The 57,671-nt window shown below is 51.5% G+C and carries 54 protein-coding genes (1 of these 54 only partly in view); 46 read left to right on the forward strand and 8 right to left on the reverse strand.

Annotated features, from left to right (window positions below; genetic code table 11):
• Positions 1-226 precede the first annotated feature (226 nt).
• The 4 genes from IEX98_RS03050 to holA all read left to right on the forward strand — a co-directional run bounded on the left by IEX98_RS03050 (position 227) and on the right by holA (position 6,497).
• The gene (locus tag IEX98_RS03050; RefSeq protein ID WP_188887448.1) at positions 227-2,833 is read left to right on the forward strand and encodes a DNA internalization-related competence protein ComEC/Rec2; all 2,607 of its coding nucleotides are present in this window, start codon (positions 227-229) and stop codon (positions 2,831-2,833) included.
• An 885-nt stretch (positions 2,834-3,718) separates the two neighbouring features.
• Positions 3,719-4,267, forward strand: coding sequence for an RNA polymerase sigma factor (locus tag IEX98_RS03055; protein WP_042162806.1), 549 nt, complete (start codon positions 3,719-3,721; stop codon positions 4,265-4,267).
• A complete protein-coding gene (locus tag IEX98_RS03060; RefSeq protein WP_188887449.1) occupies positions 4,264-5,238 on the forward strand; it encodes an anti-sigma factor family protein in 975 nt (324 codons plus the stop codon). The genes IEX98_RS03055 and IEX98_RS03060 overlap by 4 nt, the downstream gene beginning before the upstream one ends.
• 224 nt (positions 5,239-5,462) lie before the next feature.
• Positions 5,463-6,497, forward strand: coding sequence for a DNA polymerase III subunit delta (gene holA / locus IEX98_RS03065; RefSeq protein WP_188887450.1), 1,035 nt, complete (start codon positions 5,463-5,465; stop codon positions 6,495-6,497).
• A 156-nt stretch (positions 6,498-6,653) separates the two neighbouring features.
• On the opposite strand, the gene rpsT is transcribed toward holA, so the two are convergent.
• Positions 6,654-6,926, reverse strand: a complete 273-nt coding sequence (rpsT, locus tag IEX98_RS03070) for a 30S ribosomal protein S20 (protein ID WP_042162805.1) — start codon at positions 6,924-6,926, stop codon at positions 6,654-6,656.
• A 206-nt stretch (positions 6,927-7,132) separates the two neighbouring features.
• Between rpsT and gpr the strand changes: the two genes are divergently transcribed.
• The 12 genes from gpr (at position 7,133) to IEX98_RS03130 (ending at position 19,244) form a co-directional block, all read left to right on the forward strand.
• A complete protein-coding gene (gene gpr, locus IEX98_RS03075; RefSeq protein WP_229691947.1) occupies positions 7,133-8,140 on the forward strand; it encodes a GPR endopeptidase in 1,008 nt (335 codons plus the stop codon).
• Between the two features lie 206 nt (positions 8,141-8,346).
• The gene (locus IEX98_RS03080) at positions 8,347-9,567 is read left to right on the forward strand and encodes a stage II sporulation protein P (protein ID WP_188887452.1); all 1,221 of its coding nucleotides are present in this window, start codon (positions 8,347-8,349) and stop codon (positions 9,565-9,567) included.
• Between the two features lie 14 nt (positions 9,568-9,581).
• Positions 9,582-10,022: a hypothetical protein gene (locus IEX98_RS03085; protein WP_188887453.1), complete on the forward strand. Its 441-nt coding sequence runs from the start codon at positions 9,582-9,584 to the stop codon at positions 10,020-10,022.
• Between the two features lie 91 nt (positions 10,023-10,113).
• Positions 10,114-11,931 carry a translation elongation factor 4 gene (gene lepA / locus IEX98_RS03090; protein ID WP_188887454.1) on the forward strand — a complete coding sequence of 606 codons (1,818 nt, stop codon included), beginning with the start codon at positions 10,114-10,116 and terminating at the stop codon, positions 11,929-11,931.
• 126 nt (positions 11,932-12,057) lie between these two features.
• Positions 12,058-13,242 carry a radical SAM family heme chaperone HemW gene (gene hemW / locus IEX98_RS03095; RefSeq protein ID WP_188887455.1) on the forward strand — a complete coding sequence of 395 codons (1,185 nt, stop codon included), beginning with the start codon at positions 12,058-12,060 and terminating at the stop codon, positions 13,240-13,242.
• A gap of 94 nt (positions 13,243-13,336) precedes the next feature.
• On the forward strand, positions 13,337-13,816 hold the full coding sequence (locus tag IEX98_RS03100) for an N-acetyltransferase (RefSeq protein ID WP_042162798.1): 480 nt from the start codon (positions 13,337-13,339) through the stop codon (positions 13,814-13,816).
• A gap of 173 nt (positions 13,817-13,989) precedes the next feature.
• Positions 13,990-15,015 (forward strand): heat-inducible transcriptional repressor HrcA, encoded by a 1,026-nt coding sequence (hrcA, locus tag IEX98_RS03105; RefSeq protein ID WP_188887456.1) that lies wholly within the window; start codon positions 13,990-13,992, stop codon positions 15,013-15,015.
• Between the two features lie 13 nt (positions 15,016-15,028).
• Complete coding sequence (gene grpE / locus IEX98_RS03110) at positions 15,029-15,571, forward strand: nucleotide exchange factor GrpE (RefSeq protein WP_188887457.1); 543 nt, start codon at positions 15,029-15,031, stop codon at positions 15,569-15,571.
• A gap of 56 nt (positions 15,572-15,627) precedes the next feature.
• Positions 15,628-17,460 (forward strand): molecular chaperone DnaK, encoded by a 1,833-nt coding sequence (gene dnaK / locus IEX98_RS03115; protein ID WP_188887458.1) that lies wholly within the window; start codon positions 15,628-15,630, stop codon positions 17,458-17,460.
• Between the two features lie 112 nt (positions 17,461-17,572).
• On the forward strand, positions 17,573-18,724 hold the full coding sequence (gene dnaJ, locus IEX98_RS03120) for a molecular chaperone DnaJ (protein ID WP_188887459.1): 1,152 nt from the start codon (positions 17,573-17,575) through the stop codon (positions 18,722-18,724).
• 133 nt (positions 18,725-18,857) lie between these two features.
• Positions 18,858-19,031, forward strand: a complete 174-nt coding sequence (locus tag IEX98_RS03125) for a YfhD family protein (protein WP_188887460.1) — start codon at positions 18,858-18,860, stop codon at positions 19,029-19,031.
• A 9-nt stretch (positions 19,032-19,040) separates the two neighbouring features.
• Entirely contained in the window at positions 19,041-19,244 is a 204-nt protein-coding gene (locus IEX98_RS03130; RefSeq protein WP_188887461.1) for a hypothetical protein, read from the forward strand.
• Positions 19,245-19,336: 92 nt separating this feature from the next.
• Here IEX98_RS03130 and IEX98_RS03135 read toward each other — a convergent pair whose 3' ends face one another.
• The 5 genes from IEX98_RS03135 to IEX98_RS03155 all read right to left on the reverse strand — a co-directional run bounded on the left by IEX98_RS03135 (position 19,337) and on the right by IEX98_RS03155 (position 24,073).
• Entirely contained in the window at positions 19,337-20,179 is an 843-nt protein-coding gene (locus tag IEX98_RS03135; RefSeq protein ID WP_188887462.1) for an ABC transporter ATP-binding protein, read from the reverse strand.
• Positions 20,180-20,211: 32 nt separating this feature from the next.
• Positions 20,212-21,321: a taurine ABC transporter substrate-binding protein gene (locus IEX98_RS03140; RefSeq protein WP_188887463.1), complete on the reverse strand. Its 1,110-nt coding sequence runs from the start codon at positions 21,319-21,321 to the stop codon at positions 20,212-20,214.
• A 40-nt stretch (positions 21,322-21,361) separates the two neighbouring features.
• On the reverse strand, positions 21,362-22,135 hold the full coding sequence (locus IEX98_RS03145; RefSeq protein WP_188887464.1) for an ABC transporter permease: 774 nt from the start codon (positions 22,133-22,135) through the stop codon (positions 21,362-21,364).
• Between the two features lie 16 nt (positions 22,136-22,151).
• A complete protein-coding gene (gene ssuD, locus IEX98_RS03150) occupies positions 22,152-23,288 on the reverse strand; it encodes an FMNH2-dependent alkanesulfonate monooxygenase (protein ID WP_188887465.1) in 1,137 nt (378 codons plus the stop codon).
• A gap of 191 nt (positions 23,289-23,479) precedes the next feature.
• Entirely contained in the window at positions 23,480-24,073 is a 594-nt protein-coding gene (locus IEX98_RS03155; RefSeq protein ID WP_188887466.1) for a TetR/AcrR family transcriptional regulator, read from the reverse strand.
• A 180-nt stretch (positions 24,074-24,253) separates the two neighbouring features.
• Here IEX98_RS03155 and prmA point away from each other — a divergent pair, with 180 nt between their 5' ends.
• From prmA to IEX98_RS03180, 5 genes are all read left to right on the forward strand, one after another.
• The gene (gene prmA / locus IEX98_RS03160) at positions 24,254-25,246 is read left to right on the forward strand and encodes a 50S ribosomal protein L11 methyltransferase (protein ID WP_188887467.1); all 993 of its coding nucleotides are present in this window, start codon (positions 24,254-24,256) and stop codon (positions 25,244-25,246) included.
• 4 nt (positions 25,247-25,250) lie between these two features.
• The gene (locus tag IEX98_RS03165; RefSeq protein WP_188887468.1) at positions 25,251-25,925 is read left to right on the forward strand and encodes a site-2 protease family protein; all 675 of its coding nucleotides are present in this window, start codon (positions 25,251-25,253) and stop codon (positions 25,923-25,925) included.
• A 50-nt stretch (positions 25,926-25,975) separates the two neighbouring features.
• Complete coding sequence (locus tag IEX98_RS03170) at positions 25,976-26,758, forward strand: RsmE family RNA methyltransferase (RefSeq protein ID WP_188887469.1); 783 nt, start codon at positions 25,976-25,978, stop codon at positions 26,756-26,758.
• Positions 26,759-26,764: 6 nt separating this feature from the next.
• Positions 26,765-28,129 (forward strand): tRNA (N(6)-L-threonylcarbamoyladenosine(37)-C(2))-methylthiotransferase MtaB, encoded by a 1,365-nt coding sequence (mtaB, locus tag IEX98_RS03175; RefSeq protein ID WP_188887470.1) that lies wholly within the window; start codon positions 26,765-26,767, stop codon positions 28,127-28,129.
• Positions 28,130-28,259: 130 nt separating this feature from the next.
• The gene (locus tag IEX98_RS03180; protein WP_188887471.1) at positions 28,260-28,691 is read left to right on the forward strand and encodes an NUDIX hydrolase; all 432 of its coding nucleotides are present in this window, start codon (positions 28,260-28,262) and stop codon (positions 28,689-28,691) included.
• Here the strand turns inward: IEX98_RS03180 and IEX98_RS03185 are convergent.
• Positions 28,688-29,662 (reverse strand): Na/Pi cotransporter family protein, encoded by a 975-nt coding sequence (locus IEX98_RS03185; protein ID WP_188887472.1) that lies wholly within the window; start codon positions 29,660-29,662, stop codon positions 28,688-28,690. The genes IEX98_RS03180 and IEX98_RS03185 overlap by 4 nt on opposite strands.
• Positions 29,663-29,809: 147 nt before the next feature.
• Here IEX98_RS03185 and IEX98_RS03190 point away from each other — a divergent pair, with 147 nt between their 5' ends.
• Complete coding sequence (locus tag IEX98_RS03190; protein WP_374705308.1) at positions 29,810-31,177, forward strand: class I SAM-dependent rRNA methyltransferase; 1,368 nt, start codon at positions 29,810-29,812, stop codon at positions 31,175-31,177.
• 1,060 nt (positions 31,178-32,237) lie between these two features.
• Positions 32,238-32,459: a hypothetical protein gene (locus IEX98_RS03195; RefSeq protein ID WP_042162782.1), complete on the forward strand. Its 222-nt coding sequence runs from the start codon at positions 32,238-32,240 to the stop codon at positions 32,457-32,459.
• 134 nt (positions 32,460-32,593) lie between these two features.
• Here IEX98_RS03195 and IEX98_RS03200 read toward each other — a convergent pair whose 3' ends face one another.
• On the reverse strand, positions 32,594-32,923 hold the full coding sequence (locus IEX98_RS03200; RefSeq protein ID WP_188887474.1) for a hypothetical protein: 330 nt from the start codon (positions 32,921-32,923) through the stop codon (positions 32,594-32,596).
• A gap of 174 nt (positions 32,924-33,097) precedes the next feature.
• Here IEX98_RS03200 and addB point away from each other — a divergent pair, with 174 nt between their 5' ends.
• The 23 genes from addB to glyS all read left to right on the forward strand — a co-directional run.
• Positions 33,098-36,643 carry a helicase-exonuclease AddAB subunit AddB gene (gene addB, locus IEX98_RS03205; protein WP_374705309.1) on the forward strand — a complete coding sequence of 1,182 codons (3,546 nt, stop codon included), beginning with the start codon at positions 33,098-33,100 and terminating at the stop codon, positions 36,641-36,643.
• Complete coding sequence (addA, locus tag IEX98_RS03210) at positions 36,627-40,469, forward strand: helicase-exonuclease AddAB subunit AddA (RefSeq protein ID WP_188887476.1); 3,843 nt, start codon at positions 36,627-36,629, stop codon at positions 40,467-40,469. Before addB ends, addA begins: the two co-directional genes overlap by 17 nt.
• Before the next feature lie 17 nt (positions 40,470-40,486).
• Entirely contained in the window at positions 40,487-41,089 is a 603-nt protein-coding gene (locus IEX98_RS03215) for a hypothetical protein (RefSeq protein ID WP_188887477.1), read from the forward strand.
• Between the two features lie 67 nt (positions 41,090-41,156).
• Positions 41,157-41,525, forward strand: a complete 369-nt coding sequence (locus IEX98_RS03220; RefSeq protein WP_308421733.1) for a hypothetical protein — start codon at positions 41,157-41,159, stop codon at positions 41,523-41,525.
• Between the two features lie 113 nt (positions 41,526-41,638).
• The gene (locus IEX98_RS03225) at positions 41,639-41,980 is read left to right on the forward strand and encodes a histidine triad nucleotide-binding protein (RefSeq protein ID WP_188887478.1); all 342 of its coding nucleotides are present in this window, start codon (positions 41,639-41,641) and stop codon (positions 41,978-41,980) included.
• A 98-nt stretch (positions 41,981-42,078) separates the two neighbouring features.
• The gene (gene rpsU / locus IEX98_RS03230) at positions 42,079-42,252 is read left to right on the forward strand and encodes a 30S ribosomal protein S21 (protein WP_005547957.1); all 174 of its coding nucleotides are present in this window, start codon (positions 42,079-42,081) and stop codon (positions 42,250-42,252) included.
• Between the two features lie 15 nt (positions 42,253-42,267).
• Complete coding sequence (locus IEX98_RS03235; protein WP_188887479.1) at positions 42,268-42,711, forward strand: GatB/YqeY domain-containing protein; 444 nt, start codon at positions 42,268-42,270, stop codon at positions 42,709-42,711.
• A 135-nt stretch (positions 42,712-42,846) separates the two neighbouring features.
• A complete protein-coding gene (locus tag IEX98_RS03240) occupies positions 42,847-44,217 on the forward strand; it encodes an NfeD family protein (RefSeq protein ID WP_229691998.1) in 1,371 nt (456 codons plus the stop codon).
• Positions 44,218-44,259: 42 nt separating this feature from the next.
• Positions 44,260-45,258, forward strand: a complete 999-nt coding sequence (floA, locus tag IEX98_RS03245; protein WP_188887481.1) for a flotillin-like protein FloA — start codon at positions 44,260-44,262, stop codon at positions 45,256-45,258.
• Positions 45,259-45,328: 70 nt separating this feature from the next.
• Positions 45,329-45,805, forward strand: coding sequence for a hypothetical protein (locus tag IEX98_RS03250; protein WP_188887482.1), 477 nt, complete (start codon positions 45,329-45,331; stop codon positions 45,803-45,805).
• A gap of 127 nt (positions 45,806-45,932) precedes the next feature.
• The gene (yqfC, locus tag IEX98_RS03255; RefSeq protein ID WP_188887483.1) at positions 45,933-46,211 is read left to right on the forward strand and encodes a sporulation protein YqfC; all 279 of its coding nucleotides are present in this window, start codon (positions 45,933-45,935) and stop codon (positions 46,209-46,211) included.
• 11 nt (positions 46,212-46,222) lie between these two features.
• Positions 46,223-47,416, forward strand: coding sequence for a sporulation protein YqfD (yqfD, locus tag IEX98_RS03260; protein ID WP_188887484.1), 1,194 nt, complete (start codon positions 46,223-46,225; stop codon positions 47,414-47,416).
• Between the two features lie 6 nt (positions 47,417-47,422).
• Complete coding sequence (locus tag IEX98_RS03265) at positions 47,423-48,394, forward strand: PhoH family protein (protein ID WP_188887485.1); 972 nt, start codon at positions 47,423-47,425, stop codon at positions 48,392-48,394.
• A 17-nt stretch (positions 48,395-48,411) separates the two neighbouring features.
• Positions 48,412-50,670 carry an HD family phosphohydrolase gene (locus IEX98_RS03270; RefSeq protein WP_188887486.1) on the forward strand — a complete coding sequence of 753 codons (2,259 nt, stop codon included), beginning with the start codon at positions 48,412-48,414 and terminating at the stop codon, positions 50,668-50,670.
• On the forward strand, positions 50,667-51,164 hold the full coding sequence (gene ybeY, locus IEX98_RS03275) for an rRNA maturation RNase YbeY (RefSeq protein WP_188887487.1): 498 nt from the start codon (positions 50,667-50,669) through the stop codon (positions 51,162-51,164). The genes IEX98_RS03270 and ybeY overlap by 4 nt, the downstream gene beginning before the upstream one ends.
• Positions 51,164-51,529, forward strand: coding sequence for a diacylglycerol kinase family protein (locus IEX98_RS03280; protein WP_188887488.1), 366 nt, complete (start codon positions 51,164-51,166; stop codon positions 51,527-51,529). Before ybeY ends, IEX98_RS03280 begins: the two co-directional genes overlap by 1 nt.
• A 20-nt stretch (positions 51,530-51,549) precedes the next feature.
• Positions 51,550-51,990: a cytidine deaminase gene (cdd, locus tag IEX98_RS03285; protein WP_188887489.1), complete on the forward strand. Its 441-nt coding sequence runs from the start codon at positions 51,550-51,552 to the stop codon at positions 51,988-51,990.
• 25 nt (positions 51,991-52,015) lie between these two features.
• A complete protein-coding gene (era, locus tag IEX98_RS03290; protein ID WP_188887490.1) occupies positions 52,016-52,945 on the forward strand; it encodes a GTPase Era in 930 nt (309 codons plus the stop codon).
• A 97-nt stretch (positions 52,946-53,042) separates the two neighbouring features.
• Positions 53,043-53,204, forward strand: coding sequence for a YqzL family protein (locus IEX98_RS03295; protein ID WP_188887491.1), 162 nt, complete (start codon positions 53,043-53,045; stop codon positions 53,202-53,204).
• Positions 53,205-53,252: 48 nt separating this feature from the next.
• On the forward strand, positions 53,253-53,999 hold the full coding sequence (recO, locus tag IEX98_RS03300) for a DNA repair protein RecO (protein ID WP_188887492.1): 747 nt from the start codon (positions 53,253-53,255) through the stop codon (positions 53,997-53,999).
• A 104-nt stretch (positions 54,000-54,103) separates the two neighbouring features.
• Positions 54,104-55,672, forward strand: coding sequence for an MDR family MFS transporter (locus tag IEX98_RS03305; RefSeq protein ID WP_188887493.1), 1,569 nt, complete (start codon positions 54,104-54,106; stop codon positions 55,670-55,672).
• Positions 55,673-56,035: 363 nt separating this feature from the next.
• Positions 56,036-56,923, forward strand: coding sequence for a glycine--tRNA ligase subunit alpha (glyQ, locus tag IEX98_RS03310; protein ID WP_188887494.1), 888 nt, complete (start codon positions 56,036-56,038; stop codon positions 56,921-56,923).
• Positions 56,916-57,671, forward strand: partial view of a glycine--tRNA ligase subunit beta gene (glyS, locus tag IEX98_RS03315; RefSeq protein WP_188887495.1) — the beginning only. It continues 1,326 nt past the right edge of the window; the window shows 756 of its 2,082 coding nt (coding positions 1-756); its start codon is at positions 56,916-56,918; its stop codon lies off the right edge, out of view. Before glyQ ends, glyS begins: the two co-directional genes overlap by 8 nt.

Consider the following 57,671-nt stretch of genomic DNA (forward strand, 5'->3'; position numbering starts at 1 on the left):
GAAAACGAAAACGAAAACGAAAAGCAGGACCAGGACGAGAACCAGTAAAACCAGGACCAAAAGCTGAAGCAGTGACAGAAGGGAAACTATTAGTGCCGACTGTCGGGAGCGGACAGGCTACTTAACAGAACAGATTGATAGAGTTGGAGAGTTAGATAATAGGTATGTAGAGCAGTAAGAGATGAGTTTAATTTGGAACTTGGGCGGCGCGGGAGGGATGCATGGGATGTTAAACCGAAGACCGATTGTGTGGTTCGCGGTATGTTGGGTGTTTGGGAGCGCGACAGCGGCGGCGTTGTCAGCAGCCGCGCTGGGAGTTGCAGTGGCAGCGCTAGTTGTAACAGCGCTGGCTCTTGTGCTTTGCAGGCAGGCGACGCCGCGTCTAGCCGTCGTGTGCCTGCTTGGCTGCGCGGTCGCCGCAGGGGAGCGGTTGTGGGCGGATGCCCGCAACGTGACGGCGCTGCCCGAGCTGCTTGCCGCCGCAGAGGCGGCGGTAACGCCGAACACTTCCTATCAGGTGGAGGTGTCTGGCGTAATTGGGTCGGCGGTCGAGATCGACGGCGACCGCGCGATGTTTCGCGTGACGGCGGAGACCGTCAGCGTGCAAGGCGAAGCGGCGCCGCGGCGGATGCGCGAGCGCCTGCTTGTGCATGTGCGGCTGGAGCAGCAGCCGCACCAGGCGGTCGCCGCCGCGTGGCAGCGCGGCGACCGCGTGCGCATAGCCGGCGAGCTTACGCTGCCGGCAAGCGCATCCAATAGCGGCGGCTTTGATTACCGCCGCTATCTAAGCAGCCAGAAGATGCACTGGCTGCTCAAAGCAAAGGGCATCGGCGCCGTCGAAGTGTCGCCGGGCCCTGGGTGGACCGCGGCCGCGCTGCTCGGCCGCGTCGACCAGGCGCGCGGATGGCTCGGCGCGCGCCTCGGATGCATGTACCCGTCCGATCAGTCCGGGTACATGCAAGGTCTGGTCCTCGGCATACGCGAGGACCTCGACCCCCAGCAGTTCCAGCAATTTTCGAGACTTGGCTTAACGCATATATTGGCTATCTCGGGTCTTCATGTTGCTGTTTTTATGTACGTGCTTGGAGCTGCTCTCCGCTTTATGAGAATGACGCGGGAGCGAATGCTTGTGACGCTTATGTTCGCCGTGCCGGTCTACGTACTGCTCTCCGGGGCATCGCCTTCCGTCATACGCGCTGGCCTAATGGCTGTGCTGGGCTTGCTTGCCGCGCGTATGGACAAGCTGAAGGACGGTTTGCATCTGCTTGCGGCAGCAGCGGTTATTATGCTCGCTTGGGAGCCCTACTTTATTGGAGATGTGAGCTTCCAACTAAGTTTTATTGTAACGGCTGGACTGATAATCGGCGTGCCACGACTGCGAAAAACGATGCCAGAGTGGAAAAGAGGAAGGTGGCTGCTCGATTTGACCGCCGTAACCGTGGTGGCCCAAGCAGCATCGTTTCCGGTTTCGATCTATTATTTTAACCAGTTTCATTTGCTCTCGCTGCCTGCAAATTTGCTGCTCGTCCCGTTTATTAGTTCCATCGTGATGCCGATTGGTGCGATAGCTTTGTTTATCGGATCATTCTGGTATCTTGGCGGTAAGCTGTTAGCTATAGCAAGCATCTATGGAAATAATCTGACCTTCTGGGTCGTCGATCAAATGGCGCAAGTTGATTTTTTACGTTCAATATGGGCAACTCCGCCAATTTGGTGGATAGCAGCCTGGTATGTATTGTTTATTGCTGCTGCCAGACTTCTCCCGTCAAAAAAGACCGTATCACAGGCTGAAGTTGAACAGTTGGATGAAACCGCCGATCTTTCCTTCCCGGATGAAGAGCGGGAGCCGCTTCCCTCACATTCTGTAACGAAATGGCGAAGCCGGGCTTTATGGCTTGTTGGGATAGGCACGGCAGCTCTTCTTATCTATGCTTATTACCCTGATCTGCTGAATCGGAACGGCAATGTACATATACTGGATGTTGGTCAAGGGGATGCAATCTATGTTCGGACGCCCGAAGGAAAAAGACTGCTGATTGACGGAGGCGGCACGTTAAGTTTCCGCAAGCCAGGCGAGGAGTGGAGGGACAGAAGCGATCCATTTGAGGTTGGAAAAAAGGTGCTCGTTCCCTTGTTGATGAAACGCGGCGTTCACGAGCTTGATTTGCTCGTCATTTCGCATTTGGATAGCGACCATATTCGAGGTTTGACCGCGGTGATTGAGACGATTCCAGTTAAAGGGATACTGTGGAACGGCAGCATGAAGGAGGTGGGAGACGCGCAAAGCTTATTGAAGCTTGCGGTAAAACAGAATATCCCGCTATACCGTGCGGAGGCTGGGCAGCAATGGAAACTTGGAAAAAGCACAGCATTAACGGTACTTTGGCCCGAGGCCGTTTCTGAAAATGAACAGGACAACATATTTATTGAGAAGGATCAAAATCCGCGAAGCGTTGTATTGCATTTAAGCATGTATAACAGCAGCTTTCTGTTTACAGGAGACATCGATTCGCCAACTGAAAGTGCTATTAACCATCTATGGCGTGATGCGCCGCCCATATCGGGTAATTGCTGCAGCAGCGTTGATATACTGAAGGTCGCTCATCATGGCAGCAGATATTCAACGTCAGATGAATGGCTCCGATTCTGGCAGCCCTATCAAGCAGTAGCTTCTGTTGGCGCGACGAACACATACGGTCATCCGCATCCAGATGTTATCGGCAGGCTAAAAGCTGCAGGCAGCGATTTCTTGCGAACCGATCAGTATGGTGAAGTTAGCTATAAGGCCAATAAGAAAGGGTTGTTCGTGAGCACAGTCAGGCATAGCAACTAGCAGAGCTCGAATGCTCGCCCATTTAGTGATTATGTATTATTCTCGTACGGTGAGGTAAGGGTAATGGTTTTGTGTAAAATCCTGTAATGCAAGTTTATTTATAATGATAATGATGAAAGTCGTGCTGGAAGTCCGCCTGTAAACCAATGTGTGGTTGTATAGTACCTAAAATTACTTAATCAAGTTGTTATCGACCCTATAGTTGAATTTGGTTGAAATGTTGTTCCTTCTTATTAAAGTTACGTACAACGAAGCTGGTTCGTTATACAACGAATGTAAATTCGTTATCAAGAGTCCATGCACTCCTCAACTCCTCTAGAACGAATCTAATTTCGCTAATCATGAACTTGAGTTCACGGATAGCGAAATTAGATTCGTTCTTTTAATCCGGTCAGTGTTACGGCAGACACGAACGAAGATAATTTCCTTAAATAGCGAATCAGGTTCGCTCCACTCAAGAGTCATAAGAAGCCCATCCACTATTGCAATCAACGAACATCGAGGGTCTGGATATGCGCAGCACGTCTACCAACGTCTAACAAAAGTCATTGTCATGTTTTGTTTACACCATCTATAAAGCACCAAGCATGAGCCAATATACATACCCGACAACCCTTCCATAATAAGTTCCAGAAGCCAATTTCTAGCGGTATCTGGCCTTTTCCACTAGCAACTCCCTCTATACGTAGTTGTTTTTTTTTGATATCCTTTACTGTGGAGTTTTCTATTTAATGCAGCACAAAACGAGCCTATTGAACTAGACTTCTCGTTTGAATATGCAATCCATAACAACATACTAAATAAAATAAAGTAATAATTCATTCATTAGTGCAACATTCATTGCAACCTGCTCGTCAAAGAGGTTGCAAGAGAGGAGGAGCCCTCGTGGTAGAGCCGGACCTCATTAGAGCCGCTCAGTCGGGAGATCGCGACGCTTTAATTACTCTTTTGCGAGAGATTGAAACTCATGTTTATCGGACAGCCTACTATATATTAAATAATGAGCAGGATGCGATGGATGCAGCGCAAGAAGCGCTGATTCGAATTTATACGAAAATCGGCTCATATGAAGAAAAGGCCCAGTTCAAAACATGGATACAACGAATAGTAACGAATATTTGTATCGACAAATTTAGAAGAAGCAAGCCAACCGTATCCATCGAGGAGCATGATATGGTTTTTCGAGAAAAGCAAAATGTGGAGAACGAGGTTATGTCCGCATACGCGATTCAAGATATTCGAACTGCCATTGACAAGCTGCCTGAACATCATCGTGCTGTCGTAGTCCTTCGCTATTTGCAGGACTTCTCTTATAACGAGATCGCAGATTCCCTTGATCTGCCGTTGAATACGGTCAAATCCTACTTATTCAGAGCTAGGCAACAGCTTCAAACGTTACTTCAAGATTATCAGAAAGGTGGTGTCCGGGGATGAATTGCCAAGAGGTGATTGAATTAATGCATAGGCAGCTTGACGGTGATCTTGACGAACAAGAGCATCAGCTTTTACTCAAGCATACCAGGCAATGTCCGGACTGCGCTGCGATGTTTGAACGGCTTAAGAAGCTGTCGTCCGAGCTTGAAAATTTACCTAGAGTAATGCCTAGCTATAGTTTGGTCGATGCGATTATGCCGCAGCTGGAACAGCTTGAGTCCTACCGCATTTCGGAAGCGGCCTCCGTGGAGACGCCCGAAGCGAAGCCGGGCGGCCGAAGTGCGCCGTCAAGGAGAAGAAAACCGGGATGGCGGATGTGGAGCGGTGCAATCGCAGCAAGCGTTGTGGCGGGTATGTTTATCGTTTCTTATAATGCAGGACTTTTTGAAAACGGTTCGAACGATAAGAGCTTCAGCAGTTCAGTAGCGGATTCGGCTACGGCAGATTCGAACAAATCGTCGATTTCGAGAGAAGTAAGAAAGTATGCGTTCGATGAACAGGGCGGCGAAGTGAATGTTGAATCCTTTAAGCATGAAGCGGCCAACTCGCCATCCAGCAAAGAGCTCCCAATTCCGATGTATCCTCAGAAAGACGATACTCAGAAAATTTTTACGGGTGAAGTGATTGACAAAAGCGGCGGCAATTCTTCGTCTGACGGCGGAGTAAACGGAAGCGCAACCGGTAGTGCACAGGAACCACCGCAACAAGGAATTGCGCCAGGCAGCCCTGCGCCGCTTACCGTTGCTTCCTCAGACGGCGTCTATGTCGCGCAGTCATCGGGCTTTGTCGTTCGTATTACGAAGGCGGACGAAGTTGTATTTGAAACGCCGCGCAAAAACGGGCAAATATCGAAATTGACCTGGTCGGAAGACAATAATCAATTGACTTACGAAATTCAGCTGGATCAAGGCGGCATGGAACGGTATGTCGTGGACTTGGCGCAGTTGAAGGAGACGAAGGCGGATCATTGATTTGAAAAAACGGCAGGTTATTCGCACACTTTTCGGTTCATGCGCGTATAGTGTAGAACAAAGAAGTCTGCGGCGAACCTTGATCGTCGTATGACCATCCGCAGGGACGGTACCATGGACCTGCCTGCCGGTGTTTATATAGATGTTCAGGGACAAAGGGATGAGGCCGAATAGGCGCATCCCTTTGTTGCCGTTCAATTGCAAACGGAGGGAGCAAGCGGCGGATGGATGCAAAAGAAGCACTAAAGGAAATTAAGAACGGTAAGTTTCGTCCTGCCTATGTGCTTTATGGCAGCGACCGGTACCGGATTCAACAATTCGCCGATACACTGGCTGAAGCGATGTTTACACCCGATGAGCGGGAGTTTGGCATTGTCAAATTCGATACGTCGGAGACGCTGATAGAAGAAGCGGCCCTTGAGGCAGAGACGCTTCCGTTTTTCGTGGAGCGCAAGCTCGTTATCGTCAAGGACGCGGCCGTATTTGCTGCTGGGGGCAAAGAGGGCGGCAAGCTGGAGCATAAGACGGAGCGGCTCCAACAATATCTCGATATTCCTTCGGAGACGACGGTGCTGTTGTTTATCGTCAATGCGGAGAAGCTGGACGAGCGGCGCAAGCTGGTTAAGATGCTGAAGGATCGTAATGCGCTATTGCCATTCCAGGAGCTTGATGCCTCAGAGCTGAAACGCTGGGTTGTGAAACGAGCGGAAGAGCAGCATCGTAAAATGACGCCGGAAGCAGCGGATCTGTTGCTTGCCCGGGTCGGCGCACACATGCAGCAGCTTGCGATTGAAATGGACAAGCTTTGCCTGCATGCCGGGGAAGGCGGTATTATCGGCGTTGAACAGACCGAGTTGTTAACCGCCTCGACCGTTGAAGAGGATGTTTTTGCACTTGTGGATTCCATTGCGGAGCTGCAAGTCGATAAAGCGCTGCGCCTGTACCGTTCACTGCTATTGCGGCGTGAGGAGCCGATTAAGATCGCAGCCCTCATTGCAAGACAACTGCGAATTATGCTGCAAATTAAAGAGCTGGAGCAGCATCGGTATACACCGCAGCAGATGGCGGGGCAATTAGGTCTCCATCCTTATGCAGTCAAGCTGGCAGCAGAGAAAAGCCGCAAGTTCGCTGTACAGCGCCTTGGCGTCCTGCTGGCATCCATCGCCGATCTGGATTACCGGATGAAAACCGGGGCCGTAGACAAAGTATTGGGCCTTGAGCTTTATTTACTGGCGCTTGGGTCAAAGCAAGGAGCATAGCAGCAGCTATGCTCTTTGTTTCTGTCCGGAAGACAGCGGTTTATTACTGATCTTACATCCTGCACGTTCCAGTTAGAAGAGCAATTCAAGCAAAAAAAGGCTTCACACTCCGGGAACCCGGGATGTGAAGCCTTTTTCGTGAAGCGGTGTCGCTTATTAAGCTTGTGCCGAAAGGGCGTTCAGCTTTTTAGCAAGACGAGATTTTTTGCGGGAAGCCGCATTTTTATGAATCAGGCCTTTAGTAACCGCTTTGTCCAATTTTTTCGTTGCAGCGACGAGAGCAGCTTTAGCTGCATCTACATCAGTGCCAGCGATTGCTTGGTCAGCAGATTTAACAGCCGTACGAAGCGCGGATTTTTGGGAAGCGTTCAAAGCGCGACGTTTTTCGCTCGTTTTAACGCGTTTGATTGCGGATTTAATGTTTGGCATCGAGTTTCACCTCCTACATAGTTTGCCGAAAAAGCATAGTGCGTAAGTTGGTTCTATTCTAAGTAAACAACTTAAAATATATTACCATGCGCACGTCTTAAAAGCAAGAGCTGGAAGGATGTCGAGGGTGAAAGTATGAAATGCCGCCTCTTGCAAACAATAACGGAAGAAACTTGGCACTTCTTCGAAGGGAGACAGACAATATCGTGAGCAATCTGGACTTGCAGCAATATAATGTACGCACCGATCTGGCGCTGGAGGCAAAGGAGATCGCGGAACAGTCGGGCGGCGGCAGCCCGATACCCGGCATCGTATCCAAAACATTTGAGGATAATGGCATTACAATTACGGAGCTTGAGGTGCAGAATGAGCAGGGCTCGCAGGCCATTGGCAAAGTGCTCGGCAATTACTTAACACTGGAGGTGCCGGAGCTTCGGAATCAAGATACGGAGCTTCAGGACCGTGTAGCTACGCATTTCGCCAAGCACTTCGAATCGTTCCTGCAGCGGGTGGGCGTAGGCAAGACAGCCCGGGTGCTGATTGTGGGGCTTGGCAACTGGAACGTTACGCCCGATGCGCTTGGACCGCTCGTTGTGGAGAATGTTATGGTGACCCGACAGTTTTTCGAGCTTATGCCTGATCAAGTTGCGCCCGGATACCGTGCAGTCAGTGCCGTTGCCCCTGGCGTGCTTGGCATCACCGGTATTGAATCGAGCGAAATTGTACACGGTATCGTCGAGAAGACGAAGCCTGATGTAGTGATTGCGATTGACGCACTTGCATCCCGTTCGCTGGAGCGCGTTAATACGACGATTCAAATTGCCGACATCGGCATCCACCCCGGCTCAGGCATCGGCAACAAACGGAAAGGGCTGACGAAAGAAATCTTGGGCATTCCGGTCATTGCAATTGGTGTTCCAACTGTCGTATATGCATCAACAATCGTCAACAGTGCGATTGATCTGATGCGCGGACATATGGCTGCGAACAAAGCGGACAATAATCAAGTGTTCGGCCTCATGAACCAGATGGATGAGCGGGAGCGTCTGCAGCTTGTAAAAGAAGTGCTCCATCCCATCGGCCATGATTTGCTCGTGACACCCAAAGAAATCGATCAGTTTATTGAGGATATCGCCAATATTATTGCCAGCGGCTTGAACGCCGCTTTGCACGACGCGGTAGACACCGATAACGTTGCGGCCTATACTCATTAGCCAATTAGCTAGCTATACAGCAATCAACCATACCGACGTCCGTTGCGGCAGCATACGGTCACGTCGGTTTTTTTATGCGGTAATTTCAGCTTTATATGAATCTATTAAATTTTCAAGTCCAGTATATTCGTATAATCGGTTCTATCAGCCCCCCGAAGTTCATAGATTAATAGCATCTAACCTTTGGACAATGGCGGGAGGTCATTATGAGACGAATTATGTTGCTGGATGTTGCGCGAGAGAGCAGAAGGCTGCGCCAATTGCTCGTGACGGGAAGGACGTTTGCCATCTTATCATTCTGCTCCATGCTGTTTTTTGTCGCGATTGGGCTAGCTGGTATGGCGCATCAACGGTCGGACGCAGCGCCCATATCTTCGATGAAAGGATTTGCAGCAGCCGTTTCAAGCGGCCTTTTTGGGGACATGCTGGAGATGGAGATGCCTGCCTTTCAAAGCGAGACGAAATCGGAGCCGTTGAACAACAAACAAATTAGCAGCTTTCTTATTAGGCTGATGACCGATATTAATCCAAGTGATCCCAAGAGCCTGCTTGCCGGAGAAATTCCTGGTATGGGCGCAAATAAATCATTCCTTATCCGCAAGGGAGTCGGTACCGATACGGCAATCGGCCCGGAGGACAACGTCCCGATTCCAGGTATGGAAGGGGATGGAGACGGGGTGGCAGAGCCAGATACTGCTGATCCAACGACGCCTCCGGTACAAACGCCAGAGCCGACCGAAGCTCCTGATCCCGAACCGAATATCGGCGGCCACTCGACGAACGGACGAAAAATCGCATTCATCTATCATTCTCATAACCGCGAATCCTGGTACCCGGAGTTGAAAAGCACGGTGAAGGATCCTAACTCCGATACGAAAAATATTACGCTGGTCGGCAAACGGTTAGCTTCCAAGCTTGAGGAGCAGGGTGTAGGAGCGATGCATTCCGACACCGACTATCCGACAGCGATTAAAGATTATCGCTGGGAGCTTTCCTACAAATATTCGATGAAGACAGTCAAGGAAGCGATGGCAAGCAGCAAGGACTTGAAGTTTTTCTTTGACATCCACCGCGATTCGCAAAAACGCAAATATACGACAGTTGACATCGGCGGCAAAAGCTATGCTCAGGTCTACTTTATCATCGGTCATAAAAATCCGGATTGGAAGCAGAACGAAACGTTCGCGACCCAAATTCACGATGAGCTGGAAAAACAATATCCGGGCATTTCCAGAGGGATCTACGGTAAGACGGCTGCTACCGGCAACGGCGAGTACAACCAGTCGCTAGCCGAGGACAGCGTTCTGATTGAAATCGGCGGCGTCGATAATACGCTGCAAGAAAGCTACAGGACAGCGGATGTGCTGGCCAAAATCATTGCGGATATTTACTGGGACGCGGAGAAGGTAACTGCACCAAAAAGCTAAGAGGAGGGCTCAGTATGAAACGAAGCGCACTAAAATGGACGATACTGGGGGGAGTGCTCGTTTTTATCGTCTTATATGCGATGGAAATGTCGCAATCCGGCATTGAACGGATCTATGGGCCGATCGAGGGCGGTCAAACCTCCGTTACATTGCCGTCCGCACAATCTGCCGGTTCGGGAAACAGCGATGAAGGCGTTGTCGACGGCGGCTCCCGCCCCTCTTCCGGTATGTCGGCTGCTGCTGAGAAAAAGATCGCTAAGCTGGAGAAGGAGCTGGCGGAAGTAAGAGAAATTGCCGAGCGCGGCAGCCGCCGGGAAAGGCTCCCCGGTATTGATGGCGGATCGCATGAGCCGGCTGTCAACAAGCTGGCAGACGGCACCTCTGGATTTCTGCAATCCGTCACGACCGGCGGTATTAAATTTGTCGTTTCCCTGTTCGATTCCGTAACAAACTAGCCGCTGCCGAAACGCATTATGTAATGCGCATTGCTGGCAATCCACCAAACTGATATAATAGATGGAATATTGGACTGTGTGGGGGTTAGGCATGACTGACGTTCGTGACCGGCAAAAGAAAATAAGAAATTTTTCAATTATTGCTCATATTGACCATGGCAAGTCTACGCTTGCGGACCGTATTCTCGAGTTTACCGGGGCTTTGACCTCGCGCGAGATGCAGGAGCAGGTACTGGACCAAATGGATTTGGAGCGGGAACGCGGCATTACGATAAAGCTGCAAGCGGTTCGTCTTACATACAAGGCGGATGACGGCGAAGAATATTTGCTCAACTTGATTGATACGCCGGGACATGTCGACTTTACTTATGAAGTATCGCGAAGCATGGCAGCCTGCGAAGGCGCATTGCTTGTCGTCGATGCGGCGCAAGGGATTGAAGCACAGACGCTGGCTAACGTATATTTGGCTCTGGAAAGCAACCTGGAAATATTGCCTGTTATTAATAAAATCGATCTGCCAAGCGCCGAGCCGGAGCGCGTCAAGCAAGAGATCGAAGATGTAATCGGCCTTGACGCCAGCGATGCTGTTCTTGCTTCGGCTAAAGCCGGCATCGGCATTAAGGAAATTTTGGAGCAGGTCGTTCAGAAGGTGCCAGCGCCGACAGGCGATCCGGACAATCCGCTTAAAGCGCTCATTTTCGACTCGCACTACGATCCTTATAAAGGGGTAATCGTTTACGTACGGGTAATTGACGGCAGCATTAAAGCGGGCAAAAAAATCCGCTTCATGGCAACTGGCGCTGAGTTCGAAGTTATCGAAGTAGGTGCGTTCAAGCCCCGCATGTCGATTGTCGACGAGCTGGCAGTTGGCGACGTTGGGTTTGTCGTTGCAGGCATCAAGAACGTTAAGGACACTCGCGTCGGTGATACGATTACAGAGGCGAAGCGTCCTGCACCTGAGGCGCTGCCAGGCTACCGGAAGATCAATCCGATGGTATTCTGCGGTCTGTATCCCATTGAGACGCAGGATTACAACGACCTTCGCGAAGCACTGGAGAAGCTGGAGCTTAATGACGCCTCTCTCCGCTATGAGCCGGAGACGTCTACGGCGCTTGGCTTCGGATTCCGCTGCGGCTTCCTCGGACTGCTCCATATGGAGATCATTCAGGAGCGTATCGAGCGTGAATTCAACATTCCGCTTATTACGACAGCACCAAGCGTTATTTACCGCGTGACACTGACGAACGGAACAGTTCTCGATATCGACAACCCTTCCAACTACCCCGAAGCGGGCAAGCTGGAGTATGTCGAGGAGCCGTACGTTAAAGCAGCTATTATTGTGCCGAATGATTTTGTTGGCGCCATTATGGAGCTTTGCCAAGGCAAGCGCGGCGAATTTGTTAATATGGAGTATCTGGATACGAACCGCGTTACGCTCACGTATGAGATTCCGTTGTCGGAAATCGTATATGATTTCTTTGATCAATTGAAATCCAGTACGAAGGGCTACGCGTCCTTCGATTATGAAGTATCGGGTTACCGTCGTTCCAATCTGGTCAAAATGGACATTATGCTCAACAGCGAACAGGTTGATGCCTTGTCCGTCATCGTCCACCGCGACCGAGCTTACCACCGCGGACGGGTTATTTGCCAGAAGATGAAAGAGCTTATTCCGCGTCAAATGTTTGAAGTGCCTGTTCAGGCATCGATCGGCACGAAGGTTATTGCCAGAGAGACGGTCAAAGCGATGCGTAAGAACGTATTGGCCAAATGTTATGGCGGCGACATCAGCCGGAAGCGGAAGCTGCTCGATAAGCAGAAGGAAGGCAAGAAGCGCATGAAGCAGGTCGGCAGCGTTGAGGTGCCGCAGGAAGCGTTCATGGCGGTTCTGAAGATCGACGAGGATTAAACCTAAGGCATACAATCGACAGGCTTACAGGAGAGCAGATTGCGGCCTCCCCGTAAGCCTGTCGTTTTATCGTTATATAGGAAAAAAGCCGCCTTGCGGCTGTTTGACAAGAGAGGAGGATTTGCAATGACCGCGATTCATGCAGCGCCGAGGGCGCTTTATATTCATATCCCGTTTTGTACGAATAAGTGCCACTATTGCGATTTCACTTCTTATGTTCTAAAAGGCCAGCCTGTGGACGATTATTTGGACGCGCTCGAAAGAGAGATGGTGATGACGACCGCTGCGATGCCGCCCCAAATGATCGATACCGTCTTCGTCGGAGGCGGTACCCCTACGGTCCTGACCCCTCCGCAAATGGAACGATTCCTGGCTTCGGTCAAGCGGCATTTCCCGCTGTCTGAGCAAGTGGAGTTTACGATGGAAGCCAATCCCGGAACGACAGATCCTGAGAAGCTTGCTGCCATGTTCGCAGGCGGGGTAAACCGGATCAGCTTTGGCGTGCAGTCGTTCAACAACGCCTTGCTGGAGAAGATCGGACGCATTCATAATGTAGACGATGTATATCGAAGTCTGGAGAATGCTCGCGCAGCGGGCTTTACGAATTTATCGATCGACTTGATGTTCGGTTTGCCGGGTCAGACCGTGGAGACGTTGGAGGACAGCGTCGAGAAGGCGCTGGCGCTCGAGCTTCCTCATTATTCGCTATACAGCTTGAAGGTAGAAGAAAATACGCTGTTTCATAAGCTCTATCAGCGCGACGAGCTGCCGCTCCCGTCGGAGGATGAGGAGTTTTCGATGTATACCCATCTGATGGACCGCCTGAAGGGTGCTGGCTATCAGCACTATGAGATTAGCAACTTTGCCCGTCCTGGCTATGAGGGCCGCCACAACTCCACCTACTGGCGCAATGAGCCGTATTACGGACTAGGCGCTGGAGCACACGGCTATGCGGGCAGAGAACGTCATATTAATGTAAAAGGCGTTCAGCCCTATATCGATTACACGCTGACCAAGCTTCCGCGGCTGGAAACGAATGCAGTATCCGAACTGGAAGCGATCGAAGACTTTATGATGGTTGGCTTGCGGCTGCTTGAAGGCGTGCGCGCCTCAAGCTTCGCCAAGCAATTTCCGGGCAAGACGCTGGAGCAGATCTTTGGGCCGATCATCGAGAAGCTGCTGAAAGACGGCTTGCTGGAACGCATTGAAGAAGCCGATGATTATGGCTACAGACTGACGGATAAAGGCGTTTTATTCGGCAATGACGTGTTCGGTTCTTTCATCGGATTGGAAGAGGAAGCTGCCCGCTAAATTTTTGTGAAATTGCCTCTTGATAAAACATGCGTACCGCTGTATATTTATTCAATAGATTAAATATGCACCGGGTGGAGGCGAAGGCGGAGTGATGGCAACGGAAAGTTTGCAGGCAGTATGCAGAGTCGCGACAGCGGACGATGTGGATACGTTATTTGAATTAATTAAAGGCTACGCGGAACAGGGAATTATGTTGCCCAGGTCGAAGGAGGCGCTCCTGCGTCAGATCTCAACCTTCGTTGTAGCAGAGGTCGGACAAGAGGTTGTCGGCTGCGGCGCGCTCACCCGGCTCGGATCTGAGCTTGTAGAAATTCGCTCGCTCGGTATGACGGAAGGCTATAAGGGTCTTGGCATTGGCAGCAAGCTGGTCGACTTTCTTATCGCGCAAGCCATAGAGCAAGGCATTCCCAAAATTATGGCTTTAACCTATGCGGTTCCGTTCTTTTTGCGGAATGGCTTCAGTATCGTCGACAAAGAAATTTTTCCGGAGAAAGTATGGACGGATTGCGTAAATTGTCCGAAGCAGCATGCCTGCGATGAAATTGCAGTGCTGCGGGTGCTGATCGAATAGATGAATAGCCGTGTGAAAACGGGATGAAAGGCCAAAATGCCAAACCGACTTGACAATCGTCAAGCTGGTTTGGTATTTTTGTATTAATGATTAGCACTCGACTTTAATGAGTGCTAACGATGAGGCGAGAACGGCCGTATTGACATAGGCATATAATTGGGGAGGGATTTGGAATGTTGACTGATCGGCAACGAATGATACTGAATGCGATAATCGACGATTACATCCGCTCGGCGGAGCCTGTCGGATCACGAAGCATATCTAAACGAGGCGACGTTGGCTTCAGCCCCGCTACGATTCGCAACGAAATGGCGGATCTGGAGGAGCTTGGCTTTCTGGAGCAGCCGCATACGTCGGCAGGCCGTATTCCCTCTACCAAAGGATATCGCTATTACGTCGATCATCTCGTCAATTTTAATGAAGTCAATGAACAAGACCTGACGAAAGTACGTTCTTTTTTCTCTGAAAAAGTGAATGAAATGGAGCAGGTTATCCAGCATGCGGCCATGATCTTGTCCAATTTGACGAATTACACATCGATCTTGCTTGGACCGGAAATGTTCAGCACGTCGCTTAAGCATTTCAGTCTGGTACCGCTTGATGCCACTTCAGCCGTAGCGATTATCGTAACGAACACAGGGCATGTCGAAAACCGGACCATCCAAATTCCGCCAGGCGTGAGCATGGAGGAAATGGAGAAGGTTGTTCGGATTTTGAACACGAAGCTGGTAGGTGTTCCGCTTATTCGCTTGAAGTCTAAGCTGCACGCCGAAATGGGCCAGGAGCTGGATCGTTACATCGATCATTGCGAAGAAGTGCTGGGTGTTCTCGACAAAGCGCTGCAAAGCGACGATGAGCACCGCATCTTTCTTAGCGGGACGACGAATATGCTGACGCAGCCGGAGTTCAAGGATGTCGACAAAGTGAAGACAATTTTGGATTTGCTGGATGAAACCCCTGCTATCATGAAAATGTTTTCTGCGCTTCCTTCGGGTATACAAGTCCGCATCGGAACAGAAAATGACCAAGAGGCTATCGCGAACTGCAGCTTAATAACCGCCACCTATTCAGTGGATGGGCAGTCGCTAGGCACAATCGGCATTCTTGGACCGACAAGGATGGAGTACGGTAAAGTCATTAGTCTGCTTAATATTATTTCGAAGGATATGGCGCTTATGCTAGGCCGTTGGTATAAATAAGGAGGTGAATTGGGTGAGTAACGAACATAACGAAGCGGTTGAGGAAACCGTAACGGAGCAGGAACAAGCAGGACAGGAAGCAGAGGCGCAAGCTGAGCTTCAAGAGGATCCGCGCCTCTCTGAGCTTGCACAGCAAGCAGAGGAGAACCAGCAGCGATACTTACGCGTGCAAGCGGATTTTGATAATTTCCGCCGCCGCACCATGAAGGAAAAAGAAGAACTGGGACAATACGCATCGATGAAGCTGATCGGGCAATTGCTTCCGGTTGTCGATAACTTTGAACGAGCGGTTGCAGCAGCATCGGTCAATGGCGATTATGAATCGCTTGCGAAAGGTGTGGACATGATTTTCCGACAGCTGGAGCAAACGCTGCAGCAGGAAGGTCTGCAGGCGATGAATGTCGTCGGCGAGCCGTTCAACCCTGAATTCCATCAAGCCATTATGACGGTGGAATCCGAAGAGCATGAAGAAGGCATCATTGTTGAAGAAGTGCAAAAAGGCTACGTGCTGAAAGACAAAGTGCTTCGTCCCGCGATGGTTAAAGTTAGCGGCTAAGGTGTTATTCAATAATAAGGCTGGAATCAGCCATATAAATTAGGAGGAAACTGACGATGAGTAAAGTAATCGGTATTGACCTGGGTACAACGAACTCTTGCGTTGCAGTAATGGAGGGCGGCGAAGCCGTCGTAATCCCGAATCCGGAAGGCAACCGCACGACGCCATCCGTTGTCGGCTTTAAGAAAGACGGAGAGCGTATTGTCGGCGAAACGGCGAAACGCCAAGCCATCACCAACCCTGACCGGACAGTTAGCTCGGTAAAACGCCACATGGGCACAAACCATAAAGAAACGATTGACGGCAAAGACTTCACGCCGCAAGAAATTTCTGCAATTATTTTGCAAAAGCTGAAATCCGACGCGGAAGCTTACCTGGGCCAACCTGTAACGCAAGCCGTTATTACGGTTCCTGCTTACTTCAATGACAGCCAGCGTCAAGCGACGAAGGACGCGGGTAAAATCGCAGGCCTGGAAGTGCTGCGTATCGTCAACGAGCCAACAGCGGCAGCTCTTGCTTACGGCATGGAGAAAACAGAAGATCAAACGATCCTCGTCTATGACCTTGGCGGCGGCACGTTTGACGTATCGATCCTTGAACTGGGCGACGGCTTCTTCGAAGTTAAAGCAACAAGCGGCGACAACAAGCTCGGCGGCGACGACTTTGACCAAGTTGTTATCGATTATCTGGTTGCTGAGTTTAAGAAAGAGCAAGGCATCGACCTGTCGAAGGACAAAGCGGCTGTTCAACGCTTGAAGGATGCAGCAGAGAAAGCGAAGAAAGAGCTTTCCGGCGTATTGACATCTACGATCTCGCTTCCATTTATTACGATGGTTGACGGCGTTCCTCAGCATTTGGAGATGAACCTGACCCGTGCGAAATTCGAAGAGCTGTCCGCTGGCCTTGTAGAGCGTACGATGGGTCCTGTTCGTCAGGCGCTTAGCGATTCGGGCTTGTCCACAAGCGAAATTAATAAAGTGGTACTCGTAGGCGGTTCTACGCGTATTCCAGCCGTTCAAGAAGCAGTTAAAAAACTGATCGGCAAAGATCCGCATAAAGGCGTTAACCCGGATGAGGTTGTAGCGCTGGGCGCGGCTGTTCAAGCAGGCGTTCTTACAGGCGACGTTAAAGACGTTGTATTGCTCGACGTTACGCCTTTGTCGCTCGGTATCGAGACGGCTGGCGGCGTATTTACGAAAATGATCGATCGCAATACGACGATTCCAACGAGCAAATCGCAAGTGTACTCGACGTATGCCGACAATCAGCCTGGCGTAGAAATTCACGTTCTGCAAGGCGAGCGTCAAATGGCTGCCGGCAACAAAACGCTTGGCCGCTTCACGCTTAGCGACATTCCGCTGGCACCACGCGGCGTTCCGCAAATCGAAGTAACCTTCGATATCGATGCGAACGGTATTGTTAACGTATCGGCTTTGGATAAAGGCACTGGCAAAAGCCAAAAAATTACGATTACTTCGTCCGGTGGTCTGAGCGAGGAAGAAATCGAAAAAATGATGAAAGATGCCGAGCTGAACGCTGAGGATGACCGTAAACGCCGTGAGCTGGTTGAAGCGAAAAACGCAGCTGACCAACTTATCTATTCGGTTGACAAAACGATCAAGGATCTTGGCGATAAAGTTGATGCTTCCGAAATCGACAAAGCGAATGCAGCGAAAGAGAAGCTTGCAGCAGCAGTTGCAACGGAAAACATTGATGAAATCAATGCCGCTTCCGAAGAGCTGACCCAAATCGTTCAAGCGCTGTCCGTTAAGCTCTATGAGCAAGCGCAGCAAGGCGCAGAAGGTGCGGAACCGCAAGAAGGCGGAGCAGCTCCTAAGAAAGACAATGTTGTAGACGCAGACTACGAAGTGGTTGACGACAACAAATAATTAGCTTAAGCTTGCTACCGAGGTGAGGTCAAAGTCAGGGGCTCCCTGTCTTTGACCTTCTTCGCGCATTTATAGCTTTTCGTAATGGAACATGGGTGGAGGTGAGAACTAGTTGGCAGACAAACGCGATTATTACGAGGTGCTTGGCTTAGGCAAAAGCGCATCTGATGATGAGATTAAAAAGGCGTACCGGTCGCTTGCGCGCAAGTACCATCCGGACGTAAATAAAGAAGCGGATGCAGAGTCGAAGTTCAAGGAAGTAAAAGAGGCTTATGACGTGCTCAGCGACGAGGGACAACGGTCGACCTATGACCGTTACGGCCATGTTGATCCGAATCAGGGCATGGGAGGCGCCGGCGGCTTCTCAGGAGACTTTGGCGGGGGCGGCTTTGGCGATATCTTTGATATGTTCTTTGGCGGCGGGGGCGGCGGTCGTCGTGACCCGAATGCTCCTCAGCGGGGCAATGACCTGCAATATACGATGACCATAGAGTTTAAGGAAGCTGTATTCGGCAAGGAAACGGAAATTACGATTCCGCGTACGGAAACTTGCGACACTTGTACGGGATCAGGCGCCAAGCCGGGTACGAAACCGGAAACCTGTACCGTCTGCAAAGGCAGCGGTCAGCAAGAGGTTGTGCAGAATACGCCGTTTGGCCGTATGGTCAATCGCCGTGCATGTACGAACTGTTCCGGTACGGGTCGTGTGATTAAGGAAAAATGCGGAACTTGCCACGGCGCAGGTAAAGTGAAAAAACAGCGTAAAATTAATGTTCGCATTCCTGCGGGCGTTGACGACGGCGCGCAAATTCGTCTCTCAGGCGAAGGCGAGGGCGGACTTCGCGGCGGTCCTTCAGGCGATCTCTATATCGTTATCCGCGTGAAATCGCATGAGTTCTTCGAACGCGAGAACGATGATATCTATTGCGAGGTTCCGCTTACCTTTGTGCAAGCGGCGCTGGGCGATGAGATTGAAATCCCGACACTGTCTGAAAAGGTGAAGCTGAAAATTCCTGCGGGAACGCAGACCGGCACTTACTTCCGCTTGAAGGGTAAAGGCGTGCCGAAGCTTCGCGGCTACGGCCAAGGCGATCAGCACGTGAAGGTAACGGTTGTTACGCCAACGAAGCTGACTGACGAGCAAAAAGATTTGCTGCGTCAATTCAGCGGCGGTACAGCAAGTACCAGCTCGGTTGCCGAAAGCAACTCTGAGCATCATGAATCCATTTTTGATAAAATGAAGAAAGCGTTCCGGGGCGAGTAGCCCGGGACGTTTTTTTTTTGCTTATTAAATCGGGGTATGACGGGATGAGAACGAATAATTATGGTTAAATATGCAAAAGCTAGGCAGGTTGGTTTATATCCAATGAATCTATAGACAAAAGGAGCTTCCAATCATGCCACAGAACAACGAGAAAAACGAGCTTGAAAAGCAAAACTTTGCAAACTTGCCAATCGGTGAAAACGAGGATGTAGAGTTTTCCGAAGAATTGGCTGACGAAGCTGACCGCAAAGCCGCGCAACGTGCCGCTCAAGCGGATCAACACGCTCACGAACAGCAGCAAGAATAGGCTTCTGCGATGAATCAGATCGAAATCCGGGCGAATTTCTCCGGGCCGGAAGCGGCGCAAGAGGCGCTGCATAAGCTGCAGGCGCTGCGCGCATTCGAAGTCAACGGCTTGTACGAGAGCGGATGGCTGACGGCCACAGTGGATGCGAATGTCGTCGACCGTGCCGTTCATTTGATCGAACAGATCGGCGGTTCAACTGAAACAATCGGTTAATAACCGGCTGTGCAAGCAAAACAGGGCAGTTCGAAGGTCGACGACGACCTTTGAACTGCCCTGTTTGTTTGATAGACTGCTATGCATGCCGCTCAATCCTGCCAGCTTTGATCGGAAGGACGAAGAGCCTTGAGCAGCTGCTCTCGCGTCTCCCCATATCGCAAGTGCTGGCGGGCGAATGCGAAGGGCTCGGATGCCCGGTTCAAACTGTTCGGCATATCGATTTCGATGCGGCCGGGGCCGCCTTTCATAACGATTAACCGGGAGCCCAGCAGCAGCGCTTCCTCCACATCATGCGTAATAAATACAATCGTTTTGCCAGTCTCAATCCAAAGCTTGCGAAGCAAGTATTGCAAGGATTCCCGCGTGATGGCGTCTAGAGCGGCAAACGGCTCATCCATGAGCAGCAGAGCCGGGTTGGCAGCTAGTGCACGGGCGATTGCGGCGCGCTGCTTCATACCTCCCGACAGTTGATGCGGCAGCAGGGAAGCTGCAGAATCCAAGCCGACCTGACCCAGTGTTTCGATGGCGATGCGGTTCCGTTCGGAACGCTTCAAGCCAAGCATTTTCAACCCGAATTGCACATTCCGATTGACAGACAGCCAAGGAAATAGATTGGCATGCTGGAAAACGACTCCGACCTTCGGGTTTGGGCCGGGATGAGGCTGATTGTACAGCCTCACTTCGCCTTCAGTCGGTTTCTCATAGCCGGCCACAAGTTTAAGCAGCGAGGTTTTGCCGCAGCCCGAAGGTCCAAGAATGCAAACGAACTCCCCCTCCTGAATATGAAGCTGAACAGCTCCTAGAACATCTGTATTGCCGGCTGCTTTGCCGCCGTAACGAAGGGAGACGCTATTTAAGGCAACGGCATCCTTGGCGGATTCGCTTTGCTCCCTGGGCTTCCAAATCTCATCATCAATCGCCGCTTCTATCATTCGCTAGTGCTCCTTTCGTTATTGGCGTTAGGTTATTTGCCTGCAAGCGCCTCATTGTAGATGCCTTGCTGATAGACAGTCGCATCCGGTGCGGAAGGAATCGTCTGCTGCTCGACGAGAAACTCGCCTGTTGCTTGAAGCACCTGCGCAAATCCGCTGACGCCAGTTCCCGTGCCTAAGTAGCTCTCAGTCGATTGCTCGGACGATAAGAGCCATACCAGCTCATTCATTTGTGAGAGGGTGTCAGCTTCCGGCTGGCTAAGCAGCGGAGCAAGCGACTTGGCCGCTTCATTCGGGTTCGTGCGGTACAATTGCACTGCCTCGTCCAGCAAACCAACGTAGTCTTTCAGAAATTGCGGGTATTGCTTGGCAAATTCGCTGCGTACGACGCCGACATCAGCCGTAATGCTGCCTTTCTCGGCAAGCGCCTTGGCGGAGATGATAATCTTGCCGTCGTCAGCAACGAGCTTGGCAAGCGAAGGCTGCCAGACGAAAGCGCCGTCGATGTCTTTGCGCTGCCATGCCGCTACGATATCGGGAGGCTGCAGGTCGAGAATCGTAACCGACTTCGGATCGACACCTTCTTGTTTTAAGGCGGCGAGCAGGCTGAAGTGAGTCGTTGAGCCGAACGGAACGGCGATTTTTTTGCCTGCCAAATCTTTGACACCTGCTATGTTCGAGCTGTTGCGGACAGCCAAAGCTTCGTTGTCGCCAATGACATCATGCAAAAAATAGACTTGATACGGCAGTTGGCTTGCGAGTCCAATAGCAACGGGAACAGAACCTGCAAGTCCGAGATCAATACCGCCGGATGCGATAGCTGTGTTAACGTCCCGGCCGGAATCGAATTGCAGCCAAGTTACTTTGACGTCAGGAAACTTCTTCTCGACAAGCCCTTGCGCTTTCACGAGAAGCTCAGCGTTTGGAATGATTTGAAAGCCGATTTTCACTTCCTTTGGCTGCACAGGAGCAGCTTCCGCCGTTTTTTCAGGCGCCGCTGCCGAAGATGGTGAGACTGTAGCGGAAGCCGTCTCTTTTGCCGGTGCATTGTTGCCCTTATCAGCGCCGCATCCGGCAAGCATGGTTGTTAATGCAATTAGAAGGATGGACAAGACGGTATAATTCCGGGTTTTCGATTTCATAATGAATTCCACTCCTATTTATTATTGGCGTTGGCGCCGGTTATTCTTTGCCGCTCCACGGCACCCATCGCCGTTCCAGCCAGCGGATAAAGGAATCGATGGCAATGGCGATGAGGCCCATTAGAATGATGCCGGCAAATATAATATCACTTCTTAAAAACTTGCTCGCATCGAGCACCATCCAACCGATTCCGGAAATGGCCGCCACCATTTCAGCGGCTACGAGTGTCGTATAGCTGACACCAATCGCTGTGCGAATGCCAGTGAAAATTTCCGGAAGCGCAGAGGGCAGCAAAATATGGGCGAACAGCTTGCGCCGGTTCGCGCCTAGCGAACGCGCGGCATGAATGCGATCCAGCGGCACGCGGCGTACGCCTGCGACGACGGCGATGTACAGCGGCGCAAAAGCCGCCAAGTAGAGCAAAAAGATTTTGGAAGAGTCGCCGATGCCCAGCCACAGCACAAGGATGGTGTAATAGGCTAGCGGCGGCAGCGGCCTGTAAAATTCGATGAAAGGGTCGAGCAGCGATCGAACGACAAATGATGATCCGCTTATGAGGCCAAGTGGAATTGCCGTTGCAAGCGCCAGAGCGAAGGCGCTTCCGAGCCGGAAAAGACTGGCTAGCAGATGGTGAAGAAGCGTACTGCCTTTATACCCGTCCTGGAAAATCTGAATAAATGCCGCCCAAACTTTGCTTGGAGAAGGGACGAACAGCGGGTTGACCCAATGCCTGCTAGTGATTAGCCACCAGAGAAGCAGGACGAACAGTACTGATATTGCAGAGAGTGCTGTGCTATAAAATTTTTTCAACATGGAGCTCCTCCTCGATCTAACGATGGCTCCCCGGTTTGTAGTTGTACGCGATCATTTCACCGCTTCGCCCTTTTGGAGCAACGGATGGCGATTCGCTACCCGCATCCGTGCGAAGCTTCGGAAACAGCAGCTCAGCAACCCGGTACGATTCTTCCAAATGCGGATAGCCGGACAAGATGAAAGTGTCGATGCCAAGCTCTCGATATTCGTTGATCCGCTCCGCTACGGTATCGGCATCACCGACAAGCGCAGTGCCTGCACCTCCGCGGACAAGGCCAATGCCGGCCCAAAGGTTGGGTGCGATCTCCAGGCCGCTTCGGCTTCCATTATGGGTGGCCGTCATGCGCTGTTGGCCGTGGGAATCCATCCGGGCATAGACTTGCTGCGCTTTGGCAATCGTCTCGTCATCCAAATGCCGGATTAGCCGATCAGCAGCGGCCCAAGCTTCCTCCGCCGTCTCCCGAACGATGATATGCAACCGGATGCCGAACGTTACGGTCCGTCCCGCTGCTTTTGCTTGCTCCTTAACATGCGCTATTTTTTGCCTGACTTGCTCAAGCGGTTCGCCCCAGGTCAAGTAACAGTCGGCATGCTTCGCAGCAACACCGATAGCTGCAGGCGAGGAGCCTCCGAAATAAACGGGAGGGTGAGGCTGCTGCAAAGCAGGCAATAAATTAACAGCCTCGGCAACCTGCAGATGCTTGCCGTTCAGCGTTACCGTCTCCTGTTGCAGCAGCCTGCGCCAAATGACCATGAATTCATCCGTAAGCTCATAGCGTTCGTCATGTTTTAGAAAAAGGCCATCCGCCTCCAGTTCGACTGGATCGCCTCCCGCTACAACGTTAATGAGGAGTCTTCCCTCGGAACTGCGGTCGAAGCTGGCTGCCATCCGGGCGGCCAGAGTCGGGGATACGAGGCCGGGCCGAACGGCAATGAGAAATTTTAGCCTCTTGGTAACGGGTATCAACGCCGAAGCGGTAACCCAAGGATCGTCGCATGAGCGGCCTGTTGGCAACAGTACGCCGTCATAACCCAGATCATCCGCCGCAACGGCGATTTGCCGGTAGTAGACGGGGGATGTCGTTCTAGCCCCGATACCGGTGCCGAGGTAGTGTCCGTCTCCGTAGGTCGGAATGAACCAAAACAGCTTCATTGTGCACATCCTGTTCGTCAGATTGTTTAATTATTCTCATCGGTTAAGTTGGTTTAAAAGGCATAAAAAAAGCATAACAACTCTTTTTAACAAAGTAGTCGTTATGCGCCTCCGGACTTCCGGTAGGCTAACGATGAATAATTATTCACTATGTAAGCATGATAGCAGTAATTGCCATTAATAGTCAATCTTTATTTTAACAGCATGGCCATCATCTTCTCAGGGGTTAGGCTGGCTATTTCCCGTATGCCGGGAATGTCGTGCAAAATAAGTCCTTCCATCATGGATACATACATCAGTGCAAGCTCCATACTGTCGCCAGCTTTGAAAATGCCCGAATGCTGGCCCTCCGCGATGATGGCGGCCATAGGGCGTAAATTGTCGATGAACCTTGCGCTTACCGCTTGGGTTAATTGCTCGGGAACGGCCTCGGATGTCCGGGCATACTGCAAAATAATCGTAATGGCCCAGCCGTTGCTGTAGGTCAGCCAATTGCTTGTATACCAATGAAGTTTGTCATACGGAGAGGCGGGAAGAGCCAACGCTTCTTCAACAAATTCGCGGTATTCCCGCTGACCGCTTTCTACAAGAGCGCGGAAAATTTCATCCTTGGAACCGAAAGATTTATAGACGTTGCCAACGCTGATGCCTGCAGTAGCGGCGATATCAGCGATTTTGGTAGCGGGAAGACCGCGTCTGGCGATCACATGCATAGCCGCATCCAGCAGCTGGCGCTTGCGTTCGTCGCGAAGCTTCTGATCCTTAATGGCGTTGCGGGGTGACATATCGGTTAGCCCTCCTGAATGCTGCGTAATGGGGCGGGATGAGAAGCAGCCCGCACTTTTTTCCAACAATTAGACAATATTGTAGCACAACCAATGCATAGGCGCTGCAATCCCTTTTTGTGCAAGCATGCCGATTAGTGTACAATAGATGTTAGTTTTTCACACTGGAGGTTAACAAGAATGAAATGGCATGAAATTACAATTTCAACGACAGAGCAGGCGATCGAGATGATCTCGAACTTCCTGCATGAAATGGACGCAGGCGGCGTATCCATTGAAGAATCGGGAACGCTGAACAAACAGCGCGACACTTCGCTCGGACAATGGTATGATACTCCGCTTAACGATATACCGGAAGGCCAAGCTGTCATCAAGGGCTACTTCGTTGAAGGAATCGACGGAGATGAACTGGAGAAAACGCTGAAGCCCCGGATCGAACAGCTGCGTGAATTCGGTATTGATCCCGGCGCGTATGAGATCAGTTCCAAGCTCGTTGACGAAGAAGACTGGGCGAACGCTTGGAAGCAATATTTTAAACCGATCCGCGTATCCGATACACTGACGATTAAGCCGACATGGGAGCCTTACGAGGCGGGGCCGGACGAAAGAATTATCGAGCTGGATCCTGGAATGGCGTTTGGCACGGGCACGCATCCAACAACGTCCCTTTGCTTAAAGACGCTTGAATCAGTCATTCAAGGCGGCGAGGAAGTCATCGACGTGGGTACGGGTTCCGGCATTTTGGCTATCGGGGCGATCAAACTGGGAGCAAAGCGTGTACTTGCGCTTGATCTGGATCCGGTGGCCGTTGCCAGCGCAGCAGAAAATGTTCAGTTGAACGGATTGTCAGATACAATCGAAGTGATCGAGAGTGACCTGATGGGCGTTTTGGGCGGGAAAGTCGTATTCGAGGCCAATGAAAGCGAAGCTCGGCAAACATCCGTATCGCTGCCGGTTGATCTCATCGTCGCAAATATTTTAGCGGATATCATTCTGCTCTTCACCGACGATGTATACGCAGCGCTTAAGCCAGGCGGCACTTATATTGCATCCGGTATTTATAAAAATAAAGAGACGGACGTAGAAGAAGGTCTCATTCGCTCCGGCTTTGAGATTGAACATAAACACCGTGACGAGGACTGGATTGCATTCGTCGTACGAAAGCCGAGGTGAGTAAATGAATTGGGATAGCATTCTCGCTTATCCGCTGCAGGATCTGCCGTTTGTTGCACTTGTTCTGATTATCGCGTTCACTGTGCATGAATTCGCTCATGCCTACAGTGCGTATAAATTTGGTGACAATACGGCTTATGATGCTGGCCGCGTTACGTTGAACCCGCGCGTACATATCGATTGGCTTGGCGCTATTCTCATTCTGATCGCAGGGTTTGGCTGGGCTAAGCCTGTACCGGTCAATCAGAGCCGGTTCAAGCATCCCCGCTTGATGGGGGTCGTTGTGTCGGCTGTAGGGCCGCTCAGTAATCTGGTGATTGGCATTATCGGCCTGGTGCTTTTATTTGCTCTTGATTCGTCGGGTGTGCTGGCTAACAGCTCTAGAGGCGTCAGTCTTGCCCTTACTACTTTTCTAGGGTATCTGATTAGCCTGAATTTCTTGCTGTTCGTGTTCAATTTGATTCCGCTGCCGCCGCTGGACGGCTATCGGATTATTCAGGATCTTGTTCCGTTAAAGGTCCGTTATAAGATGGATCAAAACGTGCAGTGGGGCGTGTTCTTTTTCTTAATTATCGTATTTGTACCGCCTTTAAGAAGAGTGACGCTCGATCCGGTTCTAGGTATGATCAGTCCATTGATCGATTTTTTTGCAAGTATTATCCGGCCAATGTTCTATTAATGACTCATGGATTTTAACCGTTAAAACATGCTATGATGAAGGATGATTGTATGCAGCGATATTTTGTAGCCGCGGAGCAGTTCGACGGCTCTGGCGTACGCTTGTTGGGCGAAGACGCCTTTCATGCGGTTCGCGTCATGCGGATGAAGGAAGACCAGAAGTTTATCGTCAGTGACGGCCAAACACGCGTTGCGCTTGCAGCTGTTGTAGAGGCGAGTGCGACCGAGGTAACAGCCCGGATCGTGGAGGAGCTTCCGATGGACAGCGAGCCTGCATGGTCGGTGACGATTGCGCAAAGCTTGCCCAAGGGCGATAAAATGGAGCTCGTCATTCAGAAAGGAACCGAGATCGGCGCGTATTCGTTTGCGCCGTTTCAGTCCGAGCGGATGATCGTGCAGTATGACGGCAAAAAAGAAGCGAAACGCCTGGAGCGCTGGAGCAAAATCGCTAAGGAGGCGGCGGAGCAGTCTCACCGCTGCAGGGTGCCGGCGATCGAAGCTGTGCGCAGCTGGCGAGAGCTGATTGATTCGATATCGAATTATGATTTAACGTTGTTTTGTTATGAACGGGAAGGCGACGGAGCAGAGGGCAAAGGCGTAAGGGATGCGCTGCTCGAGTGGAAGCAGGCTTCCGGGGGGCAGCTGCCCGCCGAGCCCAAGCTGCTTATCGTCGTCGGTCCCGAAGGCGGCTTTACGGAAGCAGAAGCAAACGGGGCGGAGACGGCCGGAGCGGTCATCGTCGGCTTGGGCAAACGGATATTGCGGACCGAAACCGCAGGTATCGTTGGCTTGACCTGCTTGCTGTACGAAGCCGGAGAAATGGGAGGAGCGTAAGCGATTATGCCATCGGTAGCATTTTACACCTTAGGATGCAAAGTTAATTTTTACGACACAGAGGCCATTTGGCAGCTATTTAAAAATGAAGGCTACGAGCAGGTTGACTTTGAAGCAACCGCCGACGTCTATCTGGTCAATACATGTACAGTAACGAATACTGGCGACAAGAAAAGCCGTCAGATTATTCGTCGTGCCGTACGGCGCAATCCGAACGCTGTCATTGCAGTAACCGGATGCTATGCGCAAACATCGCCGGCTGAGATTATGGCAATTCCTGGCGTGGATCTCGTCATCGGCACGCAGGATCGTGAGAAAATCATTTCGTTTGTCGATCAGATTCATGCTGACCGGACGCCTGTCAACGCCGTTCGCAACATTATGAAGACGCGCCAATTCGAAGAGCTGGACGTGCCTGATTTCTCGGAGCGTACCCGTGCTTTTCTTAAAATTCAAGAAGGCTGCAACAACTTCTGTACCTTCTGCATTATCCCTTGGTCGCGGGGCTTGTCACGAAGCCGTGAGCCGCAAAGCGTTATCGAGCAGGCGAAGCAGCTCGTGGCGTCAGGCTACAAGGAAATCGTTCTTACAGGTATCCATACGGGCGGTTATGGCGATGACATGGAAAACTATCGTTTAACCGATCTGCTCTGGGATCTTGATAAAGTAGACGGCTTGGAAAGAATCCGGATCAGTTCGATCGAAGCAAGCCAGATTGATGATACGATGATCGATGTCTTGAAACGTTCGTCCAAAATGTGCCGCCATCTTCACATTCCGCTGCAAGCAGGGGAAACCTCTGTGCTCAAACGGATGCGCCGTAAATATACGACAGAAGAATTCGCGGCTAAGCTGCAGCGGATTCGCGAAGCGATGCCGGGCGTAGCGATTACGACCGACGTTATCGTTGGCTTCCCTGGCGAGACGGATGAAATGTTTGAAGAGGGCTATAAATTTATGGAGGCCGTAGGCTTCTCCGAAATGCACGTTTTCCCTTATTCGAAGCGGACAGGTACGCCTGCTGCAAGAATGGAAGATCAGGTCGACGAAGAAGTGAAAAACGAACGCGTGCACAAGCTGATTGATCTGTCTGAGAAGATGCAGCTTCAATACGCACAGCAGTATGTCGGTACCGTTCTTGATATCATTCCTGAACGCGACTATAAAGGAGCGCCTGGAACGGGTCTCGTTATGGGCTATTCCGATAATTATCTGCAAGTCGTATTCGATGGCGACGAGTCGCTGATCGGCAAGCTCTGCCGCGTCAAAATTACGGAAGCGGGCGTTAATGAAAACCGCGGCCAGCTGATTCGCGTGCTGGATGAGAGCGGCCTGAACAATTTCGGCCATCCGGAAGCGCTGCGGGCTTAATATTACTGCGGTAATTACCGTTAAAAAGAATGATAGCGAGGTTTCCGGCCTAGCCGATTGTCGGCTGGACGAGGGAGCCTCGTTGTTGCATAGAGCATAAAAATGTCGAGCAGGCGAGGGGGAAGCGGTCGTGAAGGAAATTTCTGCAGGCGGCGTCGTCTACCGCCGCACGGAAGCGGGAGAGCTGCAAATTCAGCTCATACAGGATCGTTATGGGAAAGTATCGCTCCCTAAAGGGAAAATGGAACCGGGCGAAACGGTCGAGCAGACCGCGCTTCGGGAAATTGCAGAAGAGACTGGTTTGACCGGTGTCATTGTCAAGCCGATCGATCAGATCAAATACCAGTACCATGACGAGGCAAAAGGAACGGTGGACAAAGAGGTTCATTATTATTTGGTGGAGGCTGTCGGAGGCTCGCTGCAGGCGCAGGTAGAAGAAATTCGCGGCGTCGACTGGTTTGAGCCAATGGACGCCTGGCGCCGCCAGAAGCAATCCGGCTACGATAACAACAACCGGATTTTGTCCGGTGCGCTTCTGCTGCTTGGCTTGAAGACCGATTAGGCCGACTGAAGCTTTCGAAAAACAGGCAAGTAGCACAAGGGCAGCGCAATAAGCGAGCTTGCGACGTTGAACAACGTTTGCGAATGAGCGATTTGGCTGGCGGGAGAATGGGCGAGCCATCCCGATGCGTCGGCAAGCTGGCCGATAAACGGCATGAACAGCAAGGCGCCCCCTGCATTCAAAGCAACGTGGGACCAGGCGACGAACTGGCCGCTTTTGGAGCCGCCGATTGAGGCGAGCAGTGCTGTCACGCAAGTGCCGACATTGGCGCCCAATACGACGGCAACCCCAAGCTCAAGGGGCATTGCGCCGATGCTGGCGAAGCCCATGATGATGCCGATGACGGCAGCGCTGCTATGGACGACAGCAGTGAGAAGCGCCCCTGCAGCTAATCCCCACCATAGGCTGGTTTGCGATTTGTCCAAAAACCAGCTGAACATGCTGCTTTGCTGCACGTCGGGACCAACCGTCTGCATGACAGCCATTCCGGCCAGCAGCATGCTGAAGCCGCCGAGTGCGACGGAGCCGGAACGGATGATGGCCAGCTTGTGAAGCGCTGTGCTGCGCAAGGATGCTAGCCGAAATTCGGTGAGCGGCACGGTTATCAGCCATACGACAAGAGACACCGCAAGCAGTGGAAGCGCCAGCTTGTTCAAGCTTAAGCCGATTAATTCGGTCGTCAGGCAGGTGCCGATGTTCGTGCCCAGTATAATGCCAAGCGTACGCGGAAAAGTGAGCAAACCGGCATTTACAAGTCCGATGGCAATGACGGTGACGGCCGTGCTGCTCTGCAAGAAGGCGGTCGTCGCGGTGCCGACGGCGAGACCATGCAGCGGTGTTGCGGTGGAACGGTGCAGCACCCGGTTCAAGTGCGGTCCGGCCAGCTGATGAAGGGCTAGCTCCATTAGCTTCATTCCGCTAAGAAAGATGGCGAAACCAAGCGCCATCGGAAGCGCAATTGCAATTAGCATGGACATGTGCTCCTTTGAATAGTGTCGCTTTTATGTATCTATACATATGCTTTTATAAGGACAGGCATGACAAGCGCCCCGGTTACGGGAGGCTGCGCTGCGTTCTGGTAACGGCGCAGTGGAACAGAGAGAGGAAGAATGAGTGAAGTGAGCAAAAACAAAGCAACGATTTGGCTGCAGCGCGGCCGGAAAAACCGGCTGGAGCTTGGCCATCCATGGATTTACGGCAATGAAATCGAACGGGTCGAGGGCGAGGCCTCCCCAGGCGATATCGTTGACGTCGTTTCCCATAAAGGACGGTTTCTAGCATCCGGCTATTATAATCCGCAATCGCAGATTACCGTTCGTATCGTCGCATATAAGCCTCTGGATGAGATGGACGCGGATTTCTTCCGCGAGCGGCTGCAGCATTGTGCGGATCATCGCAGCCGGTTTGTGCCGGATCGTGATTGCAGACTGGTATACGGCGAAGCTGACTTTTTACCGGGTTTGACGGTGGACCGGTTCAACGATGTACTGGTCGTTCAATTGCTGACATTGGGTATGGATAAGAGACGCGAGGCTTTAATTGAAGCGCTCATTGACGTGTTCCAGCCTAAAGGTATCTACGAGCGCAGCGATGTTGGCGTAAGGCAGTTGGAAGGCTTGGAGCAGCGTACAGGTGTGCTTTACGGCGAATGTCCGTCGATCATCGAGATCGAGGAAAACGGCTTGAAGCTGGAAGTTGATATCGTTGAGGGGCAAAAAACGGGCTACTTCTATGATCAGCGCGAAAACCGCGCTTCCATCAAGCCGTTAATGACCGGCTGGGGTGGGAGAAGCGGCATTCATCTGCAGCAGTTGGAAGGTGGGGACGGACAGTTCCGGTCTGTTCCTGTTAATGCGAATGGCAAAGAAGTGACGTTCCCGTTCTGGGATGGGGCTACGGTTCTGGAATGCTTTGCGCATACCGGAAGCTTCACGCTGCATGCCTGCAAATACGGAGCGAAGCGCGTAACCTGTCTGGACGTATCCCAGCATGCAATCGACACCGCGCAAAGAAATATGGTGCGCAACGGCTTTATAGACCGTGTCGAATTTGTTGTAGCAGACGCCTTCGAATACTTGCGTACGCAAGTGAAGGGGCTGGAGGAAAAAGCGGAACGGAGCCGGGCGGGAGCGGACACTTCGAAGCCTATCAGCGGCAACGGCCGTACATGGGACGTCGTCATTCTCGATCCGCCGGCGTTCGCTAAGACGAAAAGCGCCGTGCCTGGAGCATGCCGAGGCTACAAGGATATCAACCTCCACGGGCTAAAGCTGGTAAACGAAGGCGGGTATCTGGTGACAGCCAGCTGCTCTTACCATATGAAGCCTGATCTGTTCCTGGAGACGATCCAGGAGGCTGCATCCGACGCTGGCAAGCTGCTGCGGCTAGTGGAGTGGCGCGCGGCGGGCAAAGACCATCCGCAGCTTCTGGGCGTGAGCGAAGGCCATTACTTGAAATTTGCGATTTTTGAGGTTCGAAGCAAATAGAATATGTTGGTGTAAGCTGTCGAGAATGTTTCGGCAGCTTTTTTATGTGTATGTGGTGCTCCGCTGCGCGTTTTGGTCCATGCTGCCATGCTTGATTCCATTTTCCCCATCGCTATAACGATGAAAGATGGATAGAATCTGCGCAAAGTCATCTTGAACTCAAAACGCTCCGCTCCCCCTAACCCCCTGAAACCAACCATCACAAACCAAGATCACAAATGAACCAACATGACGTTACTCATTCAACAAAATGTAAAAGTGCATGTTGACGACCCCCAAATCGGCCTAAACCAGTACTCAAAATGCAAAAATACATTTGAAATCACTCGATTTCGCCCTTTCGAGGCTTTTTAGGTCAATCAACCTGCACTTTTGCATTTTGAAGCGATAAATCGGCTAAAAAGCGGCTGGCAACCTGTATTTTTACATTTTGATTTAATATATGGCAGCCTGTAGCGAACCTCCTTGGCAAAATAGAGAATCAAAGTTCGTTATATAATTTTGCTGGGTGGGACTGCATTGTTCAACTCTGGCTATCTGGGATTTGGCATGTGACATGGGTCGTACGTGTGGACGAAGAGTAGAAGCTGGCTAACCCTGTTAAGCTGCTAATGCGTCACGTATGGCGTTTTGTGACCAGAATACGGAAGTAGCAGAGTCTAGTTAGTTAAACAAGTGGACGTATTCAACTGTGAAGCTCCAACCAGCTAGTTAGGGTTAGTTGATCAGAATTACATCGTAGAACCGCGGAGAGGCTAGTAAGGAGCTGCTCAGCTCCATGCCTTTTTGTCCGGATTTTGGAACAAAGACCTTTCGTACAGCAGCACCAATAATGCATCGTTTTTGTGCCTCGCAAGTAATACCCGAGTAAAATACTCACCGCAAACCCGACAAAAGAAATAAACCCAAGGGGAATTATCGGCTAACCCAAAATATTTAATAATAGCACAGAACAAATTTCGAAAGCAATCTTTTTTTGAAAAAAAGTATTGATTTTTATCCGCGGATGGGATATCCTTCTAATTGAGCAAAGGAAATGAGTAGAAGGGAGGCAACAACGATGGAAATGATGAGCATGAAGATGATGATGACGATGTGTATGGAAGAAATGATGTGCAAGATGAACAACATGAAGATGATGATGGACGGCATGATGGAAATGAAGCAAATGGACATGATGGGTATGGACATGGATCAAATGATGGCCAACATGCAACAATGCGACGAAATGATGACGATGATGATGGGCATGATGCGTGAAATGAAACAAACCGCTATGTAATTAGCCCCCACGGCCTACATAACGGTTTTATAGAAATGGATGATGTCCGGCAAAGCGGTCTACCGCATGCGGGATTTTTTTATTTTTACCGATCATTATTGAAAAACCTCGTTGTCCCAAATAAGCAGGTGGACTTAAGCTTGCTGTTTCAGCAAATTGCTAAGCTCCAGCCGTTTTAGCTTCAGCGCCCATACTTCCTCTTTCAGCGAATGAATTTCGAAAGCATCGTTCGTGCCTCTCAGCTGATTGTACAACTCCAGCATTTTTGCGTTAATGCGGTCGAATTGACGCCACAGCTCTTCTGCCTTTACGTTCAAGACCAGTTCTTTCGTCTGCTGCTCGGCTTGCTTCAGCACTGCTATGATTTCACGCTGCCAATCGGCATCGCCAATTTGCCTAGCATAATTTAACAGGTCCAGGTGGTCATCGACCCATTGCTTTACGATTGCTGTTGTTGAGCGCATCTTCCGCATCCCCATTCTGTTTATCTATTTACCAAGTATTATACTCGGAATATTTGGAATTTCAATAGTTTATGTTCCGATTTCGAAAAAATATTCCAGAACATACGTTTGTTCCTGAAGTGAAAAAAAGTCGCTAATATGATACTATAGTAGATTATGAGAATGTAACGGGAGGTGGCGGACTTGGCGCTTCGATTCGTGCTGGGCCGATCTGGTTCGGGAAAAACAACCTATTGTCTCGAAGAAATTCGCGACAGGCTGCGGAAGGAGCCCAAAGGCTCGCCGCTAATTATGCTCGTTCCAGAGCAAGCGACATTCCAGACGGAATATTCGCTGTTGAAAGGGAGCGGCCTTGACGGCGCGGTGCGCGCGCAGGCATTAAGCTTCCGGAGGCTCTCGTTCCGGGTCATGCAGGAAACGGGCGGTACAGCGCTCGTGCCCATCGGCGATACCGGCAAGCATATGCTGTTGTACAAAATTGTACATAGGCTTGGCAATGAGCTTGAGCTGTTCCAAAGCGGCGCCGGTCAGCCGGGCTTTATTGAGCGTTTGGGCGAGCTGCTAACCGAATGGAAACGGTACGGGATCGACGCTGACAGCGTTGGAGAAGCTTTGTCCGAGCAAGGACCGCAGCTGGCGGAATCTTCACTGCTGCGGCGCAAGCTGCATGATCTGCAGCTGGTATATGGGCAATTGGAACGGGAATTGACGGGTTTATATATAGATTCTGAGGATTATTTAACGAGGCTGACGGAAGGTTATGCTTCAGCAGACGCCATGCGGGGGGCCGCGCTCTGGATCGACGGCTTCCACGGCTTTACGCCAAAAGAATACGAGGCGCTTGGCGCGCTGATTGCTAGCTCTGCAGAAGTTACGGTTGCTCTGACGCTGAATCGGGCGTATGCAGAAGGGGAAAAGCCGCATGAGCTTGAGCTGTTTCATCCTACCGCAGAGACGTACGGCAAATTGCTGGAGCTTGCCTCGCAGGCGGGTGTAGAAGTGCTCGAGCCCGTTGTGCTTGGCGAATCATCCGTACATACCCGATATGCCGATAGTCCGATGATGGCTCATCTGGAGAGGCATTACGGTACCCGGGTGCCAATGCTTTTACCCGATCCGAGCTTGCTGGAAGCGGAAAATCCGGCTTGCGGCTTGTCTTTGCATGCAGCGGCAAACCGTCGTGCCGAGGTAGAGGCTGTTGCACGCGATATCGTTCGACGAGCGAGGGAGGAAGGGCTCCGCTGGCGGGATATGGCTGTAATGGTTCGTAACGCTGCCGACTATAACGATTATATCGAGTCGGCATTCCGCGATTACGAGATTCCCTATTTTCTTGATCAGAAAGAGTCTGCTGTCCATCATCCGCTCGTCGAATTCATCCGCTCCGCCTTGGAAACGGTACTGCATGGCTGGCATTATGAAGCGGTATTCCGCTGCATCAAGACTGAACTTTTGTTTCCGATCGAAGGCAGCATGCCGAGGGAGCAGTTCGACTTGCTGGAGAACTACGTGCTTGCAGCCGGAATCGACGGCTGGAAGTGGCAGGACCGGAAAAGATGGCGGCCGATTATGGTTCAGTCGCTGGAGGAAGAGACTATCGCCGAGCCTAGTGCCAGAGCGACGCGCGAGCTGGAAGCTGTGCTGGAGGCACGGGAAGCAATTGTGCCTCCGCTCCGGCGATTCGGCAATGCGCTCAAGCAGGCGGCAGATGTGCGGGCCATGTGCGAAGCGCTTTATCGGCTGCTTGATCACAGCGATGCTGCTGACCGGCTGGAGCGATGGAGCCGGCAGGATGCTGCCGCTGGCAGAACGCAGCGCGCTCGCGCCCATCGGCAGCTTTGGGACGGCGTGATGCAATTGCTGGACCAGCTCGTTGAGATGGCTGGCAGCGAAGCGATTTCACCGGAAATTTTCGCCGGCATGGTAGAGACTGGTTTAGAGAGCTTGAAGCTGTCTGCGGTTCCTCCAGCGATCGATCAGACGCTGGTCGGCAGCATGGACCGGACAAGATCCGGCGATGTGAAGGTCTGCTACGTGCTTGGCGCGAACGACGGTGTAATGCCGAAGCGTATTCAAGAGGACGGCATATTGACGGAGCAGGAACGGGAGCGGCTTGCGGACGAAGGGCTCACAATGGCTCCCGGCGTAAGGAGAAGGCTGCTGGACGAGCGATTCATCATCTATAATGCGTTAACGACGCCAAGCTCCCATTTGTGGATCAGCTGGGCGCAAGCCGATGAAGAAGGCAAAAGCCTGCTTCCGTCCGAAGTTATTCGTCAGGTCAAGCAGCTTTTTCCCGGTATCCCGGTGAGCGAAGCGAACGGAGAGCCGACGCCTGGTATGGCAGAGAAGGAGCAGCGAAGCTATATTGCGCATCCTAACCGGACGCTATCCCATCTGATTACAGAGCTTCGGGCTTGGCGGCAGGGAGCGGAGATCGCACCATTCTGGTGGGATCTGTACAACTGGTATGCAATCCGTCCGCAATGGCAAGACAAGCTGTCTCTGCTCGCGGCATCGCTTGGATTTTCCAATCAGGAGGAGGCTCTTACCGTTGATACGGCAAGACAGCTGTACGGCGAGCATCTGAAGGCAAGTGTATCGAGAATGGAGCGTTTCGTCTCCTGCCCGTTCCAGCATTTCGCCATACACGGTCTCAAGCTGCGCGAGAGGCAGCAGTACAGGCTGGAGGCGCCCGATATGGGCCAGTTGTTCCACGCGGCGCTCAGCCGGCTGGCTGGCGGCCTTGGAACGCGATTCGGGTCCATGGCGGAGTCTGACATCCGGGCGGAGGCGGCGAAGACGGTCGATGAGCTTGCACCGCGGCTGCAATCACAAATATTGCTAAGCAGCGGACGTTTTCAATACATTGCCCGCAAGCTGAAAGAAATTGTCGCGCAAGCCGCTGTCATGTTAAGCGAGCACGCTAGACGGGCGCAGTTTCAGCCAGTGGGGCTGGAGGTTGACTTTGGACCGGAAGGCACGCTTCCATCACTAGTTATTCCCCTTGCGGACGGACGATCGATGGAAATTATCGGCCGGATTGACCGGGTTGATGCGGCCGAGACGGAGCAAGGCTTGCTGCTTCGGGTGCTCGACTACAAATCGAGTGCCACGCAGCTGCGCCTTGAAGAGGTGGCGCATGGCTTGTCGCTTCAAATGCTCACGTATTTGGACGTGTTGATTACGCATGCTTCGGAATGGCTGGGTCAGCCAGCTTCACCAGCGGGGGTGCTGTATTTCCACGTGCACAATCCGCTTCTGGCTGTTTCTAACGGAATCAGCGGCGCGGAAGTGAACGCCAAGCTTTTGAAGCGTTTCAAGCTGCGCGGGCTCGTTACCGCCGAAGCGGAAACGGTTCGGTTAATGGACGATCAATTAGATACGGGCTACTCGGAGCTGCTGCCGGTTGCACTGAAGCGGGACGGCGGTTTTTACAGCAGTTCTTCGGTCGTGACCGATGGCCAGTGGGATGTGCTGCGCAGCTCGGTCAGGCGCACAATTGCGCGGATTGGAACAGATATCGGCTGCGGCAAAGTGTCGATTGAGCCTTACCGGCTGGGTACGAAATCGCCTTGCCAGTATTGCGATTACAAACCGGTCTGCCACTTTGATCCGCTGTTTGACGGAAATTCGTATGTGAAACTAAGCAAGCCCGTCGGCGAGGATGTCTGGCGGCAGCTGGAAGGGGAGGAGGACGAGCATGGAGATAACCAATGATGTACCGGTAAAACCGGAAAACAGCACCTGGACGGACGACCAATGGCAAGCCATCGTAACAGAAGGCTCGGACGTCCTTGTCGCAGCAGCAGCCGGCTCCGGCAAGACGGCGGTGCTCGTCGAGCGGATTATTCGGAAAATCTCCTCCTCATCCGACGTGGACCGACTGCTTGTTGCTACCTTTACGAAAGCAGCGGCAGCGGAAATGAAGGACCGGATTAGACTGGCGCTGGAAAAAGAACTTGAGCGGCAGCCGCAATCGGAGCATTTGCGCCGTCAGCTTGCGCTGATGAACCGGGCGTCGATCACCACGCTCCATTCCTTCTGCTTGGACGTTATTAGACGCTACTATCCGTTGATTGGCCTCGATCCCGGCTTTCGCATCGCGAATGAAACCGAAAGCGAGCTGATGCGGATCGACGTGCTTGATCAGCTGTTTGAGGAAAAGTACGAAGGAGCCGGCGACGGGGGCGCGTTTTTGCGCCTTGCTGATCGATTCGGCGGCGAACGTGGCGATGAGCCATTATATCGTCTTGTGCAGCAACTGTATGATTTCGCGCAAAGCCATCCATGGCCTGCCCATTGGCTTCGGCTGATGGCTGCCAGCTTTGATGTGACCGGGCTGGAGGGGTTAAAGGACAGTGAGTGGATTGCCAGCCTGCGGCTAGATGTAGAACTGACGCTGGCGGGCGCCGAATCGCTGCTTCGACAGGCGCTTGAGCTTACAAAAGCGCCTGCGGGACCCTCGCCTTATGCAGCGGCATTCGAGGATGATTTGCTGCTCGTATCAGGCTTATTGGAAACCGTACGCTCTTCTAGCTGGGAGCATTGGTTCGAGCCGTTTCAGGCGATTGCTTTCGGCAAGCTGAAAGCGATGCGCGGGGATGAGTACGACAAAGCGCTGCAGGAACAAGCGAAGGAACTGCGCGACCAAGCCAAGAAGCTGGTCGGTTCATTGGCGGACGAGCTGTTTGGCCGTTCGGCGGAGCAGTTCGCACAGGAGCTGCAGGAGCTCGCGCCGCTGATGAAAGCGCTGGCTGAGCTTGTCATTGATTTTGGTGTCAGATATGAATCCGCTAAGCGGGAGAAGGGTCTCCTTGATTTTGGCGATCTGGAGCATTATTGTCTGCGTATCCTGCGCGATCCGGCGTCAACGCCAGAGCAAGCTATACCTTCGGCTGCAGCGCTTGAGTACCAGCGGCAATTCGATGAAATTCTGCTTGATGAGTATCAGGATACGAATATGGTCCAGGAAGCCATCGTATCCCTGATTGCCAATTCCGATCAAGGCAACCGATTCATGGTTGGAGACGTAAAGCAAAGCATCTATCGGTTCCGGCTGGCGGAGCCGGGATTGTTTATGCAGAAGTATCGGACTTACGGCAGCATAGGCAAAGGCAATCAAGGCTTGCGCATCGACTTGGCCCGTAATTTCCGCAGCAGGAAAGAGGTTGTGGATGGCGTCAATGACGTATTCCGCGCCATTATGCGTGAATCGGTGGCGGAAATGGATTACGACGAGCGGGCGGAGCTAGTGTGCGGCGCGTCTTACCCAGAGCCTGTCAGCAAGGGGAGTTTCGAGGTCGAGCTTGCTGTCATCGATAAATCCTCCTCCTCTTTACAGGAATCAGAATTCGAAGAGCAGTCCGCCGATGAAGAAGGGGAAGCTGAAGGAGAAAGCCAGCAGGACTCGGCTGCCGACTTGCAGACGGCACAGCTTGAAGCCCGATGGATTGCACAGCGAATCCGTTCCTTGCTGGACGAAGGATTCCGGGTGTATGACGGAAAGAGGCGGGAAAGCCGTCCGCTGCAGTGGCGAGATATCGTTATTCTTCTTCGCGCTACTCAGCAATGGGCGCCGATTATAATCGAAGAGCTGCAGGCAGCGGGCATCCCGGCTTATGCGGAGCTCAGCAGCGGTTACTTCGACGCAACGGAAGTGGAGACGATTCTGTCGCTGTTGCGTGTCATTGACAACCCTTATCAGGATATCCCGCTTGCAGGCACGCTTCGCTCTCCGCTGTTTGGCTTAAATGCGGAAGAGCTGGCGCTTATACGTATCAGCGCTGGGCGCGCATCCTATTACGACGCGGTACAACAGGCGACAGTAGATACACGGCTGCCGGAAGAGACGCGGCGCAAGCTGATGCTGTTCCTGGAACGGCTGGAGCGGTGGCGAGATGAAGCCCGGCAGGGAGCGCTAGCCGATCTCATTGCCAGCATCTATCAAACGACCGGTTATTCCGATTTCGTTGGCGGACTTCCCGGAGGAACCCAGCGGCAAGCCAATTTACGAGCGCTTCATGACCGGGCGCGTCAGTACGAAGCGACCTCCTTCCGAGGCCTGTTCCGCTTCCTGCGGTTTATCGAGCGAATGCGCGACAGCGGCGGCGATCTCGGTACGGCAAGAGCCTTAGGCGAGCAAGAGGATGTTGTACGGATCATGTCCATTCATAAAAGCAAAGGGCTGGAGTTCCCGGTCGTATTTGCTGCCGGTTTGGGCAAAAACTTTAATCAGCAGGACTTGCGCGCCGCTTTTCTTAAGCACAAGCAGCTTGGCTTTGGGCCCAAATTCATTGATCCTGATCTGCGGATCAGCTATCCGACCTTGCCATATTTGGCTATTCGGCGCCGTATGAAGCTGGAAATGCTGGCGGAGGAGATGCGGATTCTGTATGTGGCATTGACCAGACCCAAGGAAAAAATGTTTCTTGTCGGAACCGTGGCCGACGCGGCAACGAAACTGCGCCGCTGGGAAGCGGCAACAGATGGAGCAGGACGCATGACGGATTTCCGTATAGCAGCAGTGACCACTTATCTGGATTGGCTTGGTCCCCTTGCGTCGGCGAGGTTTGAACGGCTGAACGATGAGGATCGAGAAAGCCGAGCTGAGCATGTCCGTGCATTTCAATGGCGTGCCGGTGTGCTGGAGGCTGCGATGTTTGGTGTTGAAGCTGCGGCAGGTTCGGAGCCGGGAGAATCTTGGGGAGACAGCCACGACTCGACCCTGCAAGGCGTTATTTCGCTAGCCCAGCTTGATGGAATAGAGCAGGATGAGGAGCTTCGTCGCAGGCTGGAATGGACCTATGATTATGCGGCGACAGCGGGCATTCCGGCTAAAACCTCCGTAACGGAAATGAAACGGCTTCATGCCGAAGCGCTTGAATCGATGGAGGAGAATGCTTTTACTGCCGGTCTGCTGCCCCAACTGCCGCTGCCAGTGGCGGATAACCCCGAGAAGACTTCTGGGGGCAGCAGCGGAACGTTCCGTCTGCGCCGTCCCCGGTTCATGGAAGAAGAGAAATTGACCGCGGCGGAAAAAGGAACGGTCAGCCATTTGCTGATGCAGCATATTTCGCTCCAAAGCGGAACGGTGGATGAGGCGATGCTGGCTGAGACGATTGCGTTCATGAAGGATCGCAAGCTGCTCACCGCACATCAAGCGGAAACCATCGATCTGGAGGCGGTTGCTTCGTTTTTCGCTAGCCGCCTCGGTCAGCGGCTGCTTGCCGCCCGCTGGGTGCAGCGCGAAGTTCCGTTCAGCTGTATGCTGCCGGCAAACCGGGTTTATCCGGATGCCGCCGGGGCAGACCAGGAGCCGATTCTGATTCAAGGCGTTATCGACTGCCTGTTCGAAGACGAAGCGGGCTTGGTGCTGCTTGATTATAAAACCGATCGGATCTACATGAAGGAGTGGGAGCGGGCTGCCGAGCGGCACCGCTTCCAGCTGGAACTGTATGCCGAGGCAATCGGAGCCGTTCTGAAGCGTCCGGTTGCGGAATGCCATGTTTTCTTTTTCGATGGAGGACAGTCGGTCAAACTTTAAAACGATGAAGGCGGGGAATGAAGACCATGGAAGAACAAGCAGCGGGGAAACGATCCCTCGCGCTGCCGATTACGCTAGTGCTTCTTGTGTTCAGCCTGATTGGCAACGTATTTTTCTATTCGCAGTTTCTGCAAGGAAAGCAAGATACGCGCTATCGCACCGGACAGCATATCATTGAAACGGCGGTATTGACGAAAGTGCAATATGAAACGCTGCTGAATGAAGCAAACCGTTTACTTGAACTGAACGAGCTTGGCGTAGTTCCGGGAACGTCTCCGGGAAAAGGCGACTTGACGGCGACCCGCAGCACCGCGGATTCAGCTTTCATTGCTGAAGCTTATTTGCTCAAGGGAGAAAAGCCGAAGGTAGACGGCATCAATACTTACTTCCAACAGATTCGCCAGTCGCTGGATGAGCTTCATAATCTCAAACAGCCGATGACGGAGCAACAGGTTGCCAATCTGAATAAAATCAGAGACGCTCTGAACGCGCAATATGAAATTATTCAGAAGTTTAACTTCGATGCGGCGGAGACTCGTATTTCAACCATTCAATTGGCAAGCGGCATCGATTGGCTGGAGCTTGCGGATCAGCTTGAAGCGAGTATAGCAAGCCAGTAGAAGCATTCCCAAAAGTAGCCAAACGCCCATTGCTGCATACGATGTAGCAGAGGGGAGGCTGAGCCTAATGGAGAAAAAGAAAAAAGGAACGGCTGCGGCCAAACAAACGGCGGCTCTCAGCGTAAATGTACCCAATGAACCGCTAACAGCTGTGCAGCAAATGAAAGAAACTTGCCATAACCATATGCATCGCTATGTGCTGGCACAAACACATCACGGATGGTGCATCGACGGATTTGTTGAGCATATGGACGATGAGGTCGTCTGTTTGGCTGTACCAAATAATTCGCAAGGCTGGGATTCGCGAGCATTCATACCGCAGTCGCCTCCTGGTCCCGGACTCTATCCTTATCCGTTCTATCCGCGGCGAAGATTTTACCGGCAGATATTTCCGTATGGAGCCCTGCGCGGTGTATCGCTGCTTCCGTATTATTGAGCGCTAGTGCGAGCCGGCTCTGGAACAGCCGCAGGCAGCCGGCTTGATGCTGCGGGACGAGTCCCGTATAATAGCGTTAACAGGACATAAGAATAAAGGAGGAAGCGGCAATTATGGATTGCATTTTTTGCAAAATTATTGAAGGGTCGATCCCGTCGACCAAAGTGTATGAGACCGAAACCGTACTGGCATTTAAAGATATCCAGCCCGCGGCCCCCGTACATACGTTAATTATTCCAAAAAAGCATATTCCGACGATGAACGACGTAACGGCGGAAGACGGGCCGGTCATCGCAGAGCTGTTCGAGGCTGCGAGAGAGATCGCCAAGCAGGAAGGCATTGACGAGGCTGGATACCGGCTGATCAACAATGTGAACAGCGATGGCGGGCAGGTAGTTTATCACCTGCACATCCACCTTTTAGGCGGCGAAAAACTTGGTGCACTGCTGCCTTAATAACGTAAGTTGACCTGCCTTTTGTTTTGACATATAATGAAATTTGATAAACCGTGTTTAATGCTCTGGACGGTCTGTTTCGGAGGGAGGGAAAACTGGTGTCTGAAACTAAAGTTCGCAAAAACGAAACTATCGATGCTGCGCTTCGCCGCTTTAAACGTTCCATCGCAAAAGATGGTGTTTTGGCTGAGGTGAAAAAACGCAAGCATTATGAAAAGCCAAGTGTAAAGCGCAAGAAAAAGTCCGAGGCTGCGCGTAAGAGAAAGTTTTAGGAGGATCTATCTATAATGAACCTGAGCGAACGATTGAACGATGATATGAAGAAAGCCATGAAAAATCAGGACAAGTTCAGACTGACCACGATTCGCATGATTCGCGCGTCGATCAAAAACTTGGAGATTGATTTGAAGCGTCCTCTTGAGGATGCTGAAGTGGTCGATATTCTGGGTCGTGAGGTCAAACAACGTAAAGATTCCCTCCAAGAATTTAGCAAAGCCGGCCGTGATGATCTGGTTACAGATCTTACAGCAGAAATTGAAATTATTAGTCAATACCTTCCCGTTCAGTTGACCGAAGAAGAGATAAAAGCTATTGTACAGCAGACCATCCAGGAACTCGGTGCTTCTTCTAAAGCCGAGATGGGAAAAGTTATGGGTGCACTTTTGCCAAAAACGAAAGGGCGCGCTGACGGTAAACTAGTAAATCAATATGTACAACAATTTCTGCAATAACATATGAATATGTTCGGACGAAAACACCCCTTTATTGGGGTGTTTTTTTATTGTTTTCGCTGAAATTGAAACGAAATGGCCATATTTGCGTATTAGGGTATAATGAAAAGAAAAAGGGAGGAGCCTTATTTGCAGATGATAAGGTGGCGCAAAAGAGTAGCCGCATTCATCCCGATGCTGATGCTGGCAGCGTTGATGCTTACTGCGGCAGGAAGTCTGATTGTCGTTCCATCGCAGGCGAAAGCCGAAACCGCAACCGATATCGGTACCGCCGTCTACGTCGTTCCAGTAAAGCAGACTGTGGAATCCGGCTTGAAAGCGTTCTTAGAACGGGCCTACAAGGAAGCGGAGGAAGCAAAAGCCGAACGGGTTATACTGGTCATTAATACGTTTGGCGGACAGGTTACAAGTGCGGAGGAAATCGGCGAGCTCATCCGCAAGAGCAGCGTTCCCACTACAGCTTACGTAGAAAGCAAAGCTGTGTCAGCGGGAACCTACATCGCACTTAATGCAGACAGCATTATTATGGAGCCGCACAGCATGATCGGTTCCGCGTCTGTCGTGAACGGCTCAGGCGATTTGATTCAGAATCCGAAGATCATATCGCACTGGGTGAGCGCAATGAGCGAAGCGGCGAAGATGAACGGACGCAATCCGGACGTTGCAGCAGCGATGGTAGATCCTGATATCGTGCTGAAGCTGCCGGAAATCGGCCGCGATAAAGCAAAAGGGCAAATTCTTTCGCTTTCGGCAGACGAAGCCGTTAAGCTCGGTTATGCGGAGCATCAGGCAGGATCCGTTCAAGAAGCGTTAAAGCTGATGGGGCTGGAGAATCGAAGAGTCGTCGATATTGAGCCTTCGCTTGCTGAGAAAGTATCGAGATTTTTGGTTAACCCTTACGTCATGACCGCACTGCTCGTATTGGGCATAGCGGGGGTAGCGTTAGAAATGATTCTACCTGGCTTTGGGGTTCCGGGAATCGTCGGCATTTTATCGTTCGGGTTATATTTCTTCGGTCATTACATTGCCGGGTTTGCCGGAATGGAATCAGTAGTTCTCTGTATTGTGGGCTTTGCGTTTCTTGTGATCGAGGTGTTTATTCCAAGCTTCGGCATTCTGGGCATTCTCGGAAGCATCGCTCTCGTTGCAGGTGTCGTTACTGCTTCGGCAGATCCGATGAATGCATTTATCTCGCTTGTCGTAGCCTTAGTACTTGCCGTTATCATTCTGTATTTCGTTATCCGTAAATACAAAACGAAAGGCATTTGGAATAAATTCATCCTGCGCGAGAAGCTGACCACTGAGCAAGGCTATGTGTCGGCGGACAGCAAGGTGAATTGGTTAGGACAAGAGGGAGTTGCAGTAACCCCGCTTAGGCCGGCGGGTACGGCGCAGATCGGCGATCAGCGGATCGATGTCGTAACGGCAGGCGAATTTATCGCTTCCGGGAAACCGGTTAAAGTGGTCAAAGCGGAAGGAACATGGGTCGTCGTTAAAGAAGTATAGATTAAGCATTAGAGAATATAGAAAAACGGAGGTTCATCGCTTATGGGATTAGATCCAATTGTAATGGTATTAATTATTGCAGTAGCGGCGATTGTCATTTTATCGGTATTTTTCAGCTTTTTCCCGGTTATGCTCTGGGTATCGGCGATCGCTTCCGGCGTTCGCGTCGGCATTATTACGCTCGTCGCTATGCGTTTGCGGCGCGTCGTTCCGAGCCGTATCGTCAATCCGCTGATCAAGGCAACAAAAGCAGGGCTTGGGCTTAATATTAACCAGCTAGAGAGTCACTTCCTGGCCGGCGGTAACGTCGACCGCGTCGTCAACGCATTGATCGCGGCTCAGCGTGCCAACATTCCGCTCGTATTCGAACGTGCGGCGGCAATCGATCTTGCAGGCCGTGACGTGCTTCAAGCGGTGCAAATGAGCGTTAACCCGCGCGTCATTGAGACGCCAACCGTCGCAGCAGTAGCGAAAGACGGCATTGAAGTTAAAGTTAAAGCGCGCGTTACGGTCCGTGCCAACATTGAAAGACTGGTCGGCGGCGCCGGCGAAGAAACAATTATCGCCCGTGTCGGCGAAGGTATTGTAACGACAGTAGGTTCTGCGAATTCTCATAAAGACGTTCTTGAAAATCCGGACCTCATCTCGCGTACGGTGCTTGGCAAAGGTCTTGATGCTGGTACTGCGTTCGAAATTCTGTCGATTGATATTGCGGACGTGGATGTAGGCAAAAACATCGGCGCGCATCTGCAAACCGAGCAAGCGGAAGCCGACAAACGGATTGCTCAGGCGAAAGCCGAAGAACGCCGTGCAATGGCTGTCGCGCAAGAACAGGAAATGAAAGCCCGCGTCGTAGAAATGCGCGCGAAGGTTGTAGAATCCGAATCACAAGTTCCGCTTGCAATGGCCGATGCGCTTAAAAACGGTAAAATCGGTGTGATGGATTATATGAATTTGAAAAACATCGAGGCCGATACGCAAATGCGCAGCTCGATCGGCAAGCCGGACACAGCGTCAAACGACTCGAAAAATGAAAACTAACGAGCTCTAGCATGGTAAAGGCTAGGTTCATGCTAGGTTTCCTAGGCTTCATTTTGGAGGTGAAGGCAGCTTGAAACTGATTGAGTTTTTGCTAAACAACATTTACTTTGTCGTCATTATCGGCGGAGTGCTGTTCTCGATATTTAGGAAAGCCGGAGGATCGGCCCGCAACGGCAATCCTGCGATGCCTACTTTTGGCGGCGGAAGAGGCGGCGATCCTGCCCGCAAGACGGAGGAGTACGAAGAAGAGGAACAGCCGCAGTGGATGGATGGGCGTTACGCCTCCCCTCCCGAGCCTGAACCGCAGCCGGAGCCGCCAAAGCCGGTCATCATCCGTCAGCAGGAACGGGCTGAGGACGCTCGTGCGGGCGCTCAGCGCCCTCGTTCTCCTTTCAACTCATCTACACCGCTCACGGGCGGAGGAACGTCCCAGCGGCCTGCTGCGGCTTCCTTGAGCGCGCTGCAAGAAACCGACGAGCTTAAGAAAGCAATTATCTGGTCCGAAATACTTGGTCCGCCGAGATCGAAGCGGCCATTCGGGAAATAAATGAACGAAGCGTCAGTACGCGCAATTGCGCCGTGCTGACGCTTTTTTCATATTTGCTGCCCTGCCCGCATATTTTGAAAGGTAACAAGGTTTGCAGACACTGCAGCAAGGGGGCAAAAGACTGACTATGGGCCGTATTAACCGTAGATTGCGCAAGTGGACCGCGGATGTATTGGATTTGCCCCAGGATGTCGTATACGACCTGCCGCGGCTCACGATGATCGGTGACCGCCAGCTGTACATTGAGAATCATCGCGGCGTCATTCATTTCTCAAGCGAGAAGCTGAAGCTAGCGCTCAGCAAGGGGGAGCTTGAGGTGACCGGAACGTCGCTCGTCATACGCACAATTTGGACGGAAGAGGTTTTTATCGAAGGCACGATTAGAAGTATCGAAGTGAGAGAGTAGGAGGGGTTCGAATGGACGGGCAATGGCTGCAGTGGATGAGAGGCATGGTGACGGTTCAAGTCCGGGGCGGAGAGCCGGAGCAGCTGGTTAACCGGGCTCTGAAGGGAGGGCTGCAGCTATCGTCCATCCAGTGGACAAGCGCAGACAAGCTTCAATTTGAGCTGTCGGTCAACGATTTCTTCCGCCTTCGCGAGCATTTAAAGGAGACAGGCTGCCGGGTGCATGTGACGAAGCGGACAGGTATGCCCTTCTGGCTTGTGAAGATGCAGAAGCGAAAGCTGTTCGCCGCAGGCATCATTCTCTTTTTTGTCGGGGTTTATTTGCTCTCCTCGCTCGTATGGTCGATCGAAGTGAAAGGGAATATGAAGCTGACCGATGAGCAAATATACGCCGCTGCCAAGCAAGAAGGATTATTCCCGATGCAGTGGACATTCCGCCTGCAGGATACGGATATCATGTCTAAGCGTCTGGTGAGCAAGCTGCCGGGTGCGACTTGGATCGGCGTCGAGCGAAAGGGAACAAAGGTCATTATTCAAGTCGTGGAGACGACGGAGCCTGACAAGCAGGAGCTGCAGAATCCAAGGCATCTGGTTGCATCCGCTGACGCTGTCGTTACGGAGATATACACCGAGAAGGGCCGTGCGGTCGTTAAGAAAAATATGAAGGTCAGGGAAGGGCAGACGCTGATCTCCGGCACGATCGGCGGAGGCGCCTATACACAGACCGTTGTAGCGAAAGGTTCGGTTCGCGGGTTAGTCTGGTATGAATACGACATTGCATCGCCGCTGACGCAGCAGACGAAAGTCTATACGGGGGAGAAGAAGACCAAATGGTATGCGATGATCGGCGGCAGAGCGCTGCAGGTCAGCGGCTTCGGAAGCAACCCGTTCGAGACGTTCGAGACCGTTGTTTATGAAGAGCAGGCGGCGTGGCGCAATTGGCATCTTCCTCTTGGGAGACTGAAGAAAACGATAATGGAAGTGCGGACGGAAGAGCGGGAGCTGACCGAAGAGGAGGCGAAGAGCGCCGGAATGCAGCAGGCCAAAGCCAATGTAATGCTGAAAGCAGGCACGGATGCGGTCATCCGGAACGAAATTGTTTTGCATGAAAAGACGGACAATGGTAAAGTTTATATGAAAGTTCATTTTGAAGTCGAGCAATCGATTGTGAAAGAAATGCCCCTAGTCCAGATGCAAGGAGAATGAGGTTGTTTGCAGAGTGAGACGAGAACAGTCAAAATTCCGCTCCTGAACGCAGCGGAGGGACTAGCGGTATTTGGTCCCCAGGATAAGTTTTTGAAACTAGTGGAGCAACAGATGGAGGCTTCCATTTCGTCACGCGAAGCGGAAATCGTGATTTCCGGCGAGAAGCAAGAGGTGGATTCGCTTGAACAGCTGTTCAATGTGCTCCTGCAGCTTTTCCGCGGCGGCTACAATCCTTCTGAGCGAGATATCGTGTATGCGCTTGATCTTGCCCGTTCCATGCAGGCTGAAGAGCTGCTAGACCTGTTCAAGGCCGAAATTACGAGCACATTCAGAGGCAAGCCGATACGCGTTAAGACGATTGGGCAGCGCCATTATGTGAAAACAATTAAGAAGCAGGATGTCGTATTCGGCATTGGTCCTGCCGGAACAGGTAAAACCTATCTGGCCGTCGTACTGGCGGTTGCCGCGTTGAAGGAAGGCTCCGTCAAACGTATTATTCTGACGCGCCCAGCAGTCGAAGCGGGAGAAAATCTCGGTTTTCTGCCGGGAGATTTGCAAGAGAAAGTAGATCCTTATTTACGGCCTTTATATGATGCATTGCATGATGTGCTCGGCCCGGACCAAACGGCCAAAGCATTCGAACGCGGAACAATTGAAATCGCACCGCTCGCTTATATGCGCGGACGGACGCTAGACGATGCTTTCATCATTCTGGATGAGGCTCAAAATACGACGCCTGAGCAGATGAAGATGTTCCTTACGCGCCTTGGCTTCGGCTCCAAAATGGTCATTACAGGCGACGTGACGCAGATTGATTTGCCGCGGGGCAAAAACTCCGGCTTAATCGAAGCGCAGCGCATTTTGCGAGACATCGAGGAAATCGGCTTTATTTTCTTTACAGAGCAAGATGTCGTCCGCCATTCTCTGGTCCAGAAAATCATAGTCGCATACAATTGGGACGCCGAAAACAAAGCATAGAGAGGAATGTCCGCTCCATGAACCAGAACCAGAATCAGAATCAGGTCGGTAAACAGGGGAACTTGCAGTCGATAAGAACTGCGGGGTGGAAACAGAGCGCGGCGGTACGCCTCGTGCTCTTGTTTCTGTTTGTATTGCTGTTTTATTTCAGTTTAGCGCCGCATGTCGTACCCGAGACTTATAATATTCAAGAGGGATCGGCCAGCGAGAAAGATATCGTCGCTCCGTTCCAAATCTCGGACAGCAAAGCAACGCTGCAAGCGCAAGAGGAAGCGGCGAATCGGATTGACTCGAGCTACTCGAACGTCGGTTTGCGCAGCGACCAGCTGCTGGATCAAATTTTGCTGCGGATCGAGCAGCTGAATTTGGACGACCAGGTTAGTGAGCAGAACAAAATCGACATTTACCGCAATGAAATTCCAGGGCGCTACGGCGATTTTGTCGACAACTTCGTCAAAAAGAACGCCGGAAGCGGCACCTATAACGATACGCTGCTGGCCGAAATGGCGGAAGTCATCAAGGAGCAGCAGTACACGATCCCTGAAGAAACCTTTTACAAAATGCCTAGGCTTACGTCCGAAGAGATCGCAGAGATGCGCAGCGTAGGACAAGATATCGTTCGCAAGCTGATGGGCGAGCAGCTCCGGGATGCGGAGACGGCTAGAACGCGGGTAGCGGAGCTGGTGAATGGCAGCAAGCTGTCGGGCCGGACGAGCCGTGAAATCGTTCAGGAGCTGGCACGGTTTGCGATTATGCCGAACCGTTTCATCGACAAGGAAGCAACGGAAGAAGCCAAAATTCAAGCGAAGAAAAATACGCCTGTCGTAATGATTCAGGAAGGCGACCTCATCGTGAAGCGCGGACAGGTCATTACTCCAGAGGTGTATGAGCTGCTCAAGGATTCTTCGCTGCTTCACGACAAGCGCAACTACTGGCCGCAGCTTGGGCTTCTGATGATGTGTCTGATGCTTATTCTTGGTATTTACGCCTATCTGCATCAATCGGGCGGCAAAGACGGGTTGAAGCCGAAATACAACAACTCGCAGCTGTTTATGCTGTGGCTGATTTATTTAATCAACATTTTAACGATGCAGGTCATATCGCTGACTCAGACGCACGCAGCGCCTTATGCCGGATATTTGGCTCCGGCAGCACTAGGGACGATGCTGATTGCTCTGCTGCTTGATATGCATCTTGCGTTAATTAGCTCCATTGTTTTTTCTTTGATCGGCAGTATTGTTCTAAACACACAGCAAAATCAAATCTTTGATTTTAATTTCGGTTTTGTCTTTATCGTAGTATCGATTGCCGCGATTTTTTCCATTCATCGGGCAAGCCAGCGGTCAACGATATTGAAGGCTGGCATTATGGTCAGCCTATTCGGATCAATCTCTGTGCTGGCTCTCATGTTTTTGAGCGAACAGCTGGATCAAGGTCCACTGGTCTATTCACTGGCATTCGCCTTTGCGAGCGGACTGCTGACGGCAATTCTCGTAATCGGCCTTATGCCGTTTTTCGAAATTACATTCGGTATTCTGTCGGCTTTGAAGCTGGTAGAGTTGTCAAACCCGAACCATCCGTTGCTGCGCAAGCTGCTGACAGAAACGCCGGGAACCTATCACCACAGCGTGATGGTCGGCAATTTGTCGGAGGCGGCGGCAGAATCCATTGGGGCGGACGGCTTGTTATGCCGCGTAGGATCGTTCTATCATGATATTGGCAAGACGAAACGGCCAAACTATTTTATCGAGAATCAGACGAATATCGAGAACCCTCACGATACGATTGATCCAAAGCTGAGCAAATCGATTATCGTTGCCCATGCCCGCGATGGCGTAGATATGCTCAAAGCGCATAATATACCGAAGCCGATTCGAGATATCGCCGAGCAGCATCACGGGACGACATCGCTGAAGTTTTTCTACTTCAAAGCGATGAAGCAAGCGGAGGAGCAGGGCGTGGAAGTTAATTTCACCGAGGATGACTTCCGTTATCCCGGACCGAAAGCGCAATCGAAGGAAGCGGCTGTTGTCGGCTTAGCCGACTGTGTAGAGGCTGCTGTTCGCAGCTTGCGAAATCCAACGGTCGAGCAGGTGGAAGCGATGATTCAAAAAATTATTAAAAGCCGCGTCGACGACAATCAATACAATGAATGTGATTTGACAATGAAGGAATTGGACAAGATTGCGCATTCGTTGAAAGAAAGCGTAATCGGCATTTTCCACTCGCGTATTGAATATCCGGAAGATGTGAAACCAAAGGAGCGTATGGCATGAGCTTGCAACTCGACTGGAGCAATGAGCAAACAAAATTTGAAATTCCTGAGCAATGGATTGGGCGCCTGCAAGAGCTGTTAAGGCTGGCAGGAGAGGCGGAAGGCATGGAGGAAGGCGAAGTTACGCTAACCTTCACCGACAATGAGCAAATCCATCAGTTGAACCGTGATTACCGCAGCATTGACCGTCCGACAGATGTGCTGTCGTTCGCTATGCAAGATGACGGGACGGACGAGCTGGACATTATTTTTGAAGTGGAAAGCGAGGACGAGCCTGATCCGATATCCGGCATGTTAGGCGACATCGTGATCTCAGTTGAGAAAGCGAAAGAGCAAAGTGAGGATTACGGCCATTCGCTAGAGCGTGAGATCGGGTTTTTGTTCGTACACGGTTTTCTTCATCTGATTGGCTACGATCATCAGGATGAGGAGAGCGAAGCGGAAATGACGGCTAAACAGGAAGCTGTGCTTCAAAAAGCCGGCTTATCGCGATAATGTTAGCTAAGTTTATCCGCAGTCTAGGTTATGCATGGTCAGGCATACGGTTCGGCATTCGGACGCAGCGGCATGTGAGATTTCACTTGCTAGCTGCGTCTGTCGTGTCCATTCTAGCGTCATTTCTTTCTTTGACACGGATGGAGTGGGCGGTACTGCTTCTCACCTTTGCGCTAGTCATTGCGGCTGAGCTTATAAACACTGCGATCGAGCAGGCGGTTGATCTGGCCAGCCCTGGTCAGCATCCTGTCGCTAAGGCGGCAAAGGATGCGGCTGCTGGAGCGGTGTTAGTAACTGCCGTGACCGCTGTTATAATAGGGCTGCTCATTATTGGGCCGCCCTTATGGCATATATTCATGAAATAGAATGAAAGGAGAGCCGGCGAATGACAGTGGCATACGAAGGATTATCCGAAGACTACAACGCATTGTTGGCGGATGCAAAAGAAGCGATGACGAGAGCGTACACGCCTTACTCGCACTTTCAAGTCGGCGCTGCTTTGCTCGACGACGAGGGACGTGTCCATTACGGCTGTAATATTGAAAATGCGGCATACGGGCCAACGAATTGTGCCGAAAGAACCGCGTTGTTCAGTGCGATAGCAAACGGGCTCCGTCCCGGAAAGTTCAAAGCTATAGCCGTTATCGGACGCACGGACGGGCCAATTGCGCCATGTGGCGTTTGCCGTCAGGTGCTTGTTGAGCTTTGTCCGCCGGATATGCCTGTTGTTATGGGCAATATGCAGGGCGATTGGGCAATCGCGACTGTGTCAGAGCTGCTTCCTGGCGCATTTACGCCGGCTTCTTTAGATTCAACAGGGTTATGAAACGAAAGGGGCATTTGAATTCGCAATGAATCAACCAACATCCAAAGGCCGTGACGGCGACAAAAAGAAATTTAAATCAGGCTTCGTAGCCATTATCGGCAGACCAAACGTCGGCAAATCGACGTTAATGAACCATCTGATCGGGCAAAAGATCGCGATTATGTCCGATAAGCCGCAAACGACGCGCAATAAAATTCACGGTGTGTATACGACGAATGATTCGCAAATCGTCTTCCTGGATACACCGGGCATTCATAAGCCGACCTCCAAGCTGGGCGACTATATGATGAAAACAGCGGAAAGCGCCTTGAAAGAAGTCGAGGCGGCGTTGTTCCTTGTCGACGTAGCGGAAGGAATTGGCGGCGGCGACCGCTTTATTATTGAGCAGTTGAAAAAAGCCAATACGCCTGTTTTTCTCGTCATGAACAAGATCGACAAAGTGGAACCAGAGCAGCTTCTGCCGATCATTACGCAATATAAAGATCTGTATCCTTTCGCTGAGATTATTCCAATCTCTGCACTGAAGGGCAACAATGTCGACACGCTGCTGGAGCAGCTGACGAAATATTTGCCGGAAGGGCCGCAATATTATCCAGCCGATCAAGTGACTGACCATCCGGAGCAATTCGTCGTGGCAGAACTCGTGCGGGAGAAAATATTGCATATGACGCGGGAAGAAGTGCCGCATTCCATCGCAGTCGGCATCGAGGACATGCGGGTACAGGAGAACGGCGTCGTCTACATTGGCGCGGTTATATTTGTAGAGCGGGACTCGCAAAAAGGGATTATTATCGGCAAAAAGGGCGCATTGCTGAAGGAAGTCGGCAAGCAGGCCCGCAAAGATATCGAAGCGCTTCTCGGTTCGCGTACATTCTTGGAGCTGTGGGTCAAAGTTAAGAAAGACTGGCGGAACCAAGAGCGGGTATTGAAGGATTTCGGTTTCCGAAACGATTGATCTTTTGACGTAATTTGTAAAGCATAGCATTCGGCCATTTATCGCATCCTATTATCGTCTGGAGCTTCATTTCCGAGGCGGAAAGGGATGAATACGAATGCGAAATTTTTCGTGGAAGTATTTTACGTTGACCGGTGATGTGGAGTCTTATATGCTCTACAAGGAAATGGATCAGTTTGGCGAAAATGGTCATCCGAATGATGTATTGGACGACGCTGACGAGCTGGCCGTAGAGCTGGAACAGCAGTCTGCGCCATAAGGGTGATGCAGCAGCCAGCTGTAGCGGTTCAAGCATGGGGGAGAGCAAATGCTGTATCGCGTGGAAGGCATCGTAATCCGCAGTATGGATTACGGAGAAGGCAATAAAATTGTAACGCTGCTAACGAAAACAAACGGCAAAGCTGGCGTCCTCATACGCGGCGCGAAAAAAGTGAAGAGCAGGCATGCTTCACTCGCGCAGCCGTTTACATATGGGGAATTTGTTTTTTTTCGTAAGAGCGGTTTAGGCACGTTGAATCATGGCGAGATCATCGAATCCCATCATCGATTGCGTGAACAGTTGGATTTGGCGGCATACGCTTCGTATGCCGCTGAATTGACCGATAAGGCGCTGCAGGAGGATGAATCCAGTTCATTTCTGTTCGAGCAGTTTCATGCCAGCTTAATCGGTCTGGAGGAAGGCAAAGACGCGCAGATTATTTCCCATTTATACGAAATGCGGATATTGGAAGCAGCCGGGTATGCGCCCGAGCTGGATTTCTGCGTCAATTGCGGCAATGAGCAGGGACCTATGCGTCTAAGCCCGTATGCGGGCGGGGCGCTATGTCCACGCTGTACGGGACAGGATCCTCATGCGATAAAAGTTGGGGAAGGTGCTTTTAAGCTGCTGAGGCTGTTTCGGCGGATGGATTTGCGCCGGTTAGGCGCCATTCAGGTGAAGCCAGAGACGAAGCAGGAGTTGAAAAAGGCGATGCGTGCCTTAATGGATGCCCACTTGGGCATTCCGCTTAAGTCGAGGTCATTTCTGGATCAGCTTGATAAATATACAATATGAAAAAAACGAACGTGCTCAGTCTGCAGACTGAGCACGTTTTATTTGGAATCGGTTATGATTAACCGTGTTGGTTTTGAGGAGAGATTACAGGAGGGAACAATTGCATGAACGCACAAGCGCAGCAAAGCCGGTTAGGCTTTGTCGTAGCCGGGCTTTTGCTCGGTATTTTGGTCGCTTCGATCGACAATACGATCGTTTCGACCGCTATGGCTACCATCGTCAGCGATCTGGGAGGCATGGACAAATTCGTATGGGTAACGTCGGCTTACCTCGTAACGGAAATGGCAGGCATGCCGATTTTCGGCAAGCTGTCGGACATGTACGGAAGGAAGAAGTTTTTTGTATTTGGTATTGCCGTATTTTTGCTTGGCTCTATGCTGTGCGGAACAGCGGAGACAATTACTCAGCTCAGTATTTACCGTGCTATTCAGGGTATAGGCGGCGGGGCTATGATGCCAATCGCCTTCACGATCGTCTTTGATATTTTCCCTGCGGAAAAAAGAGGCAAGATGGGCGGATTGTTCGGAGCGGTATTCGGCACGTCCAGCTTGTTTGGGCCGCTTGCCGGCGCTTATTTTACCGATCATCTGGATTGGCGCTGGATTTTCTATATCAACATTCCTGTCGGAATCGTTGCGCTGCTGTTTATTATTCTGTTCTACAAGGAATCGCATGAGCATTCCAAGCAGCGGATTGACTGGTGGGGAGCCACTACCTTGGTTGGAGCGATTATTTGCCTCATGTTCGCTCTGGAGCTCGGCGGCAACGAATATGCTTGGAACTCTACGCAAATTATCGGCTTATTCGCCGGATTTGCCGTGCTGTTCATTACTTTCCTCTTCATTGAGTCGAAGGTAGCGGAGCCGATCATTTCCTTCGCGATGTTCCGGAAGCGGTTGTTCGCGGCCAGTACAAGTGCAGGTCTGTTCTACGGTGCAGCCTTCATTACCGCAGCGCTGTACATTCCGATCTTTGTACAAGGCGTATTTGGCGGTACGGCAACTAGCTCTGGACTGATGCTGCTGCCCATGACGCTCGGTTCGGTATTTGCAGCCCAAGCGGGCGGTATTCTGGCGAATAAAATGCCATACCGGAACGTTATGATTTTGTCGGCTGTCATCTTTATTACTGGCGTAGCGCTTTTGTCGACGATTACACCGGATACAACGAAATTTATTTTGTCGATCTATATGTTGATTACAGGCTTCGGCATCGGATTCTCATTCTCTGTTCTCGGCATGTCGTCTATCCATAGCTTCGACATGCGCCAGCGCGGCTCGGCCAATTCGACGATGGCATTCATCCGGTCGCTGGGTATGACGGTAGGGATTACGATCTTCGGCATTATTCAGCGCAACAGCTTCTCTAGCGGCATGGCTGAATCCTTCAGCGGAGCAGGTGCGACTGGGGCGCCAACCTCGGATAACGCCCGTCAACTGCTGGCTCCAGAAAGCAGGGCGGAAATACCGAAAGAAGTGATGGATAAAATTATCGATGTGCTCTCGAATTCGATATCGACGACATTCTTATGGTCGATCGTTCCGGCAGCATTGGCGCTCGTATGTGTATCCTTAATGGGCAAAGCTTCGATGAAGGATTTGATGCAGCACACAGGGAAGCCGAAGAAAGATGCAAGCGGAGAGCCGCCTGCAGCGGAAGTGCACAGCCATTAATTTACAGAATATCGGATTTTTCGTTTTCGTTTGACTTTGTCATTAAAATTATTTAATATATATGAATATGAATATCGGACAATGATGGAGAAAGTAGCCAATCCGGCCGGCGTCTAAAGCGATTCGGGGACAGTGTGAGCCCGAACAGGTCGATTAGTGAAAAGGCACTCCGGAGTCGTGTTGAACAAAGCGGATTTTCCTGCAGCCCTAGTAAGAGATGCTGCATAAAAGGAAAATCAAGTAGGGTGGAACCGCGGGAGCTCACAGCTCTCGTCCCTATGTCTGGAAGCAGGCGTAGCGACGGGAGCTTTTTTGCGTCTCTTGCAACGCCTAGCATTTTACGAAAAAGGAGCGGGGTCGGTTATGAATTTTCAAAATATGATATTGACGCTGCAGCAATTCTGGGCAGAACAGAACTGCATTCTCGTGCAGCCTTACGATGTGGAGAAAGGCGCCGGAACGATGAATCCAATGACATTTCTTCGTTCGATCGGACCAGAGCCATGGAACGTCGCTTACGTGGAGCCTTCCCGCAGACCAGCGGACGGGCGCTACGGCGAGAACCCGAACCGGCTGTATCAGCATCACCAGTTCCAAGTTATTCTTAAGCCATCGCCGGATAACATTCAGGAGCTGTATTTGGAAAGCTTGAAGCGGCTTGGCATCGACGCTAAGCATCATGATATCCGGTTCGTTGAAGACAACTGGGAATCACCAACGCTGGGCGCTTGGGGACTCGGCTGGGAAGTATGGCTTAACGGCATGGAAATTACACAGTTCACGTACTTCCAGCAAGTTGGCGGTATTGATGCGAATCCGGTAGCTGTTGAAATTACGTACGGCATGGAGCGTCTTGCTTCGTATATTCAGGAGAAAGAAAATGTGTTTGATCTGGAGTGGGTAGACGGCGTCACTTATGGCGATGTGTTCCTGCAGCCGGAATACGAGCATTCGAAGTACACGTTCGAAACTTCTGACGCTTCGATGTTGTTCTCGCTGTTTAATATGTACGAGGGAGAAGCGAAGAAATCAATAGAACATAAGCTTGTATTCCCGGCATACGACTATGTGCTGAAATGCTCGCACGCTTTCAACTTGCTAGATGCGCGCGGTGCGATTAGTGTGACGGAGCGTACTGGCTACATTATGCGTGTCCGCAATCTGGCCCGCGCTTGTGCGGCGACATATTTGGAAGAACGGGAAAGACTTGGATTCCCGCTGCTGAAGAAAGGAGTGGAGCAAAATGGCTAAGGATTTATTGCTGGAGATCGGACTGGAAGAAGTGCCCGCCCGTTTCGTACGCGGCGCGATAAACCAGTTGCAAGATAAGATGGTCAAATGGCTGGCAGATTCCCGAATCGGCCATCAAGCGGTTGAAGTGTTCGCTACACCGAGACGTCTTGCTGTAATCGTACACGGCTTGGAAGAGAAGCAAGCGGATGTTAATGAGCAAGTGAAGGGTCCTTCGCGTAAAATCGCATTGGATGATCAGGGCAACTGGAGCAAAGCTGCATTGGGCTTTGCCAGAAGTCAAGGCGTGGAGCCGGAGCAATTCTTTTTCCAAGAGCTTGCAGGCGTTGAATATGTCTACGCGAATAAAAGCAGCGTCGGTACGGAGACAGCTTCTGTCTTGTCCGAAGGTCTGACGAACCTGATTACGTCGATGTCTTTCCCGAAAAACATGCGTTGGGGCAATTACGAGCTGAAATTCGTCCGTCCTATCAAATGGATGATTGCGCTGTTCGGGCAAGATATCATTCCGCTTGAGCTTGCAGGCGTGAAGAGCGGCAACGTGACACGCGGGCACCGTTTCCTCGGTGGCGAGACCGTTGTCAATACGCCTTCGGAATATAAAGAGCGTCTTCGCGAGCAGCATGTCATAGCAGATGTAGCGGAGCGCGAAGCGCTGATCGTGTCGCAAATCAAACAGCTGGCGGAAGAGCAAAGCTGGGAAATTGCGATTAAAGAAGATTTGCTGGAGGAAGTGCTGTTTCTTGTT

This window comes from Paenibacillus radicis (ex Gao et al. 2016) (assembly GCF_014641555.1).
GTDB classification, from domain to species: domain Bacteria; phylum Bacillota; class Bacilli; order Paenibacillales; family Paenibacillaceae; genus Pristimantibacillus; species Pristimantibacillus radicis.

Coding starts and splice junctions, on each gene's coding strand:
- IEX98_RS03050 (WP_188887448.1), top strand. CDS start 227: ATGTTAAACCGAAGACCGATTGTGTGGTTCGCGGTATGTTGGGTGTTT.
- IEX98_RS03060 (WP_188887449.1), top strand. CDS start 4,264: ATGAATTGCCAAGAGGTGATTGAATTAATGCATAGGCAGCTTGACGGT.
- holA (WP_188887450.1), top strand. CDS start 5,463: ATGGATGCAAAAGAAGCACTAAAGGAAATTAAGAACGGTAAGTTTCGT.
- rpsT (WP_042162805.1), bottom strand. CDS start 6,926: ATGCCAAACATTAAATCCGCAATCAAACGCGTTAAAACGAGCGAAAAA.
- IEX98_RS03080 (WP_188887452.1), top strand. CDS start 8,347: ATGAGACGAATTATGTTGCTGGATGTTGCGCGAGAGAGCAGAAGGCTG.
- IEX98_RS03085 (WP_188887453.1), top strand. CDS start 9,582: ATGAAACGAAGCGCACTAAAATGGACGATACTGGGGGGAGTGCTCGTT.
- lepA (WP_188887454.1), top strand. CDS start 10,114: ATGACTGACGTTCGTGACCGGCAAAAGAAAATAAGAAATTTTTCAATT.
- hemW (WP_188887455.1), top strand. CDS start 12,058: ATGACCGCGATTCATGCAGCGCCGAGGGCGCTTTATATTCATATCCCG.
- IEX98_RS03100 (WP_042162798.1), top strand. CDS start 13,337: ATGGCAACGGAAAGTTTGCAGGCAGTATGCAGAGTCGCGACAGCGGAC.
- hrcA (WP_188887456.1), top strand. CDS start 13,990: ATGTTGACTGATCGGCAACGAATGATACTGAATGCGATAATCGACGAT.
- dnaK (WP_188887458.1), top strand. CDS start 15,628: ATGAGTAAAGTAATCGGTATTGACCTGGGTACAACGAACTCTTGCGTT.
- IEX98_RS03125 (WP_188887460.1), top strand. CDS start 18,858: ATGCCACAGAACAACGAGAAAAACGAGCTTGAAAAGCAAAACTTTGCA.
- IEX98_RS03130 (WP_188887461.1), top strand. CDS start 19,041: ATGAATCAGATCGAAATCCGGGCGAATTTCTCCGGGCCGGAAGCGGCG.
- IEX98_RS03135 (WP_188887462.1), bottom strand. CDS start 20,179: ATGATAGAAGCGGCGATTGATGATGAGATTTGGAAGCCCAGGGAGCAA.
- IEX98_RS03140 (WP_188887463.1), bottom strand. CDS start 21,321: ATGAAATCGAAAACCCGGAATTATACCGTCTTGTCCATCCTTCTAATT.
- IEX98_RS03145 (WP_188887464.1), bottom strand. CDS start 22,135: ATGTTGAAAAAATTTTATAGCACAGCACTCTCTGCAATATCAGTACTG.
- ssuD (WP_188887465.1), bottom strand. CDS start 23,288: ATGAAGCTGTTTTGGTTCATTCCGACCTACGGAGACGGACACTACCTC.
- IEX98_RS03155 (WP_188887466.1), bottom strand. CDS start 24,073: ATGTCACCCCGCAACGCCATTAAGGATCAGAAGCTTCGCGACGAACGC.
- prmA (WP_188887467.1), top strand. CDS start 24,254: ATGAAATGGCATGAAATTACAATTTCAACGACAGAGCAGGCGATCGAG.
- IEX98_RS03165 (WP_188887468.1), top strand. CDS start 25,251: ATGAATTGGGATAGCATTCTCGCTTATCCGCTGCAGGATCTGCCGTTT.
- IEX98_RS03170 (WP_188887469.1), top strand. CDS start 25,976: ATGCAGCGATATTTTGTAGCCGCGGAGCAGTTCGACGGCTCTGGCGTA.
- mtaB (WP_188887470.1), top strand. CDS start 26,765: ATGCCATCGGTAGCATTTTACACCTTAGGATGCAAAGTTAATTTTTAC.
- IEX98_RS03185 (WP_188887472.1), bottom strand. CDS start 29,662: ATGCTAATTGCAATTGCGCTTCCGATGGCGCTTGGTTTCGCCATCTTT.
- IEX98_RS03195 (WP_042162782.1), top strand. CDS start 32,238: ATGGAAATGATGAGCATGAAGATGATGATGACGATGTGTATGGAAGAA.
- IEX98_RS03200 (WP_188887474.1), bottom strand. CDS start 32,923: ATGCGCTCAACAACAGCAATCGTAAAGCAATGGGTCGATGACCACCTG.
- addA (WP_188887476.1), top strand. CDS start 36,627: ATGGAGATAACCAATGATGTACCGGTAAAACCGGAAAACAGCACCTGG.
- IEX98_RS03215 (WP_188887477.1), top strand. CDS start 40,487: ATGAAGACCATGGAAGAACAAGCAGCGGGGAAACGATCCCTCGCGCTG.
- IEX98_RS03220 (WP_308421733.1), top strand. CDS start 41,157: ATGGAGAAAAAGAAAAAAGGAACGGCTGCGGCCAAACAAACGGCGGCT.
- IEX98_RS03225 (WP_188887478.1), top strand. CDS start 41,639: ATGGATTGCATTTTTTGCAAAATTATTGAAGGGTCGATCCCGTCGACC.
- IEX98_RS03235 (WP_188887479.1), top strand. CDS start 42,268: ATGAACCTGAGCGAACGATTGAACGATGATATGAAGAAAGCCATGAAA.
- IEX98_RS03240 (WP_229691998.1), top strand. CDS start 42,847: ATGATAAGGTGGCGCAAAAGAGTAGCCGCATTCATCCCGATGCTGATG.
- floA (WP_188887481.1), top strand. CDS start 44,260: ATGGGATTAGATCCAATTGTAATGGTATTAATTATTGCAGTAGCGGCG.
- yqfC (WP_188887483.1), top strand. CDS start 45,933: ATGGGCCGTATTAACCGTAGATTGCGCAAGTGGACCGCGGATGTATTG.
- yqfD (WP_188887484.1), top strand. CDS start 46,223: ATGGACGGGCAATGGCTGCAGTGGATGAGAGGCATGGTGACGGTTCAA.
- IEX98_RS03270 (WP_188887486.1), top strand. CDS start 48,412: ATGAACCAGAACCAGAATCAGAATCAGGTCGGTAAACAGGGGAACTTG.
- ybeY (WP_188887487.1), top strand. CDS start 50,667: ATGAGCTTGCAACTCGACTGGAGCAATGAGCAAACAAAATTTGAAATT.
- IEX98_RS03280 (WP_188887488.1), top strand. CDS start 51,164: ATGTTAGCTAAGTTTATCCGCAGTCTAGGTTATGCATGGTCAGGCATA.
- cdd (WP_188887489.1), top strand. CDS start 51,550: ATGACAGTGGCATACGAAGGATTATCCGAAGACTACAACGCATTGTTG.
- era (WP_188887490.1), top strand. CDS start 52,016: ATGAATCAACCAACATCCAAAGGCCGTGACGGCGACAAAAAGAAATTT.
- IEX98_RS03295 (WP_188887491.1), top strand. CDS start 53,043: ATGCGAAATTTTTCGTGGAAGTATTTTACGTTGACCGGTGATGTGGAG.
- recO (WP_188887492.1), top strand. CDS start 53,253: ATGCTGTATCGCGTGGAAGGCATCGTAATCCGCAGTATGGATTACGGA.
- IEX98_RS03305 (WP_188887493.1), top strand. CDS start 54,104: ATGAACGCACAAGCGCAGCAAAGCCGGTTAGGCTTTGTCGTAGCCGGG.
- glyQ (WP_188887494.1), top strand. CDS start 56,036: ATGAATTTTCAAAATATGATATTGACGCTGCAGCAATTCTGGGCAGAA.